The sequence below is a fragment of the Paenibacillus sp. FSL L8-0435 genome (assembly GCF_037965655.1).
In the GTDB taxonomy this organism is placed as follows: domain Bacteria; phylum Bacillota; class Bacilli; order Paenibacillales; family Paenibacillaceae; genus Paenibacillus.
Genome location: NZ_CP150185.1, coordinates 4,613,221 through 4,670,891 on the forward strand (window position 1 = coordinate 4,613,221; position 57,671 = coordinate 4,670,891).

Here is a 57,671-nt window from a genome sequence, read left to right on the forward strand (position 1 = left end):
CAGTCGGGATGAAGCTTCGAGATGTGGTTTGCAGCCAAGTTTGATGTACTCGCTGAGTTCGTTGCTCTAAACGGATTAAACCAAGCGTGGAACTCCAGACCTCGTTTGTGTGCTTCCTCAACCATAAACGCGAGGGGATCATAACCTGGATCTTTACCTTGTGTTCCTGTCAATACGCTGTTCCAAGGTACCAGACCTGAAGGATAGATGGCATCCCCGTTGGCTCTCACTTGAACGAATACGGCATTAATGCCCATACCTTGCAACGTATCGAGCTGTTTCGTGTACTCCTGCTTTTGCTTCTCCACATTTCCCTTCGCTCCGGATGAAGGCCAGTCTCCATTCACAGTGGAGATCCATGCTCCCCGCATCTCTTCAGAAGCTGGTACAGTGCCCGTACCTCCAGGCTCCGCTGGGGTTGCCGGGGTTGGTTCAGGAGTTGGGACTGATTCGTCTCCTGTGTACAGATCAATGGTCTGGGCAGACTGATTCCAGTTCACTCGAATGCCCAGGTTCTCACTGACGAATCGAATGGGTACCATGACCCGACCCTGTTTCAATTCGACCGATGCATCCAGACCAACTACTGCGTTATCCACCGTCGCCTGCTGGCGTCCGCTCGTCATAGAGATGACCGAATCGGATTTCTTAATGGTCACGGTACGAGTAGCTTGAGACCATAAAACAGACGCACCCAGTCCTTCGCTAATAACACGCAGAGGCACCATCGTTACATTTACTTTGGGCAAGATGTAGGGTGATACATCCGATTCCAAACGGTTGCCGTCTAGAAAAATAGCGATTTCCTTCTGCCCGGCCGCTTGTGCCGTCATACCTGCTGTCTGTAATCCAAGTACAAAAATGAGCAGCAGCATCAATCCTTTACGAACGTTCATTAGTGCAGTCCTCCAAAATCATTATAAATTTGCGGTAAATTCTACTAGTTTAATAGACGCTCCTACCGTTCGTTTAGTTGCGAAAATCACCAAATTTTGGTGTGATTGCACACAAAAAAATGCTTCCTGCCATTGAAACGGCAAGAAGCATCCTTTGATCACGGGATACGATTCATTGTATACCACCATGTGTATTCCACTGCAAAAAACTTAAGACTCCGTATTACTCATGACGTCCTGAAGGTTTTTGAGGTCACGCAACCGGCTCTCATCCTGACGGAAGTATTCAACCAAGGACTCGATGCATGTAATGGAGTCCCAGCTCAGATGATGTTCAATGCCTTCAACATCATTGTAGATATTTTGTTCCTGAACACCAATCGTTGTCAAAAATTGTTCAAGCAGATGATGGCGCTCCATCAAACGTTTGCCCATCTTTTTACCTTTTGGCGTAAGCACCAGTCCGCGGTACTTTTCATAGATCAGGTACTCGTCTTTGTCCAGCTTTTGGATCATCTTCGTCACCGATGAAGGATGTACTTCCAGTCCTTCAGCTATATCAGACACACGAGCATAGCCCTTTTCATCAATTAATTTGTATATACGCTCCAAATAATCTTCCATACTGGGCGTTGGCATCTGCTTCCCTCTTTTCTCTCTGACCGGCCCCTATTCGTGCCTGGTCCCTATCTTATAATGATACATGTTATCAATACGCATTGGCAAGTCCTGCACAGTTCAGAGCGCGCTGTTACACAAGTAATTGGCAGGCGTGACTTCTCCCCATACGAGGCAAACTAAACAAAGTTCCGCATCGAAAGGAGTGATTTCGTGAGTACAAGTGTAGCCTCACCGCCAGTTCGTAAAGCAAAAGGCACTAAACCCTTTATTCCCGATTTGGTGTATTTTGAACCCGGTGCGTTGGAATATGATAAAGGCAAACGGATTATGGAATGGGTCACATCCAAAAACATCCCTTATCAAATGACCACATCCCATAACCGTATCACAAACTTGCCGGGTGAAACCGAACAAGAAAAATATCGGATGGCAAAGCGTACTCTTGTCGTTGGTGTGCGCAAAACACTTAAGTTCGACCAGTCGAAACCTTCAGCGGAATATGCCATTCCCATTTCTACAGGCTGTATGGGGCACTGCCATTATTGTTATCTTCAAACTACTCTTGGTGCAAAACCTTATGTCCGTGTCTATGTCAATACCGAGGAGATCATTCAGGCTGCAAAAGGATACATCGAAGAACGGGCGCCTGAAATCACACGATTTGAAGCTGCCTGTACATCCGATCCCGTAGGACTGGAGCATATCACGGAGAATTTAAGTGACTTGATCCGTTTTATGGCTGAAGAAGAATATGGGCGCTTGCGCTTCGTAACCAAATATCATCACGTTGATCCGTTGCTGAACCTTAAACATAACGGCCACACCCGTATCCGGTTTAGTGTCAATTCGGATTATGTCATCAAAAACTTTGAACCGGCTACCTCCAGATTTGAGGAACGCATTGAAGCTGCTGGCAAAATTGCACACGCCGGTTATCCCCTGGGATTCATTATCGCTCCGATTATGTGGTATGAAGGCTGGGAAGAAGGATACTCGGATCTGTTGCAAAAGCTGGCAGATACGCTCCCAGAGGAAGCAACTAGGGATCTTACCTTTGAGATGATCCAGCACCGTTTTACCAAAACGGCCAAAGCAACCATTGAGAAACGTTATCCCAAAACCAAGCTGGAGATGGATATCGAGAAACGCAAGATGAAATGGGGCCGTTGGGGTCAGTACAAGTATGTTTATAAGGATGACCAGCAAGATGCGCTGCGGGAGTTCATTACGGAACGGATCTTTGAACATTTTCCACTAGCCAATATTGATTACTTCACCTAAACGAAAAACAGGACTGCTTATAATGATATGCTAGTATATGCATTTCTAACAAACGATTAAAAAGCAGGTTACATGACCCAGAATGTCTCTGGTAACATGTAGCCTGCTATGCCATACATAATAATACTTGAATTCAGTTCATCCGATTAAATAATCATCCAGTCTGGTGTAATTTGCTGCAACCAGATGGTAATCTTCGTCATCTGATCTGTGAAAAGCAATACCCCAAGGAACAACATTAATGCTCCTCCGACTTTCATCATGACATTGGAATACCGTAAGATCCAGCGTGTCGAACCGATGAAAAACGCCAAAATGAAAAACGGGATTGCAAACCCTGCCGTATAACCTGTAATCAGCGCCAACCAGGTCGTGGGCTCACTTGCAGCCATAGCAATGATTGCTGTTAGAATAGGGCCAATACACGGCGACCAACCTGCTGAGAAACCGATGCCAAATATAAAAGAGCCCAGATAGCCTGCTGGTTTCCATTTCATATCCAGCTTGCGTTCCTTCATCAGAAACTGCGGCTTGAACACACCAAGCAAAAACAACCCCATGAGCATAATCAGAATCGCAGACAATTGACGAATCAATTCACGGTTATCATTGAAAAATTGGCCAAACAGTCCAGCACCAAGGCCAAGCGAATAAAATACTGCCGAGAAGCCTAAAATAAACGCCAGCGTATGCGTCATGGTCTTAAAGCGGACTTCACGCTGATTGCGGTCATCCTTCAATTGCTGCACCGTCATACCTGTAATGTAGGAGAGGTATGATGGATACAGCGGAAGACAACATGGTGATATAAATGAGACCAAACCTGCTACAAAAGCCATCCATACATTAACATCAGGCATGAAGCGGATGTCTCCCTTCCCCGGGCTCACGTGCTTGCTCGTTCAGTCGTCAGGCTCGGAACCCTTTTTTTCCAATCATCGTCAGAATCAGCATCATGATCAGCAATAATACAATCGTTGCTCCAGGTGCGAGGTTCCAGATACCTGCTACAACCAGTCCAAGGACTACGGCAATTTCGCCGATAACCACGGACAAAATAATGGCGGATTTGAAACTTCGAGCCATCAACAGGCTGACCGCTACCGGAATGGTCAATAGCGCTGACACCAGAAGCGCACCGACAATCTTGATCGCCGTGCTTATGACAAGTGCTGTCATCACCGTGATTAACATGTTCAGAATTCTCACAGGCAACCCTGTAACCGCTGCCGCATCTTCCTCAAAGCTGAGCAGGAAAAATTCCTTATGTAACAATGCCACTACAATCACCACGATCAGCGTAACCACACCTACAAGCTTCAGATCCGTAGCGTCTAATGTATATATACTGCCGAATAAATAACTCATGACATCTGCATTATATCCTTTGCCCAGCGTAAAGAACAAGGAAGCAAGAGCCACGCCACCGGACATGATAATGGCAATCGATAATTCGGCGTAACTCTTGTACGCTTTGCGCAATTTCTCTATCGCAAATGAAGCAAGCACGGCAAATATCAAGCCCACTGCAATGGGATACACTTCAATCAGGAATCCAAGTGCAACACCGGCAATGGTCACATGAGACAAGGTGTCTCCGATCATGGATAACCGCCGCAAGACCAGGAACAGTCCGATTAACGGAGCGGTAATGCCAATTAACAACCCACCCGCCAGGGCACGCTGAAAAAAATCACTCATTAATATTTCCAAAACAAACACGACTCCTTCGGCCTTACTCTAATCTAATGGGCCATAAATACGGCTAGCGTACCTGTGCAGTGGTATGTTGCAGATTGGTCTCAGCACAATCCTGTACCTCATGCGAATGACGGACATGGAAGTTAATTTTGCCATTCGTTACTGCAGCTTCAGAACCCAGATAACTCTCCATTCGATCCATATCATGAGACACCATCAGAAAAGTCATGCGGTGATGTTCATGCATATGGGTAATCAGTTCAAAGAAACTGGCCTGTGATTCAGCATCAATACCTACAGTAGGTTCATCCAGAATCAATAGATCCGGGTGATTGATAAGCGCTCGTGCCAAAAATACACGCTGCTGCTGCCCGCCGGACAATTGACCAATACGTTTGTTCGCCAGATCCTCGATCCGCATGACCTGCATCGCATCCGTGCACTGTTGCTGACATTTGCGAGACATACGACGGAACATGTTTTTGTTATTATACAAGCCTGACATGACCACTTCACGAACGGTCGCAGGGAACAACGGGTTAAATGCATTCTTTTGCGGTACATACCCGATTCGGTCCCAGTCCTTGAACCTGCGGATCGACTCTCCGAATAGTTTGATATCTCCCTGCGCAGGAGGAAGAAGTCCTACCAGCATGCGCAGCAATGTCGTTTTACCCGCCCCATTGGAACCGATAATCCCGACAAAGTCCCGTTCCTGGGCCATAAAATCGAGATTCTCAATCACTCGCTGGTCCCCGTAGGAAAATGATAGTTTCTCGATCTCTATAATTGGATCATGACATAGTGGCATGATTTGCTGCATGGCAAAGCCGCCCTTCATTATATATAAGAATCCCATAGCGTTCTAAGAGCCTTCACCGCGAACGGTAAAGACTCTTCGATCTGAATCCTTCATTCTATCTTATTTTAATGCGATCAGCAGATTTTGCAAATTTTTCTCCATGAGGGTGAAATAATCATCCCCGTTTGTTGCCTGCTCCTTGGTCAATCCCTCAACCGGATTAAGGACCATGGTCTCCACTCCTGCTTCACTTGCCAGTGTTTTCGCCAATTTGTCAGATACCAGCTCTTCGAAGAAAATATATTTGATACCTTCATCTTTAACCAATTGCGCAAGCTTCACAATATCCTGTCCTGTCGGTTCAGCATCCGGGGAAAGTCCCATAATGGCATGCTGGGTTAATCCATAATCACGTGCAAGGTAGCCAAACGCTTGGTGCGAGACTACAATTTCGTTGTTCGGTACGGTAGCCAACTCATCTGTGAAACGCTGATCCAGTGTCTCAAGCTTCGTACGAAGCGCTTCATAACGTTGTTCGTAACCTGCTTTGTGATCAGGATCTGCCTCGACCAGACTATTTTTGATGTTTTCAGCCATGATCATGGCTGATTTCGGACTAACCCACGTATGTGGATCAATATGATGATCAGCGACATCTTCACTGGTAGCCTCATCTGTATGTTCATCTGCATGCTCGTCTTCGTGCTCTTCGCCGTGACCGTGCCCATCATCACCCTCAGCGGTTAACAGCTTAACCCCTTCGCTGACGGCAACAGACTTCACCTGAGTATCACTATTCAGCGACTTCAGGAAATTTGGCACCCATCCTTCCAGTCCAGCTCCATTATAGAAAAACAGCTGTGCCTTGGACGTATTAACAATATCCTGACTCTTCGGAGTCCAGTCATGCGGCTCTACTCCCGTTGGCAGCAGGTTAATGACATTGGCATCCTCACCACCGATGGCAGTCGTAAAAGCATATACAGGATAAAATGTCGTCACAACGTTTACCTTGCCTTCCACAATCTTCGCACTATTGGAACTATCCTGCCCACACGCTGACAATACCAGCAAAGTGAGAATAAGCAAACCCGTCCACATTAACTTCATGTTGCCTCTTTTGCTCGTCTTCCCTGTCCGGTTATCCTGAACTTGATGTTGATCTTTATAAAATGTCATTATGATTCACTCCGCATCTCTTAATCGTAAACATTACTGAAAGAATTATAGGTAACCTGAACCTACTTGTCAAGCTATCCCGTCCTATCATTCTTTCCTGAAGTACGGAGTTCATAACAGTATATGCTTGTTCTCTTCCCTTAAGATGCGATTTATATCAACAAAAAAAGGGGCCCGAATTACATCGGGCCACCTTGTGTCATTTTTATGACAGAATTTGAATAAATTTCATAACTCAATTCTTATTTCACTTGTGCGCCATTAGGCATGTTGTCTGGTACTGTAGCAAGTGTAAGCTGGTCGCCATGCGATGCTGCAAGGATCATACCCTGGGACAGTTCACCACGAAGTTTCACGGGTTTGAGGTTCGTCACACAGATGACTTTGCGTCCAACCATCTCTTCTGGCGAATAGAACTTCGCAATTCCCGATACGACCTGACGCTGCTCATAACCCAGATCTAGCTGCAATTTCAGCAACTTATCCGCTTTTTTGACCGGTTCGCAGGCAATGACTTGCGCGACACGCAGTTCAACTTTGGCAAAATCGTCAATCCCGATCTCTTCCGTACCTTCAGGGGCTGTTACCGGTTCAACAGATGCTGAAGTTCCAGCATCTGCTTGACTTGCTTCAGGCTGTGCCGCTTTTTGGCCACCAGTCATTGCTTCAGAGATATAAGCAATTTCCTGTTCGGAATCCAGACGCGGGAAGATTGGATCACCTTTTTGCAATGCGTTTCCAGTTGGAACCAGACCCCATTGCTTGGCTGTGTCCCAAGCCGTAAGTTCACCTTCCTGAATGCCGAGCTGTGCCCAGATTTTATGAGGAGCACGTGTCAGGAACGGTTGCAACAGAATGGAAGCAATTCTCAAGCTCTCGATCAGGTGAGCCATAACGGATGCCAATTCATTGCGTTTCGCTTCATCACGAGCCAGCGCCCATGGCTGCGTCTCATCAATATATTTGTTGGTGCGGCTGACAAACTGGCTGATCGCTGTCAGTGCTACGGAAAACTGCAGGTTTTCCATGGCCTGTTCCACTTTTTCCACTGTAGCATGACCTGCTTCTTCCAGCGAAGCATCAAATTCCGTTACATTCGATGCAAACGCAGGGGCTTTGCCTTCAAAATATTTGTCTACCATCGCAACGGTACGGTTCAAAAGGTTACCCAGATCGTTCGCGAGGTCGGAGTTAACACGCTCTACGAAGCTCTCCGGTGTAAACGTACCATCGGAACCAAACGGTACTTCACGCAACAGGTAATAACGCAGTGCATCGAGACCGTAACGGTCAATCAGAGTCACTGGATCAACGACATTACCTTTTGATTTGGACATTTTGCCATCCTTCATCAACAACCAGCCGTGCGCAAACACTTTCTTCGGCAAAGGCAAGTCCAGCGCCATCAACATAATTGGCCAGTAGATCGTATGGAAACGAACAATTTCTTTCCCTACCAGATGAACATCTGCAGGCCAGAACTTGTTATACAGGGATGTATCGGATGAACCGTAGCCCAGTGCTGTAATATAGTTGGACAACGCATCAATCCACACGTAGACCACGTGTTTTGGATCGCCTTTAACTTTGACGCCCCATTCAAATGTAGTCCGCGATACGGCCAAATCTTCAAGACCTGGCTTGATGAAGTTGTTGATCATCTCGTTCTTACGGGATTCCGGCTGAATAAAGCCCGGGTTCTCTTCATAATATTTCAACAAACGATCTGCATATTTGCTCATACGGAAGAAGTAGGATTCTTCTTTGACCAATTCAACCGGGTGTCCGCTATCCGGGCTCTTGGCCGAGATAATCTCACCCTTCTCATTTTTCTCTACATCCACCAGTTGAGTCTCCGTGTAATACGTCTCATCCGGAATACTGTACCAGCCTTCGTACTCACCTTTGTAGATATCTCCCTGTTTCAGCAAACGGTCAAAGATATCCTGAACGACGGTTTTGTGACGCTCTTCGGTTGTACGAATAAAGTCGTCATTGGAAATGTCCAACTTGTTCCACAGTTCCTTGATCCCCACAACGATATCGTCGATAAAAGCTTGCGGTGTCTGCCCTTTCTCTTGTGCCTTGCGCTCAATCTTCTGGCCATGTTCATCGGTTCCTGTCAGATAGTGAGCATCATACCCGCGTAGACGCTTGTAACGAACCATCGCATCTCCCGCCACTGTTGTATACGCATGCCCAATATGCAATTTGTCACTCGGATAATAAATCGGGGTTGTCAGATAAAATGTTTTTTGGTCAGCCATGAATGACTTCTCCTCCTTCTAATGTTCCTGCTTCATGTGATCCCTTCGTCCAAAACAACTAAAAAAGAACACAAAAAACTCCCGCCCCTATGGGACGAGAGTTGCTCTCACGTGTTACCACCCAAATTCCCCATGTTTTTCACAAAACACAGGCTCTGTCGGTCCTTCGACCGCCCATTAACGCTGGATCACGCCTCAGCCTTACGACAGCAGCTCTGAAATCACTGTCTGCACGCTCGAAAGAGGTTCCTCCGGGACCATATTCCATCCTCCTCCCAGACCGGTTCTCAGCTCATCCGGCTCTCTGCACTGGGGGTGTGTCTGTACTTATCCCTTCACTGGAAATCATATAGGAAAAATATACTGAAATGCGGACCCCTTTGTCAAGTGGACAGCATACTCAAGTTCAATCCTGGCCTGCTTCCATGCCACCCGAATACTTCAAGTTACATCGTTACTCTGATACCATCATGGATTTCTCCGCCTTTGGTGGCACCAGATCTACACCGCCTGGATGAAACGGGTGACATTTGGCAATACGTTTCGCTGTTAACAACGAACCTTTGAGCGCACCGTGCACTTCAATCGCCTCCATGGCGTAAGCCGAACAGCTCGGATAGAACCGACATGTTGGCGGTGTTAATGGAGAGATATAGTTGCGGTACACCCGAATGGGTGCCTGAGCAATTCTGCGCGATAACTTCATGGTCAGTGCTTCCCATGAGCGTGTGTATGTCCCGATGCCGCTTTGGCCGGAGCATGCTCAGCACAGTCCTTGCAATATCCAAATACCTCAAACTTGTGGTCCACAACCTGAAATTGCTCAGGCGCATCCGCAAGCTGCATCGGGCAAAAAATAATAGGATATGTCTTCTGACACTTCAGACAGATCATATGATGGTGATGATGATCTTCACTACAGTGTGCTTTGAATTTAACGCCATCTTCGAAGATGACCTGTTCCAGTACACCCAGTTCCTGCATCACCCGCAAATTACGATATACTGTGTCAAAACTCAGTCCGCTGTAAGTTTTACCCATATATTCATAGACGTCCTTGGGTGTAAGATACCCGGGGGACTCGGCAAATAACCGGGCCAGTGTTTTCCGCTGATCGGTAATGCGAAGCCCCTGTGAGGACATGGTCGAAATAATCTGTTCTGTCGACAGCATGATCTAAAGCACCTCCTGTCATACGAGCATTTTGCATCATTCATAGAGCGACAGTTTATTCAGCAAAAGCGAAAACTTTTGCTTTCTTGTATACCTCTAATAATGCATCAAATTACGATTAGAGTCAACGAAGACACCGGGTTAGGTCATTCCAACATCACATAAAAAGGACTCCATGCACATGCATTGCCATTAGTCCAGCTTGAGCTAATGACATTACATTTTGATGGAGTCCCTTCCTGACGGTTCAGATGATCAATCGTTCGGGCGACTTTTGGGGTGAACGGGTATATATGATATAAGCTTTCACTCCAAACCGTCCGTGCATGTTCATGATATTACTTTTCAGCCGGAAGCGGCGTGAACAGCAGGTTAACAGGCAAGTTACTTCCTGGTGCCGCCGAGAAGAGAATAGTTACACTCTCGCCGTACGAACCTGTGCGATACATTACGCTTTGCTCATTAGGTGCAGTTACAGATTTACCTGTGGAAATCTGAACGACCTGTCCATTCACGAGTGCCACACCTGAATATCTGCCTCCACGAGGGTTGAATGAAATCAACGTGCGCGGAGCAACATTATTCAATGTAATTTTGTACAATACACCGAAGTTACCTGCGTTGGAAGCTTCTGTGAAGGCCATAGGGTCCGTTCCCACGAGGTTTGGATCACTTGCATTGTCTCCAAGTGGAAGACGTGCAGGCTTCGATCCTATTTCCTGATCATACGTAATGATCCGTGTTGCATTCGGGTACGTTCCGCGGTTGTGAACACCATCACGATCCAGAACCGGGAGGCTCGACAACACTTCCATCGGGTCCTTGTTTTCTTCGATCATGATAATGTTGTAATCCAGTTCATAGTCACTGAATACATCCGAATACAAGGAAATGACTTGTCCCTGTTTCATCGGAAGAACGCTCAGATCATTGAGAATCAGCTTGCTTTCTCCTGGCTGGATGTACACTTTCTTTTGTCCGGTACCATTCTGCATGGACTGGAACCAACGGTCAATCGACAGCTTTCCTGCTACCGTTGCAAAAGGAGACGGTCCTGCAAAACCCATGTTTTGCTGGTCAATGGATGCCGTGTATGCATTGTTGTTTGTCGCTACAACATACATTTTCACGTTTTTGCCCGTGTTGTTCACATGGTGAATCATGAAGCGTGTCTGTCCAAAGGAAGATTCCTTGTACACAATGCCTTCTGTATTCACGGTTTCCGGGCTGTTACTGCGGATCAGCAGACTTGGTTCATCATAATACGTGAAAGGAACTTTCTCCAATGCCGGTACTCCACCACCATCAAAAGTGAACTTTTCACCGACTGGTGTGAACAATTGATTGAAGTCAGTCACACTATAAAGTGTTTCTCCCGTAATATTGATCATCTTGGTATAGCTATCGCTAGCACCATGTTTATCGGTAACTGTAATCGTTACGGTCTTCGGTCCTGGAACAAAGAATGCAAGTGCATTGTTATCCCATTCTGTTTTTACAATTGCGTTCTCATCATCTGTACTTTGATCAATATAAGTGATTTTCTCACCCATTTTGTATTCTTCTTTATCTGTCGTAAACATTGCGACAGGTGGCAGATTGGGTCTTTCAACCTTAATCGTAACCGAATACGGATCACTCCATTGACCACTTGAATCCTGGACCGCATAGGTTACTGTGTATACACCTGGTTGGTCGAATGAATCCTGACGGCCTGTCCAACGTTCATCTACAATGCTGAGTCCCTTGGGAGAGCTGGATCTGGTTGTGTAGGTAACCTGGTCTCCGGCAAAAACCTCTTTTTGTACCGTGAAGCTCGCCACCGGTTTGGTACTCAGATTCAATACAACCGTTTTGGCAGTTTGATTTACTTTATACGTAATGTCCAGAGCCTGTGTAATTGAAGTCAACGGCACCATGAACGTATTTTTTTGTTGATAAGCCGCGCCCTTCATCGTTCTGGATACACCATTAACGGTATAGATTGTGCTGTTTGTTTTGAAACGCAGCTCATCTTCACCACTAACAATGATCGTTTCTTTGGTTGTGTTATCATATTTGACATCATAGCCAACCCGATCAACGAGAGCACGGATCGCTACATAGGATACACCATTTTTAACAGCCATTGGCTGTCCAGCAAGATATGTTTTGCCATCTTGCATCATTTTATTACTGTTCATATAAAGAGTGAGGTCTCCACCCCCGCCTCCAGCAACAGATGAACCGCCTGTAGATGGTTGCTCCACTTCTACTGGTGCAGGTGCTGGTGTTTCCTCAGCTGTACCTTCTTCGTCCGTAGGTTCAATTACCGGCTCAACAGGAGTCGCGTCTGTTCCTGTAGGAACATCTGTATCAGGGTTCACTTCTTCAGTTGTTTCATTATTTGATGTTGGCGTGTTTGTTCCGGATTTCACTTCGGATTCCACGATGGTTTGTTCTTTCTTCACAACCTCCACGGATTTAACTTTGGCTGTATTCACTGATGTAGTATCGCTCTGATCTGCTGATTGTGCATTGGCAGGAATCACTGCAAACGCCTGAAACACAGCAAAAGCGGTAAGTATGGACAATTTCTTCTTCAAATTCATTCTTTGTCTTTGGCTCCTTCTGCTCCCATTTTATAAATATCCCCCTCAAAAAGTCATATTATTAGACGCTTGGAACCGGGAAAAGTTGCTAAAAAGTTAAGAGGAGAATTGTAAACTTTTAATAGAAGGAAAATACTATGAAAATAGTTATCTATCCATTATCTTTTTGGCATTCATATCCCAAAATTAACCAATAGAAAATCCCAACAAAAAAATCTCTCCAGGAGATGGTCAATCAGCACCATATCGCAGAGAGATGTAAGGATTGAATAGGCCTAGCGCAAACGGACAGGCAGACTTCCTGTTGGCTGCAGTCCACCGGTTAACACATGGGACAGGGCCCGAACAACTGCAGTTGTATTTTCATACGTACACACATAACTTCCCGGCCTCGAAATCTCCAGCAGATCATATGGATTGCGCAAAGCAATTACAATCAGCGAATGATTCTTACTAAGCTTTTCAACCAAATACTGTTGCCCTTTCGGAAGATGACCTGCCGATGTGTACGTACATACGATAACTTGTTCACTATTCGACACATCCGCCAATATCCGATCTGCTTCATCAAAAGTGGGCTGAGTAGTAATTTTGTGCTCACGAACTCTGCCTCGCAGCTGCGATAACGCCATACCCAGCGATTCTGTATGGGACCATGGTTCATCCACCTCTGTCCGTTGCACAACCTCAGGCCAGATGACATATACGTCCTTCTCTGGGATCAACGGCAGCAGCCCATCATTATGAACGATGGTAATACTGCTTGAAGAAATCTTGAACAACGTCAATTCGTTGGGCTCAGTCGGTTTAGTGGATTCAGTGCAATTAACAGGTTCAACATCGCTTGCTTCGACCGTTTCACTCGCTTTCGGCGAAACAAGATGATCATTCTGCTGCCCACAGCGCTTTCTTTTCCATGTCATAATGCGTTCAACCGCCTGATGAATAACCTCTTCCGAAATGCGCCCCGTTCGAACTGCTTCCACAATGGCTTCCAGCGCAGCAACCTGATCTTGTAAGGTATGACTCACCAGAATCAGATCTGCTCCTGCTTCCACAGCACGAACGGCAGCTTCAGCTACCCCATATGGCTTGGATATCGCATGCATTTCAAGACAGTCTGTAATAATAATGCCTTCAAAACCCATTTCCTCACGTAGCAGACCCGTTAACACCTTATGTGACAATGTTGCCGGAATGGGCTCGGGCTCAATCGAAGGGAACATCACATGAGCTGTCATAATAGCATCAACTCCGGCCTCAATCGCCTTGCGGAACGGTAACAACTCCATCTGTTCCAGCCTGTTTCGATCATGAGGTACCGTAACCATACCAAGATGAGAATCTACGGCGGTATCTCCGTGTCCCGGAAAATGTTTGGCAGTAGCAGCTATGCCCTGTGATTGATATCCGGTGATGGCTGCTACGCCATGAGCGGCCACACTTTCAGCATGTTCACCATACGAACGCACACCGATAACCGGGTTAAGCGGGTTGTTATTCACGTCGACCACTGGCGCAAGGTTCATATCAATACCAATGCTTTTTAGCTCACGACCCAGAATTTGAGCACACTCTAGGGTATATTCCGGATTGCCTGTCGCACCAAGTGCCATATTACCCGGCACTTGGGTCATTCCCTCTTTGTCAATCCGTGCAACCATGCCACCTTCCTGGTCCACCGAAATCATGAGTGGTAGGACCCCCGCTTCAGCAGCCATATCTTGCAGTTCAGCGGACAGCCGTGTCAATTGATCTACACTTTCGACATTGCGCCGGAAATAAATGACACCTCCGACGTGATAGTCACGGATTAAGCGAGTAATCTGTTCATCTGCGTGCTGACTGTGAAATCCACACATCAACAATTGGCCTACCTTTTGCTCCAATGTCAGATCATTCAAGAGTTTCATTTGACCTCTCCTCCCGTTTCCCTTGCCACTACGAACCCAATCTTTTACTCTGCCTGTACTCGGAGGGTTTCATGTGGAAGTGTTTATGAAACACCTTGGAGAAGTAACGGCGCTCCTTGAACCCTGTGGCTTCCCCAATCGCTGTAATGCTCCATTCGGTTGTACTCAACAATAAAGCAGCACTTTCCATCCGTTTCTGCGTCATGTATTCTACAAAAGTAACACCCATTTGAGTTTTAAATAGCTGGCAAAAGTAACCCGGGCTGATTCCGAGCCAATCTGAGACTTCATCTATTCCCAAGTCCTGTTGCAGCCGTGCATCCATATACTCACATGCAGACAGGATCAGTTCCGATACAGAAGGACGTGGCTGCGTTTGTTTGCCCTGACAGGCATGGGTAACAACCTCTGCAAGTTCAAGGAGTTCCCTCATGGATACAGCCCCTTGCAGTGCATTCCAATAATTCACTTCGTGATCTTCAGCGAGGGCCTGTACTTCACGCAGTTCCCGAAGCATGTGTACAAGCATAAACCGAAGATTGGTTTCATCTATCCTGTTGAAGGATTGTCCTGAATTCCCCATTCGCTGTTTAAGCCGATCCAATACATCACGTAACCCCTTCTTGTTCCCTTGCCGAATCCACCGAGTAACAAGCTCCAGATCTTCTCTTGTAATCCATGAGTTAGCCCCTTTGGAGGCCGTATGATCATACGATAATGTGTTTTCGGGACAACTCGCCTTTAACACCCCGTCTTCACTTTCCGAATGGGACATCAGTATTTTTTGACAATGCCGGAATCGCTCCAGAATTTGACTTTCCAAGTTCACGGGCACAGCATCCTGAACAACCCTAACCTTCACATTTGAATCCAGGGATAATAACTCATTTAATTCGAGACACAGTTGATGGGCCAGATCCTCTGAGCGACGTTTCCACTCCCCCGATGCCTCCAGCAGGATGCACCACTCCCCTTTGCGAGTCGAAAGAATCTGACAGTTCCCCCTAATTCTCTCCGCTACTTCCCTAAGTGTGGAACTTACGGTCTCATGCCATCGTTGATGCTGAAGTTCGGACCAGCCGATCGAATGGCGAAAATAACCGACTGCATCCACCAGCAGCAACGTATACGGTGCAGTAGTTGTTATGAATTCAGGAACAGAGGCAGGATAGGCAACCTTCAATGGTGCTTCTCCTCGCAACAGGTCAATCAACTGTTTGTGTCTGATCCAGCTTTCCATCTCTTGGTTGCGATAACGTTGCGATTCGTTTTCCAGACGTCTCTTCTGGATCTGCCCGGCAAGCTCACGCAGTTTATGTTCCAGATTCAAATAATCAATTGGCTTACATATGTATTCATGTACGTTATACTTGATAGCGGTTCGAGCATATTCAAACTGCTGATAACCGGTCAGCAAAATAATCTCACACGTTTCACCCTGCTCTCGCAGTAAACGAATAAGTTCCAATCCATCCATAGACGGCATCCGAATATCACACAAGAGAATGTCTGGATGACTTTCTGTTACTTTCCCCAGCGCTTCTACACCACTTCTCGCTGTACCTGTGATTTCAATCCCCATCTCTTCCCAGGGTAAAATGTAGTTCAGATTCTCCAAAATCGGCAGCTCATCGTCAACCAGCATTGCAGTCAGATTCATCCGGCTTCCTCCTGCTCATATAATGGAATGATACATCGAATAACTGTGCCATACCCCGGTGCTGAACATATAAATATGCCATACCCGGCCCCGTATTGAATACGAATTCGATCTGCCACACTTCGTAATCCCAATCCCCTGCGTTCCGTTATGGACGACAATGATTCCGCCCCTTCCGCGAGCATATCTTCCGGCGGATCTTCTGCCATATACTCAAATCGTGCGAGCATTTCCTGGGGAATACCGATCCCATTATCCTCAACACATAACACCAGATAATCCCGTTCTGCATATGCGCTTATCCGTAGTACACCTGGATAGGTGATCCCCTCAAACCCGTGTTGAATGCTATTTTCCACCAGAGGCTGGAGGGTAAGCTTGAGCAGGATTGAGCTGTATAGATGGGGTGGAATGTCAATCTCATAGGTGAACAAATCACTGAACCTGTACTGTTGAATCTCCAGATAACTTTGCAAATGTCTGATTTCCTCACCCAGCGGAATCTCCTCCTGATCCTGAATGCTGATACGAAGCATATTGCCAAGTCTGGTCACCATCTCGCTTACTTTACGGCCCTCCCCACGCAGCGCTAATCCATTAATGGATTCCAATGTGTTAAACAGAAAATGAGGTTTGATCTGGGCCTGTAATACACGTAGTTCCGCTTGGGCCTTCTGCTCTTGCTCTGCACGAACACGACGGAATAATCCCCCGATCCGATCCAATAGTTCATTGAACCCTTGCGCAAGCAGCTGCATTTCATCGAACCCTTTTCCTTCCACCCTTGCATTAAAATCACCATCATCCACACGACGCATAAACCTTACAAGTACAGCAATGTTCCCCGTAATGCGATTCATGAAAAAAAGATTAAAGATCATTGCTGCGAGCAGACATAACAGAATAATGATGACAGACCAACCGGCAAAGGCATTGGTTTCCGCAGATAAAGCTTCCCATGAAGTCACACTGACGAGGCTCCAGTTATAGTTCTTCAGATGATATTGCGAAAGGATGCTCTCCTTGCCGTCAAAGACCGTTCTGACACTGCTAAAACCGGGACCGTACCTTCCGGATTCAGCACCAAGGTTTTGCATGTTCTCACCGTTGTAAATCCCTGCAGGATCATAAACGATCAGTCCTTCTTCATTAATTAACAGGAATGATGTATCCTGTGCCGAATCGCTGATTTGCAGGTGACGGAAGATCCGGTCGATCTCTCCTTTTTTGATCTGAACAACAAGCACGCCGATATTTTGAAAATAACTGAGTTCTTTGATCAGTCTGATCTGGGTGAAGACAGGCTCTCCCCCGGTTAATTCGGGATATTCCAGAGGTGCGAGCCATTTGGGCACACCATTAAGTTGCTGAATTTCGTTAAATAAGGGATGCACTTTGAATTGCTGAAAAGGAAGGGCTTGAAAATTTTCTTTGGTGAAGATGGAGACAATCTGGTTGTTCTCGGACGAACGCAAATCATATAAAAAGGCATAACTGATGAACGGATAATTATATAGAAGGGAACGGAAATTGCGCTGGCTGGCATTCAGGGATAACTGATTACCGGTCCCCAGATCCTGCTTGGTCGGATCTTTGGCGTTCAACGCCATTTGAAAAACCGAGGTCGCTATCCCATTATCGGTCACATTGTTAATCTGCTGAAATACATTCTCGATATTGTAGCTGATGGCCTGAAGCGCATACTCGGCCTGTTGATTGTATTTTTTCTCAATCGTATGTGATGTGACCAGAAACATGCCAATGCCCAGCGCACACATCGGTACAATAATCAGCAGCAGAAATGCCAAGGCCAGCTTCATTCGCAAGTTCATATCCCGTTCTCCCTATTCACTGGTTCATGGTATTAACCTTTGACACCACCTGCAGTTACTCCTTCTATAATTTTCTCCTGGAGTATAGCGTAGATCACAAGTACAGGTACAACGCTGTATACAATACCTGCCGACATCTGGGCATAGTTCATCTGATATTGATCCCGAAACTGAACCATGCCCACTGGCAGCGTACGCAATTTATCGGTGGATAAGAAATAGTTGGCGAGTAAAAATTCGTTCCAGTTGCCGAGGAAATTAACGATAAAAACGGTAACAATAGCCGGAACGGTAAGAGGTATCACTATTTTAGCAAAGATACCCGGGGCCCTCAAGCCGTCCATGACAGCCGCTTCCTCAATTTCTCCAGGCAGAGAACGCATAAAAGCCGCCAGGATAATAATTGTAAACGGGATCGCATTGGCCACATAGGGCACGATCAATGCCAGATGCGTATCCAATATGCCCATTTTGCGAACAAGCAGATAGATCGGCAGCATAAGTGCATTGTTAGGAATAAGCATACCCGCCAGAATTAAACTGTACAGAAACAGGCTCCATCTCCGGTGTCTCATCCGGGTTACGGCAAAAGCAAACATGGCGCCGAGGGCAATCGTACACGCCGACGATAAAACCGAAATGTACAGGCTGTTCCAGAAATACGTACCAATCTTGGCATTCACCCAAGCCTCTACGTAATTGTTAAACTCCCATGTAGTAGGCAGACCGAATGGATTCAGGGCGATTTCATTGTTATCCTGCTTGAAGGAAGAGAAAATTACAAATAAAAAGGGAAACAAAATCGCGATCAAATACAACATTAACAACACATGAGGTATACTGCTTTTTATGCTTTTTGCCATCAATATTCCACCTTCTCGCCCCGCCTCGCCACCAGCAGTTGATACACCGCAGTGAGCACAAGCGTCAGAGCAAAGATCAGCACTGCAATGGTATTGCCATAACCATATTTGAAGTTGGTAATCGCATATTTGATCATGTATGTTGCCAGAACCTCGGTGGACCCGGCGGGCCCACCTTTGGTCATGACAATCACGATGTCGGCTGCTTTCATGGCACCTGCGATGGACAACATGATCACCACCGAAATGATCGGCCGAATCAGCGGCAACGTAATTCGCATTGCTCGTTGTACCGCCGTTGCCCCATCAATGGCGGCCGCTTCATCCAGATCACGGGGAATCGCCAGTATGGCGGCCAGCACCATGACAATGTAAAATCCCGTCCACTGCCAGGCATTGGTCACCAAAATGGACAACATGGCAAATCGGTTATCTGATAACCAGTAGATTGGATCGATTCCCAGCACATGAAGCATTTTGTTTAATAGTCCGATATTGGGCTCATAGATGAATCCCCATAAGATACCGATAACGGCTGTCGACATAATGGATGGTAAAAAAACAGCTGTTTTATACAGACCTTTTAGCCTTTTCACATTGGCAATCAGAAGTGAAAACAGGACGATCAGGGGTACCTGAATCAGTACCGAAAATCCGATGAAAAAGCCGTTATTCCGTGTGGATATCCAGAACCGTTCATCGGTCAGTGCCTTCACATAGTTGGATAAACCCACAAAACGTGGCTCAGCCGATACCCCATTCCAACTCGTCAGACTGTAATACAGAGAGCTACCGATAGGGTATAGAAAGAACATCACAAACAGAATTAGGGCTGGCATTACAAACAACGTATAGATTAACGGGCTGCGGAGTGAAGTATTCATAGTCAGCCTCCTTCAGTCACTTCAACGATCGCAGTTTCGACTTGAATTGGTTTATTCCACGGAAGCGTTTGCTTCCTCTTGCACCTTTTGCAGCTCTTCTGCCATTTTCTCTGGCGTGGTCTGACCACCAATCAACTTCTGGATTTGCAGATTGCTGATCTCTGTCGTCACATCGGCCTGAACGAGTGCATCAAATGCCGGGAACGACGTCTTGGACGCATTAAGCACGGCCACAATTTCTTTCATCAGATCATCGGTAATGCTATCTGTCAGCACTTTCTCATCCAGCTTCATGGCCGGCAACACACCGTCTTCCACAAGGCCGCGGATCTGCATATCTTCATTGTAGAAATTTTTGATAAAAGCTTTCACTGCTTCCAGCTTCTGCGGATCGTCTGCCACGGATGCGGAGAAACCGTATCCATTGTTCACATCACGCATCAATGACGTCTGATCGCCTGCTCCGTTCTCTACCGGAGGCATATTGAAGAATCCAACCTTGCCAATGAGTGATTCGCCACTCTGACCTTCCTTGAATACAGATGATTTCCATGTTCCGTCATACATTAATATTGCTTCGCCGCTCGTAAATTGCGTGGTATATTCGGCATACTCGAAGCCCAGCTCACCTTTTTTGAAGTAACCCTTATCGACCCATTCCTTATGCTTGGCAAAACCTTGCACGACACCCGGGTCGGTCCATTTCGCTTCACCTGTTGCAAACTTTGCAGTAATCTCCGGCCCGGCATACCGGGACCACAGATGATTGGTTAACATGAGCGGTACCCAGCCTGCCTTGGATGCAGAAGCAAGCGGCACTTTGCCATCGGCCTTGATCTCGGCCAGTATATTGTCCAGTTCAGCCATGGTGGTTGGGGCTTTCCATCCTTTTTGTTCAAAGTACTCTTTATTGTAGAAAAAACCTTCGCCCGAACCGCCAATCGGCAATCCATATACCTGGCCTTCATACGTAAATGGTTCAAGGGATGTGAACTGGTCTTGAATGCCCAGCTCTTGCAGGATCGGAGTCAGATCAAGCAGCATACCTTCTTTGGCATAAACTTTGGAATCCGGGCTGCCAAACAGTTCAAATATATCCGGCGGGTTGCCTGCCGCCATCTCTCCACGAAGCTTCTCCTTCCGATTCACATCGGATTCGACACCATCCAGCGTAAAAGTCAGGTTGGGTATTTCACCTTCAACTTTGTCCACAACATCCTGCAGGATGGCCAGTCGTTTCTGTTTGTCAGCCCCTACTTGAGTGTGGCGGAGAAGCATCTCAATCGGTTCCTTACTTGTCTCCTCCATAGGTGTATTGCCTGCGCCTTGCTGTGGCTCGTTACTTGAGCTTGCACATCCCGCCAAAGTCCATGAAGTGATAAGCAATAATGAAAGCAGTAATGTCATTCTTTTTTTCATCTGGTTGACCCTCCTCAAGATATTGAGCTTTTGGCTTTACACTCTGATTATAAAAAGCCGGAGCTTACATCGTAAGGATGACAATTCATCAATGGAGGGATAAAATCCTTCACTGGACCAATAATCTTGCATTTACAATGGATAACAGCAAAAAACAGCCCCTGCGAAACATGTTCGCAAGGACTGCTTGGGTTGAAATATAAGTTGAACTTAAAAATAATTACACTTGCCACTCCGATGACAGAACAACCTTCCGATCGCTGTTATCCCCAGATTATTTTTAATTCACTTATACAAAGGTGAAAATCTGGGGATAAAGGCGAACGCTCCGCTTCTTCAGCTTATTTCTGTCCTCTTCGTTCTCGTGTAAAAAATTAGTTCAAATTATATAGATCCTGTATATAACTGTAGTTACTTACCTGAACAAGCCACGCCAGCCGTTTCCTGGCGACCTTGTTCGATCAGGCGATACGCCCGCTCCACTTCTTCTTCACTTGGTGAAGGAACTCCATCCAGTGGATATACTTTACCGAGCGCTTCCCATTTGTAGATCCCCATCTGATGGTATGGAAGAATTTCGAACTTTTCGACGCCATTCAATGTTCCAATAAACCGTCCGAGGTTAAGCAGATCCTCTTCCTCGTTATGAATGCCAGGCACATACACGTGACGTATCCACATTTTCCGACCTTGCTCCGATAACCACTTGGCCGTTTTCAACGTTCTCTCGTTGGATTTGCCTGTCAACTTGATGTGTTTCTCATCATCAATATGTTTGAGGTCCAGCAGTACCAGGTCTGTGTGATCCAACAGATCGTGAATCCGCTCCGGTTCGTTAAACCCATTGCTGTCCAGCGTCGTATGCAATCCCCAACGCCGCTTTACTTCCTTGAAGATTTCGGCTACAAAGTGAGCCTGTAACGTTGGTTCTCCGCCAGATATCGTGAGTCCGCCTCCAGAGCTGCGGTAGTAGGATAGATACGGCTCAATTTCAGCCAGTACCTCCTCTAGCGTCATTTCTTTTCCACCATCCAGCGCCCATGTATCAGGGTTGTGGCAATACTGACATTTGAGTAGACATCCTTGCATAAAAAGCACAAAGCGGATGCCTGGGCCGTCAACCGTCCCGAAAGTTTCGAGTGAATGAATATGTCCGTTAACCATGCTGCCTCTTCCTTTCTGTATCCGCATCCGCTGTGCGTTTAATATGATTTGGAATATCTTGCTCTAGCGGTCTTCTACTTGCAAATTAATTACATCGAGCCATGGAACGTACGGTTGATGACATCCAACTGTTGTTCACGAGTCAGTTTAATGAAGTTAACCGCATATCCGGATACCCGTATAGTCAATTGTGGATAGTTTTCCGGGTGATCCATCGCATCAATCAATTGCTGACGATCAAATACGTTAACGTTCAGGTGATGAGCGTTTTGACCGAAGTAACCATCCATCATCGCAGTCAGATTGGATTTACGTGTAGTCTCCTCTTTACCCAATGCTTTTGGCACGATGGAGAAGGTATTGGAAATCCCGTCAAGACTGTGTTCATAAGGCAATTTGGCTACAGAGCCAAGGGATGCCAGTGCACCTTTTTTGTCACGACCATGCATTGGGTTTGCGCCTGGAGCAAATGGTTCACCTGCTTTACGACCATCCGGTGTAGTCCCTGTTTTCTTACCGTATACCACGTTGGAAGTGATCGTCAGAACGGATTGTGTTGGAACTGCGTTACGGTAAGCTTTGTGTTTGCGAATCATGCCCATGAAGTTCTCGACCAGTTCAACAGCAATGCTGTCTACGCTGTCTTCATTGTTACCGTAACAAGGGAAGTCTCCTTCGATTTCGAAATCAACTGCGATGCCTTGTTCGTTACGAATTGGTTTTACTTTGGCATATTTGATTGCACTCAGTGAATCTGCTGTAACCGACAAACCAGCGATACCACAAGCCATCGTACGTACAATGTCACGGTCATGCAATGCCATCTCGATACGTTCATAGCTGTATTTATCGTGCATGTAGTGAATGACGTTGAGGGTGTTCATGTACAGCTTCGCCAGCCACTCCATCATTGGTTTGAAGCGTTTCATAACCTCATTGTAATCCAGTACTTTGCTAGTGATGGCAGGATACTCAGGTCCAACTTGTGCTCCGGATTTCTCGTCACGACCACCGTTGATCGCATACAGGAGAGCTTTAGCCAGGTTGGCACGAGCACCGAAGAATTGCATTTGTTTCCCGATCTTCATAGCCGACACACAGCATGCAATACCGTAATCGTCACCGTAGATCGGACGCATCAGATCATCATTTTCATACTGGATTGAGCTGGTTTCGATGGATACTTTGCTGCAATAATCTTTGAAAGCTTCTGGAAGTTTCGTTGACCAGAGAACAGTCAAGTTCGGTTCTGGTGCAGGACCCAAGTTGTGCAGTGTATGCAGGAAACGGAAGCTGTTTTTGGTTACGCGTGTTTCACCATTCACAGACATGCCACCGATGGACTCAGTCACCCATGTTGGATCTCCACTGAACAGTTCGTTGTAATCCGGTGTACGCAGGAATTTGACAATCCGCAGTTTCATTACAAAATGGTCAACCAATTCCTGAGCCTGTTCTTCGGACAGAATGCCTTCTTGCAGGTCACGTTCAATGTAGATATCCAGGAAAGAAGATACACGTCCCAGTGACATCGCAGCACCGTTTTGTTCTTTGATCGCAGCGAGATAACCGAAGTACAACCATTGGAATGCTTCTTTTGCTGTTGTCGCTGGCAAGGAAATATCGAACCCGTGCATATCGCCCAATTGTTTTAATTCTTGCAATGCACGAATCTGCTCAGACAATTCTTCCCGCAGACGAATCACATCTTCATCGATAACATCAACTTCGAGTGCATTCAGTTCACCTTTTTTGTTACGAATCAAGAAGTCTACCCCGTACAAAGCTACACGACGATAGTCACCGATAATCCGGCCACGGCCGTAAGCATCTGGCAGACCTGTAATAATCCCTGCTTTACGTGCTGCACGCATATCGGAAGTATAAGCATCGAATACACCTTGGTTGTGTGTTTTGCGAATGTTTGTAAATATATCAATGACGCCTTGAGGCAATTCGAAGCCATACGCTTCACATGCATCAATCATCATCCGGATTCCGCCTGTTGGTTGAATGGAACGTTTGAACGGAGCATCGGTCTGAACGCCGACAATCTGCTCTTTGGATTGATCCAGATAACCGGGTTGGTGAGAAACAATAGTCGCTGGTGTGTTTACATCAACGTCAAGGACACCGCCGTTATCCCGTTCTTTTTTGGTCAGATCAGATACGATATCCCACAATTCTTTGGTATTCTGGGTTGCACCTGCGAGAAATGCTTCGTCACCGTAATACGGAGACAAGTTGTGTGCCAGAAAATCATTCACATCTACGGATTTGGTCCATGTTCCTTTGGTAAAGTTTCTCCAGCCTGTTTGTTGTTTGACATCTTTTTCAATCACCGACATCGTAATCCCTCCACTAATTTGGATTTCTGGACACATAACATCTTGCTTCATTCGTAGCATTGTGTGCCCAGAGCCGCGATTAATGTGAATTGTTTCACATAAACCGGAACATGTTCTCTCTACTTGGGAACCGGAACCGCGGGATGAATGTTTTTCTTACATTTTCAGTATACGACTTGGGGCTTTCATCATCTGTGATTTTTGTCACAAAGTCAGTGAACTAACTCACTCCACCTGCGCTGTGTCCCATTGAAATTGAAACTTTACACAGGATCACTGCGTGGCAGAACAACCTTCCAATCGCTGTTATCCCCAGATTTTTTTGATTCCCTTTTGAAAAGGGAAAATCCGGGGATAAAGGCGAACGCTTCGCTTTTTCAGGTTATTTCTGCCCCTCCGTTGTCGTGTAAAGGGTTCGTTCAAACGGCCCCATCACGGGTTCCGTGTAACCTCTTTGAGAACCCCTTTGCTCCTCTACGCTCGGAGCAAACCAAATCTTAAAATACTCCTGAAAAACAGATGCTTTGCTCTGCTGTTTTTCTGCCCACTCCGTTATTGTGTGAACATCTGGCTCAAACAGCCACCTCACGGATTCCGTGTACCTCTATAGAACCTTTTACTCCTCTATGCTCGGAGCAAATTAAATCTTAGAATAAAACCTGAAAAACAGATGCTCGCTCTTCTGTTTTTCTGCCCTCTCGTTATTGTGTGAACATCTGGCTCAAACAGCCACGTCACGGATTCCGTGTAACCTCTCTAGAACCCTTTGCTCCTCTATGCTCGGAGCAAACCAAATCTTAGAATAACCCCTGAAAAACAGATGCTTTGCTCTTCTGTTTTTCTGCCCTCTCGTTATTGTGTGAAAGACGGCAATCGGGGCTCCCCATTTGGGGAACCCTGATCTTCTTGCCGTAAGGCACGCGTCGTTCTAAGTTTATTATTCAAACTTTCCGTAGAAAGCGTTGCGGTATACATCAGCCAGTTCAGTTACCAGCGGTAACTTCGGATTGGCGGTTGTACATTGGTCTTCGAAGGCACGGTCTGCCAGATAATCTACATGTGCTTCAAAGTCTTTGGCATCAAAGCCGATTTCCTGGAACGATTCTTCAATGCCTAATGTTTTGTTCAGGTTACGAATGGCGTTGATGAGACTGGTTACGCCTTCTTCTGTCGTACGAGCAGGCAATCCCAAGATGCGGGCGATTTCGGCATACCGCTCATCCGCTACAAAGTGCGAATATTTCGGGAATGATGCAAATTTGGTCGGTTTTTTCGCGTTGTAACGAATGACGTGTGGCATCAGAATCGCATTGGTGCGTCCGTGTGCGGTGTGATACTGACCGCCCCATTTGTGCGCCAAGCTGTGGTTAATGCCCAGGAATGCGTTGGCAAACGCCATACCTGCAATCGTGGAAGCATTATGCATTTTCTCACGTGCCAGTTTATCTCCTTGCAGTGCCGATTGCTCCAGGTATTGGAACACCAGTTGAATGGCTTTGATCGCAAGTCCGTCCGTGTAATCATTTGCCATAACAGATACATAAGCTTCAATCGCATGCGTCAGTACGTCCATACCTGTATCGGCAACAGCTGTTTTAGGCAGGGAGTATACAAACTCCGGATCAACAATTGCTACGTCTGGTGTCAGCTCATAGTCGGCCAATGGATATTTGGTGTTACCTTGATTTTTGTCTGTGATAACAGCGAACGAGGTCACTTCAGAACCTGTACCGGATGTGGTTGGAATCGCTACAAATTTCGCTTTTACGCCGAGACGTGGATATTTGTAGATCCGTTTGCGGATATCCATGAATTTTTGTTTCAGGTCGTTGAAGTCCGTGTCTGGGTATTCATAGAACAACCACATGGCTTTGGCAGCATCCATCGGTGATCCACCGCCGAGTGCGATAATGCAGTCTGGTTGGAAGCGGCGCATCATTTCGGTTCCGCGGTCTACCGTTGTTGTGGATGGATCTGGCTCAACATCGGAGAATACTTCGATCGCTACTGGCATTTGGCGTTGACGCAGATAGTGTTCTACCTTTTCAACATATCCAAGCTTCACCATCATGGCATCCGTAATAATCGCTACACGTGTGATGTCAGGCATTTTGGCAAGATACTGCGTTGCCCCTTTTTCGAAATAGACTTTGTTCGGCACTTTGAACCATTGCATATTCACGGTACGGCGAGCCACCCTTTTCACATTGATTAAGTTCACAGCGGTTACGTTGGAAGAAGTCGAGTTACGTCCGTATGATCCGCATCCCAGTGTCAATGACGGCATGTTTGTGTTGTAGATATCCCCGATGGCACCGTGTGTGGATGGTGAGTTCACAATAATCCGTCCAGTTTGCAGACGATCTGCGAATTTGCCAATCACTTCTTCATTTGTGGAGTGGATAACCGAGGAGTGACCCATGCCGCCAAAAGCAACCACTTCTGCTGCACGTTCAATTCCCTCTGCTGCCGTTTTAACTTTGTAACAAGCCAGTACCGGGCTTAATTTCTCAGCCGACAATGGGAATTTTGTACCTACCCCTTCAATCTCGGCCACGAGAATTTTGGTGCCTGCTGGAACTTCAATACCGCACAATTTCGCAATGCTTACCGCAGATTGACCAACAATCGCCGGGTTCACCGCACATTTCTCGGCATTAATCGCACCCGCTGTCAATTTTGCTGCTTCATCTTTGTTAACAAAGTAACAGCCGTTCGCAATCATTTTTTTCTTCACTTGATCAAAGATCGGTTCTTCAATGATGACCGCTTGTTCAGAAGCACAGATCATGCCGTTATCGAAAGACTTCGACAGGATCAAATCCGTTACTGCCTGATTGATATCCGCGCTTTTCTCGATGAAGCAAGGTACGTTACCCGGTCCTACGCCCAGTGCAGGTTTACCACAGCTGTACGCTGCACGTACCATGCCTGATCCGCCTGTTGCCAGAATGAGAGCCACATCATTGTGATTCATCAGTTCGTTTGTACGATCCATGGAAGGATCATCAATCCATTGAATACAATCTGCTGGTGCACCATGTTTCACAGCCGCTTCCAGCAGGATTTTGGCAGCTTCCCGGCTACAATTCTGTGCAGATGGGTGGAAACCAAAGATGATCGGGTTACGCGTCTTGATGGAGATCAGTGCTTTAAACATCGTCGTTGATGTTGGATTGGTAACGGGTGTAATCCCCATAATAATGCCGACCGGCTCCGCAATTTTCTGGAAGCTCTCATATTCGTTATCTTCAATCACACCTACGGTTTTGTCATACTTGATGCTGTGGTACACATATTCTGTTGCAAATATATTTTTGGTGATCTTATCCTCATATACTCCGCGGCCTGTTTCTTCTACGGCCATCTTAGCGAGCATCATGTGTTTATCCAGACCCGCAAGCGCCATCGCTTGCACAATCCGGTCAATCTGCTTCTGGTCCATCTTCATGAATGCAGCGTGTGCTTTATTCGCTTTGTCGATTAACGTTTGAATATACTGACCTGCTGTCGGTTCTTTTGCTGGGGCGACTTCGTTCTTTACAGCCATCTCCCTCATCCTCCTAAAGGTTCGTATTAGTTTGTCTCTCTCGTTTACATTCACATCGTAACATGACAATAAACTTAATTATGTGATTTTTTTCACAAAGTATAACAAATTTAATTTAAGTTTTGTAGTGTCCTTCATACGACCATTTTCACTTCCTATTTAAAATATAGGGCTGTAAAATTCATCCTCCCCATTAAAAGTGAATTTTATCACAATGTTTGAAATTTCGTCATTTTTGCCCCCTTTCCTTCCCCCTCAAACGGTAAGATTAGGTATATACTGAACTTAAAAATTGAACCACCGCAATTTGTACCGTCCTTCTTCCCGGCCGAGATGACCCTGATCAGGACGGCAACGGTTTGCGGCGAACCTCGGAGGCTACTGCTTATTACAGAAGGTCGTCCGATGGACACAAAGGGGAGATAGACTTATGAGAGAACTAACAACTGTACTGGAAAAGCGCGGTAATACCAACTGTTTCTCGGAAGCAAATTTCAACCATCTGTTGGTTACCATGAAAGATAGAACCTATCCGGAAGGTACACATCTGTACTGGGAAGGCGATATCTCTGACAAACTTTATTATATGAAACGGGGTCGTGCCCAGATCACCAAATCCACGGATGAAGGCAAGGAACTGATCATGTACATGTATCAATCCGGTGATATGATTGGGCAGGCTGATCCCTTCTTTGGCTCTAAACACAGCTTCTCTGCGGAAGTATTAGAGGATAGTGAGATCGGTGTACTGGAGCATAAAGACCTGGAGATGTTAATCTGCCAGCATTGTGACTTTGCGATCGACTTTATGAAATGGATGGGCATCCACCACCGGTTGACACAGACCAAATTCCGGGATCTCATGTTATACGGCAAACCGGGTGCACTCTGCTCCACCCTCATTCGGTTGTCGAATTCGTATGGTGAGCCTCATGGAGAGCATGTCATTATTCACAAAAAAATTACCCACACGGATCTGTCCAATATGATTGGAGCCACTCGTGAAAGTGTAAACCGCATGTTAAGCGACCTGCGTAAGAAAGATGGGATTGAATATGACAATGGCATGATTGTCATCAAAGATCTGAAGATGCTGCAAGGGATCTGTCACTGTGAGCTTTGCCCGAACGAGATCTGTCGTATTTAATATTTGACTATGCAATCGGAAATTGTTTATATATTTCAATGAAAAAAAGCCCATCTCTCTAAAAAGAGATTGGGCTTCTTGGTATACTTAGGATGCGTTGGTCAATTCAAGCTTTACCGCATCACGTGGATTCAATTTCATGTCCAAACCATTTTCCATTAATTCTTTGTCATTCACCATAATGACCCACCGCTCATTCATACGAGGCGTGACATTCTCGACCGAAACGACAAATTTGTTATTCTCCGACATTCTTACAATGCCGCTGGACTTCAACACATCGCGAACTGTGCACTCCTGAACATAGACGCCAGCATATTGACGATTAAGAGTTGGCATAATGTTTCCACCGCTAACCTTGAGTAACGTTGTCTGATATGCAACGCCATCCCCCCCACTGTCAGCGGCTTTCACGTAAATGATCACTTCATCTTTGGCATGAAGCTCCATGTCCCAATCTTCCTGCTCAATATCCTTGCCATTTAATTTGACAGCCCAGCTAAGCGAAGAATCCAGAGAAACTTCACCGACGGATTGAATCCGTTTGCCATCTGCCGTAAAATCAACCAGTCCGCTATTGAGTAATGCTTTTTTGATTGTCAAACCCTCACTAAAATCTCGCTTAATGGACTTTGTTGCATCAGGCAAAAACGTACTGCCATCTACAGCCACTGTGATTGTATTCGCTGTTTCTGTCTCTTTGACAATTGGCTGCTCAGAAGGCTGTGTCTCACTACAACCAGCCAAGATCGCCAGTAGGAGCAAACATACACCTATGTAACCGGGGATTTTCTTCATCATGTAGGTAACACCACCCTGCGTAAAATCATTCACCCTGTTGTCCATAACCTCTATTATGGCACAACCTTCGGCAAAAAAAAGTGTCAAAGCCGTTACTTTTATAGGGTTCCGCCTCCAAATAAGGCTTGTACAAGAAAGAGAGCCTGCACACAGGCTCTCCAATCTAAATTATTTTCACGTTATCATTGGTTGCGTTATCATTGGACACAAGCCTGCATGTATGTCCGTCCTCCATCGCCATCTTTCAGATATGGATTAAGTCCGAAGAACTGCTCCTCAGACACATATACCCCTGTCAGCAATCGCCCTTCAAGTAATCCACCATCCACCTGTACGCAGCATGAAGGTGCATCTACATACTCCTGATACAACGGAATCTGCCCATATTGTTGATGTACCTTGAATACCTTGCCTTGCTCATGCAAAGGTCGTTCCGAGAAATAGGTAGGCACAATATAACGGGCAATGACATCCAATTCCTGCACGCTATAAAAGGGTTCATCACCAAGCCATGGTGCAAACATTCGAATCTTCTCATATTGAGACCAGACAACCGCCTGAATCAGCATTTCTGCCTGAACCAGCCGACCTTCTCCCACATCCAGAACCCATTGCTTACCATGGATAGTTTCTTCCATCTGAGACATCGTTGAATCAGGTTGCCCCAGCTCACATCCGATACACTTCCAGCCCCTGGACGTTTGAATCCATTTTTGCAGCACCGCCGGAGCTAATCTCGGACCATCGCTGTTCACAGAATGCGTATTCAATTGGGCAAGATCATCCTTAACCGATCGGGAATATGCTGTGCGCTTGAATAACTCTGCAGCTTTTTTGTAAATTAGATGGACCTGAATGGATGCGCTCTCAAGTTCTGCAATATCTTTCTTGCCGTAGCGTACTTCACGGGATAAGCTTTCTTCTCTCATGACGAGTGGGCCTCCTTCGCTCCGGCCGTCTGTGGCCATTTTCTATAGATTATACTACAACTCATGACAACATGTGCATAGCCCAAGAGAAAAACGCCGCTCCACCTAATCCTTAAGACAAAAACCCCTGATTTCCACGGAAATCAGGAGTCTATGTCATTCATGCAACGAATGCGGGTGATGCTTATACGTTAGTCAACCCACTGCTCAGCCCAGTCTTGAATTTGATTCATGACAGGCTGGAGCGCTCTACCTTTATCCGTCAGTTCATATTCAATACGAACCGGCGTCTCGGGATAGACGTGACGAACCAGAATACCTTCACCCTCCAGATCTTTCATCCGTTCGGATAACATCTTATCACTCATGGATGGGATCAGATTGGAGATATCCTTGAATCGCTTCGAACCACTCATCAACGTTTGAATAATTAAACCATTCCAGCGCTTGCCCAAAAAAGAAAACGCCGTCTCAAAACGCGGACACATCCGCAAGTCTTGACCTTCCACATTAATCACCTCTTTAGAGATCACTCAACTTACATTTTGTTAGTATATTTCATAATAACATATTTAAGCTTCAAAGAAAACGCCTGCAACTAAAAAGTTTAAATTTTAGAAGCATAATATCCAAAATGGATCATATATCCCAGTATACATTACACGCTGCGTCGTAACCATGGGAAATATCGTATAACTTCCCCATAGTACTATCTTACCCAAAAAGAACCCAACTGCCACAGTCATCATTGACTCGGAGAAGGGTTCCTGGGTATATGCTTGCGTTTACGTTATCTATATCAGTTCAACTAAAGAATATCTACACTAGCACTTCAATGTCAGAACAACTTTCCGATCACTGTTATCCCCAGATTTTTTTGATTTCTTTCTAAAGGAAAAAAATCCGGGGATAAAGGCGCACGCTCCGCTTCTTCAAGTTATTTCTGCCCTCTCCGTTGATGTGTAAATGTTAGTTGAACTGATATATCTCTTTCACGAAGCAAATTATGAATTAAACCAGCACGCCACCAAATGGTCTTACAGGTTCACTCTTGCCAAATTCCGGCTTAAAACTGCGGGCAGGATATGCCCATTTCACTGCGTTACTGATTACTCTTAATATTTCCGGTTTGTAATAGGTCGGATACGTCTCATGACCTGGTCGGAAATAAAAGATTTTACCTTCACCACGCCGGAACGTACATCCGCTCCGGAATACTTCCCCACCCTGGAAGTTGCTTACAAACACCAGTTCATCCGGCACTGGAATATCGAAGAATTCACCGTACATCTCTTCTTTTTCCAATACAATCTTGCCTTCGATGCCATCCGCAATCGGATGAGATGGGTTAACACACCATACAATTTCCTGCTCGTCAGCTACACGCCATTTCAGATCGCAGCTTGTTCCCATCAGCGCTTTGAATGGTTTGGAGAAATGACCTGAATGGAGCACAATCATCCCCATGCCGTTCAGCACTCGTTGCGCAACCTTCTGTGAGATCTCATCACTTACGCGATCATGTGCCATATGTCCCCACCATATAAGCACATCTGTGGAATTCAGCACTTCATCACTTAATCCCTGTTCAGGCTGATCCAGTGTAGCTGTACGAATAGCAAAGCCTTCGCCGCCAAGTCCGTCAGCCAGTGCTCGATGCAGACCATCCGGGTAGACTTCCCTTACTTCATCGTGAATTTTCTCATGGACAAATTCATTCCAAATGGTGACGTTGATCATATTCAATTTCCCCCTAGTGTAACTCTAAACCCACCACATATCGCCCAGCGGTTCTTCGATTAATACTTGCTGGAGATTTTGCACGGCTTTAGAGAATCCTTCTTCAACCGACATCAGACCGTCTTCGTGCTCAATACTTACTACATAATCATATCCGACCAGACGCAAGGCACTCATAATGTCTGCCCATGTCTTGTTATCATGTCCATAACCAACCGAGCGGAACTGCCAAGCCCGATCCAGCATATTGGTATAGTCCTGCATATCCGTTACACCGTGTTTGTTCACGTTTACCGGATCAATCGTTGTATCTTTGGCATGGAAGTGATGGATGGCTCCTTCACGTCCCAAGATGTGAATTGCCTGAACCGGATCAATACCTTGCCACCACATGTGACTTGGGTCCAGATTGGCTCCGATCACTTCACCTGCTGCTTCACGCAGTCTAAGCAACGTTGCTGGAGTATGAACGGAGAATCCACCGTGCAGCTCCAATCCAACTTTTACGTTACGATCTGCTGCAAATTTACCCCACTCTGTCCAGTAAGGGATAACTTTGTTCTCCCACTGCCACTTCAGGATTTCCTGGAAATCATTCGGCCATGGTGCAACAGGCCAGTTGGGATATTTGGCATCCTCATGGTCTCCCGGACAACCGGAGAATGTATTCACTACAGGTACTTCCAGCTTCTCAGCCAGTTCTACCGTTTTAACAAAATCATCGTGAAATCCTTTGGCAATATCCTTTTGCGGATGTAGCGGGTTACCGTGACAGCTGAGTGCACTGATGGTCAAACCGCGTGATTCCACTGCATTTTTGAAGTTTTTCAATGCTGTAGGATTGCTTAACAACTCATCTGGCTTACAATGTGCATTGCCTGGATGTCCGCCTGTTCCGATCTCTACTGCTTTTAATCCCTTGGATGCTACATAATCAAGAGCATCCTCCAATTTACGTCCTCCGAATAGTACCAAAAATACGCCGAGTTTCAAGTGCGATTCCTCCCTGGATTAGATATCGTATGATTGCTGAATTCATGAATATTGAACTGTATACAATTACCGTTCAGATCACATGCCTGTTTGATTAGTGTGGAAAATCGAGAGTGTTTCTATCCTGAAATTGAACGTAAGAATACTGGTTATTCTGCATCACCCGTAAGAGCATCAAGCTTGGAACACTTTTTACTCAGACTAGTGGGATTCCACGGTTTCAATCTCAGTTTGAACTGTGCGAGTTACTGCAAAAGAATCATAGCTGCTCTCCAGATGTACATGCTTGCCTTCAAGTGAAGAACGCTGGAATGAATGCATGGCTTCCAGTACGTGATAAGCTAGCTTGCCACTGGCTTTGTGTTCCCGTCCGGCACGAATGGATTCAACCATTTCCGTTACGCCGATGCCTCGTTCGTTTTGTCCACTTTCGAAGACTGGTTTGACCGTCTCCCAAGTGTCTTGACCGTATCTGCGAACCTTCACTTCCCCGTTAAAATAATTGGGATCCGGTACACTAAGCGTACCTTCTGTACCATAGATTTCAATACGTGGCAGATCCGAAGCTCCGCGAATATCGAAACTGGTAATCATGGTTGCAATGGCACCTTCTGCAAAATCAATGGTTCCTGCCAAGTGGGTAGGCGTCTCTACTTGCAGTGCTGTACCTTCCTTCGGCCCAGAGCCAATCTTGCGATCTGCAATCTGTATGCCTGCCGAGGCGCTGATTCTGCGTATCGGTCCAAGCAACGTAATCAGAGCGGTCAGGTAGTAAGGTCCCATATCAAACATCGGTCCGCCACCTGCGACATAAAAGAACTCCGGATTAGGATGCCAAGCTTCTGGTCCTCCACCCATGAAGAATGAAGTCGCTGCAACCGGCTTGCCAATCAGCCCATCCTCAATGGCTTTACGAGCTGTCTGTATGCCTGAACCAAGGAAGGTGTCCGGTGCAGAACCAACATACAATCCCTTTTCCTCAGCCAACTCAACAACCTTGCGACCATCCTCAAGAGAAATGGCCAGCGGCTTCTCGGCATACACATGTTTGCCTGCTTCGAGTGCAGCCAGATCGGTCATCGCGTGACTGCCAGGAACCGTAAGGTTCAACACAAGTTCAATTTCGTTATTTTGCAGCAACTCATCTACATTGTAAACGTTTGCGATATTAAATTCATCTGCCCGTTCCTGAGCGCGTTCACGAATCAAATCCGCAACAGCCACGACTTCAATGACCGGGTTGTTTTTGAGATTTTCCAAGTAGATGGCGCTGATGTTACCACACCCGATGATGCCTGCTTTCATTTTCTCCACTGTGACGTTCATCTCCTTACGCATGGTTAAAATCTGCGTTTGAATGGTTGAGATACATATGTTTTGTTGGATGTTTCCTGTTCCTTGAATCTAATACTATGGTATTCCGTTTCAGCTTCAATTAAAATGAATAATATGATTGAAACATGAACTATCTGGTCATAATTTTCAAATTGCAAGGAGTATGCCCATGCCGACAGATCAATCCTGCCAAGTTCTTACAGCAGGCTTTTCATTTCATCGTAAACCCTACGCTATGGTGCAGCCTGAAGGGGTGAAGAACTACCTGTTAAGACTGCAAACAGACGGACGTTGCCGTGCACGCATAGACGGGGACATGTCCCTGATAGATGCGGGCGATCTGCTTCTTTTTGATCCTGACGAGCCCTATGAGCTGAGAATTGACAATGAAACCAATCCGATGGGAGAACGACTGGTGGAGAGTGGCGACTATCACATCTTCTTTAATGGTTCCTGGGTGGATGAGTGGTGGAAGCGTCACAAACGGCCGACCCGAATCAAAGTCGAACTGACGGAAAGCCTCTTGGTCCTGTTTCGACAACTCGTGCTGGAACAGCGCCGCATCTCCAATCCTTATCCGGAAATTTCAAGTTATTATATGCGAATTTTATGTCTCGAAGTGGATCGTCTGCTCGCGGAGCATCCAACGATAACCAACACCAATTATGTGGCCTATGAGATCAAGAATTACATTGAAGAAAACGCTTCCTCTTTATTCAAGCTGGATGATGTGGCAACACATATTGGCATCAGTGTCTCACGGGGTGTTCATCTCTTCAAAGAAGCGTTTGGCAAAAGCATCATGCAATACACGCTTGACGTACGGTTGAACATGGCCAGGGAACGAATTATTTTCAGTCCAATGACCCTGGAGCAAGTGTCTGAGTCTTCCGGCTTTAACAACTATACCTATTTTCATCGGGTATTCCGTTCCCGGTTCGGCATGTCCCCGAAGGAATTCCGCGTCATTCACCGGGAACAGATGTAATCATATTAGTATACGTAAGTTGAACTTATTTGCGCGCGGCTATGGCCTCGGATACAACCATCGCCAGATCTTCATTGCCAAACATGGACAACACGCCAAGTACCGTATCATCCGGGATCTCACCGGCTTCCTCCTTGGATACAATCAGCTTCTGCACCTGCTGCAAACGCTCGTTGCTTTGCTGATCCGGGTAGGCTTGCCGGTACATCTCTTCCGGGTCCAAACCATTATTGACACACCACTGGGCAAATACGAGGATCATCATCTCTTCTTCCTGTTTATAGGTTTCTACAACAGCTTCCTCGATCTGTTTATTACGTTCCTTTTCATATTCATCCATGACTTGTATTCCTCCGTATGTGTATTCTGCAATTATTTGCGAATCAATTGTTCCGCCAGTTCATGACTGTCCATGACGTGACTTGCACTGATCAGGCAATCATCAGGCGCGTCCAGACAAGCCAGGAAATTATCAACTGCTCCGCTAAAACCTCTGCGTGTTAACACGGTGTCCCAGCTCCCGAACGTTTCTTTGGTTTCCAGACTCCCCTGTTCCATGCAGCGGATCGTGTCCATGTTCACCACTTCAACAGAGCGTCCACCACCATGCAATTCGATCTTCTCCAGGTCTGCCCCAGCCTCACGCACCATATCGAATCGACCGTAAGCTGTTCTGCCCAGCTTGGCCGTTCCTGTTGCATGTAGCAGTCTGTCCAGATCATTCTTCCGAATCCATTGATGAAGCAACTCCACATTATGATCCGAGTACCACAACATCAGATCCAGCATATGGATGAGATCATCATAGATGGTTTCTGCCGCAGGACGATCCTGAATGCCTGTACGATGTTTGGTCACTGTCAAGGATTCAAAACCTTTTCCACCCTGCATCCATTCTTTCCCTTTTTGGTACATCGGTGCGAATCTGCGGTTGAAGCCCACTGCCAGTAGCAGCCCTTGTGCCTCGGCAAAAGCAGTCATCTCTTCCGACTCCCGAATCGTATAGGACAACGGCTTGTCTACGTACACGGCTAATCCCTGTTCCAGACATTGCATGACAATGTCAAAGTGCGCTTCCGTTGCTGTATGTACAAACACCGCATCCAAGTCCCAGGACAACAGTTCTTTCAGATCCGTTGTTCCCCGTTCTAATCGATACGCCTCCTGAACGGCTTTGACCGGCTCCGGAGATCGGTTCATAATGCCTACAATCTCCACGTTCGGATGAGCTGTTAACAGCGGCAAATATACTTTACGTGCAATATCGCCCAGGCCGATAATTGCAACTCGTTTACGTTGGGTTGTTTCCATGATGATCATTCCACCTTCAGTTCGGTTCTATATTTCCACGTCCTATAGTGTAACCCTTCGGACAGCAACTTGCCAGTGATTGCAGCAGACTTCGCACGAATTGTTCAGACAATGGGCGAACGTGGTAAACTGAGGAGGAACAGCAGTACAGATCGGGACACGACCAGACCTGCCTGATCTGAAAGGAGCGTTTGGGATTTTGCGAAAATGGTTATGGCTTCTGTTATATGTTTTACTTGCAGGAGTCACGTTTATTTACAGATATGAACTACTGGCCTGGACCGATCTTCATCAGTCCATTCCTCTGTTACTCGCCATGGCAACATTGTTTGCTCTTGTGCCTGTAATTCCTTATAAGTTTGTTATTATCGCCTTTGGTTACAGTTACGGTACCACCACGGCAGCCTGGATATGCTGGCTTGGCACCACACTTGCAGCCATGCTCGTGTATGGCGGAGCAAGAACCATCTTCAGACATCAGGCGAGATCGTACCTCGAACGCATTCGGGGTCTAAACCGTTTTACCACATGGATGGAAGCACATCCGTTCATGGGTGTCATGTCGATGCGACTGTTGCCGATCGTGCCTCAGATGGCCGTTAATATCTACGCAGGTATAACGTACACACCATTCTGGGTCTTCATGCTTGCCACGGCCATTGGGAAAATGCCAGCGATTTTTGTATTTGCCTATGCAGGTGCACAAGCTGAAACCTCCATCTGGCTGAGCCTGGCCATCCTTGCCGCATATCTGGTGTTCATGGCCATTGTTCTGCTCTTATTTCGCTTTCGATCACGCAACAAAGTCTGAATTTAGAATTCGCAAACCGTTCAGATTCAGCTTGTTTTCATTCCGGCTTGGTTGGCTTGCCAATTCAGGATATAATAGAAGAGCAAGCCTAATGCTTGTGTAACAAGTTTAATAAAACGGTAGATTGCTGGAGCTCGAACACGAGCGCTAAATCTTCATCAGAAATGGAGTGACTATAGCATGGAACAACATTCAAGTGAGTTAGCAACTTTTGCAGGCGGATGCTTCTGGTGTATGGTATCCCCCTTTGAAGAACTGCCCGGTATTCATAAGATCGTATCGGGTTATACAGGAGGACATACCGAGAATCCAACATATGAAGAGGTCTGCTCGGAGACAACAGGACATGTAGAGGCTGTACAAATTACGTTTGACCCTGCCATCTTCCCTTATAAGAAACTGGTTGAACTGTTCTGGCAGCAGATTGATCCTACGGATACAGGCGGGCAATTCCATGACCGTGGATCTTCCTATCAGACGGCCATCTTCTATCACAGTGAAGAACAGCGCCAGATTGCGGAAGCTTCCAAAGCGGAGCTGGGACAAAGCGGACGTTTTGACAAACCAATCTTCACTCCGATTTTGCCAGCCAAACCGTTCTATGAAGCGGAAGAACATCACCAAAATTATCACCGGAAGAACCCTGCCCATTACAAACGCTACAGCAAAGGTTCTGGACGTGTAGATTTCATCGAACGCAACTGGACCGGTAACGTGGATAAAGACGGGCTGAAAGAGCGTTTGACGCCGCTTCAATATGAAGTTACGCAGAACAGCGCAACCGAGCCTGCATTCCATAACGAATTCTGGGATCACCACGGTGATGGTATCTATGTGGACATCGTATCTGGCGAGCCATTGTTCAGTTCTACCGACAAATACGACTCCGGCTGCGGCTGGCCGAGCTTCACACGTCCATTGCGTGACCACAACGTGAAAGAAAAAACCGATCTCAGCCACTTCATGATTCGTACCGAAGTGAGAAGTCGTGAGGGCGATTCCCATCTAGGTCACCTGTTCAACGATGGTCCTGCCGAAGCAGGTGGAATGCGTTATTGCATCAACTCTGCGGCACTTCGTTTTGTACCCAAAGAAGACTTGCAAAAAGAAGGATACGGTGAGTACGCCGTCCTTTTCCAATAAAGTTATAATACTAATACAAAAAGCAGTGGGATGATCCCGCTGCTTTTTTGTTGTACATTCTTGTTTTTCATAGACGAACTATTGTTGCACGAGAATGCACTGGTTAGGTTTGGCTCGAAGAGATTTCCGAAGTCAAATGGCTGGCAGGAGCCGTCTGATCATTACGAAATTGAATACGCATCGCTGGAACAATACCCATGATCATCACGGTAACCGAAATTGCGTAGACAATAAAAATGGATGTGCTGTTCATCAGTACACCTGCCATGGAAGATCCAAGAAGCATGCTTCCTATGAATAAAGGTGTGATGGTGCCATTCACTCTTCCGATCAAGTGCTCATCTATCCGGGTGACCAGGTACGTGGAGATGATGACGTTGATAAATGCCAAACTGATTGAGCTCAAGAAGCTGATCAAAAGGGTCAGCCAGAACCAACTGGATAACACTTCCCCCATCGTGGCTACAGCCAGACACAGCACACCTACGATTAGAGTTAAAGTCTGATTCAACTTGCCACTTACAGCAGCCGCAATCCCTCCTCCAATCAATAAACCTAATCCGGACGCTCCAGAGAGGAACTGTAACGACGTTGCTTCAAGTCCCAGACGTTGGGTGATCAGAAATATTCCAAGTGGGCTGATGAGACCCGCAGAAAGCCCTATACAGATGAATACCAGACTAAGCATTTTTAACGAGCGAGATCGAGCAACATATTGCCAGCCCTCTTTGATATCCGCTAATAATGAGGTATTTGTTTCCCGCTGGGTGGCGTCTTTAGGCAGAAATGTGAGTAGAAGCGCAGAGGTAAGGAATAGAATGAGTAATGCGTACATGGATGCCTGAATTCCCATTGCAGTGTATATAAACGTTCCGACGATTGGTCCGAGAATTAAAAACAACGATTGACCACTCTGTGTAATCGCAATTGCAGATTGCAAATGTTCTCCCTTTACATTTCGCCTCACAATCTTTAGAGAGGATGGTTGAGAAAACTGGCTAACGACAGAGGATACAAACGTGGCTACGTATAGAATCTGCCAATACCCGGAAGATAAGACGGCAATAATCATGACAATGGACAACGCACTCAGAATATCCCCCAGTATCATCGTACGTTTGGGATTCCAGCGATCAGCAAGTGCACCGCCAATGATGGAGAAAACAAAAATCGGGGCATATTCAAGTACGGTAATCAGCGAGACGGCTATTGGACTTCCCTGAGTTTGATCCATCACATAATAGAGGATCGCCATATTCCGGATCCATATCGCCAGATTTTGCAACAAATCAGACCCTGTAACGATTAAAAAAGCTTTGTTCCTGAACAATGTGTTCATTCTCCATCTCCCCTTTTAAACCGACTGTCCGGTTTATTAATATTCAAAAGAAAAACTGACGTTACATCAGCTTTTCATGGTTAACGTTGATGAATGCCTGCCAGCAGACTGGCCATGCCTTTGTGGTAAATACGACGAATATCCGTCAGGTCCTTCTCGTAATAAAGTGTAGTCAATCCGCTAAACAGACCGTAGATAATGTGCATTACATCCTGTGGGTCATCCTGTTTTAACTCCCCATCTTCCATCCCTTTAGTAATAATGGACTCGTATGTCGCATACGGAATTCGGATCAGGGAAAGCATCTCATCAAGCATCTCTTGACTGACGACCTGACCCGAGACAAACTCGTTAATGGCGTGATTCAGCGGGTTAGCCAAATCATCCACGTAATGGTCAGCAAGTCCGTAAAGTTTGTCTATGGCGGTCTTATACCCTGATTCTTTGTCCAGCCAAGCATTCATCCAATCTTCATTGTTAAGCTTGATTAGATACATGAATAACTCTTCTTTGCTTTTGAAATGATAATAGATGCTGCCTTTACTCCGATTGTTAATCGTACATATGTCTTCCATGGAAGTTGCACTATATCCCTTTTGGGCAAACAGTTCCTTGGTATTACGTGCAATGTCTTTCTTTATCTGGGTAACATCTTTTCTTCGTTTGACTTCGATTGGAAAAACCTCCATAAAATAAACCGACTATTCGGTCTAATAGTATCACAGCACAAATAACCCGTCAATTCAATTTGCACAGGCACCCTCTCATTTGCTACTTCAAAAGATGTACAAGAGAGTGCCTGGCGACAATTCAGGAGAGAAGTCGTCACATCATACTTACGATCCAACCGATCCAATACGCAAATGGAATTAATAGCAACTGTGCCAACAGAGTACCAAACAAACGAGATACAAGCATGCAGCCATAAATCTGATTCATGCGATCCAAACGGATCTCGCCACGTAATGATTTGTCACTGAGCAGGGAAATCCGCGGATCAATCAGGATGGTTAGCAAAATAGTCGCTATTCCGTTAATTAGCCCGGTTGATTGAGATGCAGCTACAGCCTGCCCTGGGTAAAGATAAGCTGCGTACAAGCTGGACAGGACACCCGTGGTGTAGATTGCGGTTACCGCTACATTAAGCAGCATTAACCGTCTTGGCATCCCATGTTGTACCAATCGTTTGGCCATCTTCCAGGATGGCGGGGTGATGTAATACGTTACATTTCTAATCTTGCTTCGCTTCAGCATACCGCGAACCATCGCAGGGATAGAGCCGGCTGCTTCAAAATGTACTACCATTCTCGATGAGAGCTTCACCATGGTTGGAAAACACAATATGGCTAATGCCGTTCCTATTGTTGCCGCACCCATTAACCAGTGCAGCTGCGCTGCAAAGTGTGGATTGGCTCCACGTGTTGCGGTATCCACCAGATTACCTACCATCGGACCTTGGGCCATATTCGAGGTTCGAGAAACCAGCAGCAAGATACCTGCCAAAGAAATGGCCAGTGCAATTCTGCGGGTGCGTAAACCACCAAGGCGTAGCGCGTATGATAAGCTGTCTGCGGCATGAATCAGCATGGTGAACAGCATAGGGATTGCCAGGCTAAGACTAAACATATGTATGTACTCCTTTATATTCCTGTTATTGAACTTATTTCTTTCATGGACAGCATTATACTCCTCTGGCTTGCAAAAGTATAGGAACGAGATCCTTTTATATAAGTTGAAATAAATAATGTTTACACTGGACACTCCGATGACAGAACAACCTTCCGATCGCTGTTATCCCCAGATTTTTTTGATTCCTTTTATAAAGGGATAAATCCGGGGATAAAGGCGAACACTTCGTTTCTTCAGGTTTTTTCTGTCCTCTCCGTTTCGTGTAAATGTTTATTTCAATTTATATAGATCATCGGTAAATGCACTTACGGCCTCGGCTGTTCATCGTTTATCCCTCCCCTCAGAGGGTAATATACAACTAATCCATAATTCTACAGGAGGGGTTCATATGCCTTGGAACAAACATGACTATCCGGTATCCATGAAGAACCTGGAACCACGTGTCAGACACAAAGCAATTGAGATTGCCAATGCTCTGCTCGACGACGGGTATGAGGAAGGACGCTCGATTGCCATAGCGACAGCAAAGGCAGAAGAATGGGATGAAAATCATCCCGCACCGGAAAGTTCGAAATCGGACTCCACATCTTCTTCCGATAATTCCAACCCTAAAAAGTCGTCTTCCACGGATCGTCGTCATTCCGAGCCCGTTTCTTCGTCCAAAAGTCATGACAACATCCATGTCGTGCCTACCGACTCCGGTTGGGCGATCAAAGAAGAAGGAAAGTCTACCTATCTGTCCACATATGATACTAAGGCAGAAGCTGTAGATAAGGCCAAAGAACTGAGTGGCAAACAAAATATTCGAGCGATTATCCATAATCAGGATGGTCAGATTGCTTCTTCGATCAAACCCTGAATGAATCGGAAAACAATAAAATCCCTTTTGCTGCTGAAGAGCAGTCAAAAGGGATTTTGTATGAACTTTAACTATCAAGACCTGAATGTGATGTATACAGGTTATGGTTGTTCTGAAACGTATGGTTAATTGGATACCCCTCTAGCCACCGTAGTCCGTTGTGAAATAGCAGCAGCGTTAACTGCCTTGGCTGCAGCCGATGGCATCGGCAATTTCACAGCCGAAGTTGTAACCACGGTTCCGCGAGCCGGAACACTAACGACGTACGTAATGACTTTACTGGCAATCCATACGGCCAGAATCGTATATAAAGTTTCTTTTACCGGAAGAAAGAAAAGCGACAATCCCAATACAAAAGCATCACTGACAAAGAAAACTGTTCCCAGCTTCCATCCCTTCCAGCGGCTAACCAGTACGGCAAGAATGTCATCTCCGCCTGTCGCTCCACCGAATCGAAGCACAATCCCAGCGCCTACCCCTGTCAATATACCGGATAGAACTGCCGGAATCCACAGATTTCCGTTAAACGACAATACCAGTGTGGAGTATCGTTCAAAGCCGTCATAGAATAGGGAAAATGCACCGACGCCAAGCAATGCCTGAATCATGAATTTCCAGCCTTTGAGGAACCAAGCCAGGATCATGACCGGAATGTCCAGTAACAACATACCGATAGCAGGTGATAAGCCTGTTGCGTATTTTCCGAGCAGGGCCAGACCAACAAATCCGCCCTCCGATAAATGATTCTGAAAGTTAATGTGATAATAAGCAAAAGCTAAAATAAATGTACCGAGCAGCATAATGGCGAATTTGATCGCCTCTGTTTTAACGTGTTGTAAGGTTAACGATGTTCTCTTCATTCAGGTTCCCTCGCAGTTTGTAGGTTGGTTTTTTAGACCGACCGTACTCTGCAAAAGGTAAGCCTGGAAGAAATCATCGTGTACGTCCTTCGAATATTCATTCCAATCCCCTCTTTCGCAGAGTCAGCCGTTTTTTTGAAACCGGTTGGTGTACTCTACAAGGGGCGCTATGTGTATGAGAGATCGTAACGTTTCCAGATCGTCCTTGGGGAGATTGTCCTTCGGGAACTCATGGTATCCTGATCCTTTCTGTTCTGTTGTGGTTAGCTGTGCTCAGTTAAACTGAAAAATAACTACAATGCATAAGCTTGAACATTTAATTGTACACTTACACTTGGATTACAGTACCCTCTTTCGATCGCGGTTATCCCCGAATTTTTGGAATTCCATTTTTCCCTCTGGGGAAAATCCGGTGATAGCCTATGCTTCCGAAGCTGCTTTCATTCAAAAAGCTTTCAGGCGAACGCTTCGCTTCTACAGATGGGTTCTGCACTCTTCGTTCCTGTGTAAATTGTAAATCCAACTTACAGCCGTTGCAAGTTCATTCAGTTTAAACACCAAAGCTAACTTGCTTGTTCTTCTATTATATAACACCAACGTGACCGGGTCTAAACAGCAGACCCCTCAAAAACAGGCATAAAGCAGCCTTTGGACTGCTCCAGCAGTCATACGGCAACACCAGGATAAGCAATGCTTGCTAATGGTGCAACCTGCTCCTTTATTCTATGACCAAAGCTTCCAAAAATAACTGTCAGTCACCCAACTGTGACAAATTGGGGCCTTTTTTTATTTTCTTGCGCTTTTTAAAGGAATCATTTTCCTTTCACACATACACTATAGCAAAACGTAATCGGCTTATTCTTTGTCCAGTTCAGACGTTTCCAGACTTACTCTGCTGTTTATGGTATAATATAACAATTGAATCCCACTACCGTTTAAGCGAGGCGGATTGATGAAAACGTTAAAGCCAAGAGTCTTTATTGGCTGCTCGCTGGAAGCGAAGCCGATTGCAGCCGCAGTACACGAAAACTTACGTTTTTCAGCCGAAGTTACCCCTTGGTATTCCGGGGTTTTTAATCCAAGCAGCTATACCATGGACGATCTGGAAGTAGAGGTCCGCACGACTGACTTTGCCATTTTTATTTTTCATCCGGATGATATATCCAAAATTCGCGGAAAGTACTACGCGTCAGTCCGGGATAATACAATGCTGGAAATGGGTCTGTTTATGGGTCGTCTGGGACGAAAACGTATTTTTTTCATTCTTCCTGAGGATATTACAGACATCAAGGACACAACCAAGGTCGAAGGATTGCGTATGCCCACAGATCTGCTGGGGTTAAATCCACTCGTATATGAAATCCGTTCTGACGGAAAGTGGGCACCAGCCGTGTCCGTGGCATGTTCCAAAATCGCAGACAGTATTGAGGAACAAGGACGCTGGAGTGATCCAGAATTGGAGAACATCATTGAGAAGCATAAACGCACTGAGGGAGAAGCGAGGTTACAACTGCTTAAGTTGCTGCGGTTCTTTAGGGAATTGCTACGTACCCGCAAAGCAGATGCCAAGATGCTGGAGCGAATGAGCGATGCCTTGCGTACTGCCTTTGTCTCTCATCCTCCATTCGCTGTACGTGGCACAGCCATATACCGTACAGATGACAGTGGTTATATTGAGCAATTATGTGGTAATGTTGGAGAACCGGGGAGAAAGTATGACTTGTCCGCTAATGACGACAAACAACCGGATGATCCCAAGCGCATCCTGGTTATTGATTCTTACCGGGAGAATAAAATCAAGATCAACCTGTATGATGATTACCTTGAGAAAGAGTATCTGCTATGCTATCCTGTAGCCAAGAGGTATGTAATCACCGTTCACATTATTGGACATATTGAAGCGGATGAGGCGGTATTTCAGCAGATTGACCTACAGAATCGTCAACTGTTCAACGCCATCAACGATTTGTTAGGAGGCGAACCGGAATGAAACCGGAAACGAAAAAAATAAGCAAGCGCTGGGGCAGCGAAAAAAAGGTACGCCTCAGTTCTGCGCCCGAATCATCACGACCGGTTCCGGAACCCAAGGAAGAAGATCGTTTCCACAAGCCGGCCGTACCGCTAACTACCATTGGGCCCTCCCTGAAGGGCAAGGAAAGACCTTATAAGGTCATCCTTGAAAAAGAGGCGTTCTACGAAAAACCTCAATATCTTGCTTAATTTCTGAACACATCATCAAACCTGCCGTTGAATCGGCAGTATTCCATAGGCCCCGCCGCCCAAGGCAGGGGCTTTTTTGTTGCTCATTTTCGCTAAAATAAAGCTGCTTCCACTCGTTGACCTGGTGCCATCGTGTTAAGGCAAGGCATCCTTGAATCATTATTATTACAATTCATTGCAGTAATTCATTGCTTGTAATCACTTCTGTAGCAGACTGCATTGCATAAGGCTTATTTGGTTTATGGCCTTAGGTTTCCTGCAAAACCCATAAATTATACCTTATTTTGGAGCAGGCTTGTCCTGTTTGTTGCTTTCAGCAAACTAAAGAAAACGAGTAATGATCGTAATAGTTCACGTCTTTCCTACTACTTGCTATTTTCAATTATAATATAAGAACATATGTTCTGTAAATAAAAAAGAAAAATATATTTTGACCTATACGAATTTCAATAAAAGTTGAGTAGACTTTAATTTCATACACAAAAAAACAGGCAACGCATAACCTCGCGCTGCCTGTTTCATTAGTCATTATTTCGTACTATAAGTTGGAGATGTCTAAATCAGACCAGACTGTTGAAGCAATCTGCGTATAATCACAGCTGTTTCGGCACGGGTAATCAATTGATTCGGAGCAATGGTATCTTTTCCACGTCCGGACACCAGTCCAGTGGAGATGCTCGATGCTACTGCTTCCTTCGCCCAACTTGCTACTTGCTCAGCATCTGCGTAATCAGACCATTGCTGAACGTTCCCGGCAGACGCAGCTGGTTCCATTCCAGTCACTGTCATAGCCCGTGCTATGAGCGCCATCGCTTCCTGACGAGTAATCTGTGCCTGTGGACGGAATGTTCCATCTTCATATCCATCGATCAGGCCATAGCTGGACGCTGTGTTCACAGCACCCGCGTACCACTGGCTTCCACTTACGTCGTTAAAGGAGTTAAGCAGTTCTCCAGGTTTTAATCCTAATCCACGTACCAGGATAGCAGCGAACTCTGCACGTGTAACACCGCGGTTCGGTTCAAATGTGGTGTCCGTGATTCCCTCGATAACCATACGTGAACCCATATCATTCACTTCTGTCTTGGCCCAGTGTTGGGCTACATCAGTAAAGGTATGCGGGTGCCAAATAACGGCATACACACTGTTGGTCAAGCTGTTAATCTGCGCATGGTATACCCCATTAACCTGTGTAATTTTTGTGGGTACATGGCGCACAGTTCCTTCTGCATCCACTACAACACCTGTGGTGATCTGATTTGGATCAACGTTCGCTGCTAATGCAATCGTACGCGATACATAACTATTGAACTTATCCACGCTCACGGATTTGCCATCGAAGGTGGCTGTTACTTTGAAATCAACTGGTGATCCCAGAAGAGTATATCCATTTTGCTGAGCTGCTGATTGTGCTGTCTGTATGACTGCTTCTGTCGGCTGTGTAATTTCAATTTGCAGTTTGATGTTCTCCAAGGAATTGTCAGAATTCATACCCAGTTGTTGCACGAGCTTCTCAATATTAACCTGCTGTGCAGGTAACGTGTACGAAGCAATATCCGTTTGAAGCACCAATACGGCTTGTTTGTCAGCCATCAGTTTGACTGTCTGCCCCGTCAGTTCACCAATAACCAGATCTCCTTGGCCATTACCTGTCACAGGGATCGTCACAATGGCGTTGTTCCCCTCGGTTTGAAGTTTCTGTGCAATGAGAGCTGCGTCCACTGAAAGGGTTACAACCTTTCGTCCGTTCACTTCAGTAGTCGCTAAACTTCCAGCGTTCTCGGCTTTACCGTTCACAAGTACCTGAGCACCTGTGGATGGCGGAGTTACGATGGGATTAGTCACTGGTGCACCTGCACTACTTCCACCAGAACCGGAACCTCCGGAGTTTCCATTGCCAGCCGACCCGCCTGAACTATCAGTATTGCGCTTGATGTTCAGCGTATATGTTTTCTTGCTTACTCCATCCAATGCAGTCACTTCGATCGTAATTGTGTTCATACCACTGACTAATTGCAAGACTGTACTGTTACCGCTGATACCATTAATTTTCACTGTGGTTCCCGTTTGATCGGGTTTAACGCTAATTTCAGTCGTGCTAACGGAACTACTGACCGTCGCTTCATAAATTTCTACATCTGGATTGAATGTTGGAGTTAACGTGATCGACGGTAGAGTTATTTCACTCAGCTTGGCATTGGTGATGTCAATTCGATTGATGTTAAGTTTATAGTCGTTACTCGTACCGTCCTCCGCCTGAACATTAATCTTTACAAGGTTTGAGCCGTATACTAGATCCGTAACTGTGTATGTGTATATACCATCCGTCACGGTTTCATCTGTAACACCTGTTACCTGTACTACTTGTCCGTCATTTGCTTTGCCCAAGGACACGTTTAGACTTGTCACATCAGATTCCACATCTACGCGATAATCGAGTTCATCTGCAGAGAAATCAGGTGTCAACTGACCCGAACTCACTACCAGACTGGAAAGTGTTGCTGTCGATGATTTCCACTTCGCATACAGTGTAATATTTTGCGTCAGATTCGTATTGAAGTCAAAGGCTTGAAGCAGTTGGCTATCCTGATACCAGCCCGAGAACGTATATCCTGCTTTTTCCGGAATATCCGGATTTACTGCTGGGCTGTTATAGTCCACCTTTTGAGCAGCAACCTCCGATCCACCATTGGATTCAAAACCAATATTCACATAAAGCGGTTGCCACTGTGCATATAACGTAACGTCACTATCATTCATGGAGAATGTGTCTGCTGCGCTGTAGCTGGTTCCACTGCCGTCTGCGGATGTATTCCATCCGATGAACTGATAATCTTCCTTTTCAAGCACTCCTGTGTTATCTAGCACTGTCACCGCTGTATCTTTTTCATATTTCTGATTATCCACCGGAACACTACCCGTGATCGTACCATTGGCATTGTAAGTCACCGAATGTTCCGTAGAGAGTGTCATGACAGTCATTTTATTCCCTTGACTGCCATCCGCATAAGCAACATAAGGCATTCCATTCGGTCCAAAGGCAAGGGAAGATTCGTTAATCGAACCTGCGGAATACGGCTTTCCGCCAACAACATTCCATTGATTCCCGTCCAGCTTCATCATCACACCTTGTGGCTCCATGCTAAAATTAACAAGATTTTTAAAAGCCGTGTAAGGCACACCTTGTGGGTCAAAAGCTAAAGACATACTGTTGAGTGTTCCAGATGAGAATCCCGCAGTCCCTACCACTTCCCACTGGCTACCATTCAGTTTCATTACAGTTGCTTTATAACTCTTAGAACCGTCTTGAAATGCAACATAAGGTACATTGTTCGGACCAAACGCTAGGGACGGATAAGATGCTGAGTCTGCTGTAAATGCTGCATTTCCTACATTTTTCCATGAGCCACCTGCAAACTGCATGACAGTCAATTTATTATTTGTTGAATCTTTAAAAGCAAAATAAGGAATTCCGTTAGCGTCAAAAATAAGTTTGGACATCTCTAGTGCAACACCTGTCGTAAAGCCGGCCGTTCCAACGGTCTCCCACTGATTTCCATTCAATTTTTTCACCGTCACTTTAGTACTTGCAGCATGATCCCGGTAACCAACGTAAGGGGTATCATCAGGACTAAAAGCAAGTGTAACGTAAACTGCAGCTCCTGCAGAAAAACCAACACTACCCACAATCTCCCATTGTTCTCCGCTAAATTTCATAACTGTTGCTTTACTTCCATTATCACCATCCTGATAAGCTGCGTATGGAGTATTATGAGAATCAAATGCGAGCGATGAGGTGTTATGTATCTCGCCAGTAGAGAAACCTGCAGGACCTAAGGATTGCCATGCTCCAGAAACATATTTTAGAACCGTTGCTTTCCCGCCTTTGGTTCCATCCTTAAATACGGTATACGGCGTACCCTCCCGATCAAAAACCAACGTAATATTCTCCGCCTGCCCTAATGTTAAGCCAGCCTCTCCTACATTTGTCCACGTTCCACTTGCTGCATGGGCTTGTTCTACGCCCAACGTCTGAAATCCTGGAAATCCTCCAAATAATAAAGCAACCACAATTAACATCGTTATCAGTTTTTTAGGCTGCAGTAAGCGCTTGTTCATCACTATCATCCTTCCGTTCGTTCCTATTTAAATGCGATACTCTGCTTCATCCAGCTCGATTCCCGTCGCAACCTACATATCTATTTGAGAGCTAATCTACTACTTTGGTCGTATTTTCATCCAACGTACACTTGTTGAATATGTATTTTTTAAAATATTAGTACTCCTTTCAATGTGGTTTGAAATTTTAAAGATATTATAACGAGCTACTATAAACAAACTCTAAACATGGTGAGTAACTTCTCCTTCATGTTTTGCATTTCGATAATGTGAAATTGCGTATATTCCTTATCCCATAAGGGCTTTCAAATGATTCAAACTACCTTTAAGAGAGAATGTAAATATTTTCAGGTTGAAACCTGCATGGTTCAAGAATATGCTGACTATAATATAAACAGGAACATTTGTTCCGGAATAGAACGATATATTTATGTTTAAGGAAGTGAACATATGGCCTCCTCTTCCACTTCAGCCCCAACTCCTGCGGATGAAGATCATCGTCTGATCAAGGGGATGGTTGTGCGTACGCTTTTGCTGGATGTACTGGAACGGGATATTCGAACTCTGGATACCCTGCTTCTAAAAATGCCTGAGGTCTATATTCTGTCGCTCACCCGCATTCAGAACGAAGTACTTAAGGAGATGCTGGGACTACGCAAACAGATGAAAACCCGTGGAGTAAAAGTTCTGGAGGAAACGCGGGGAAAGGATGGCATCGAAACCGTTTATTTGTGCAGGGGATACATGCAACGGTTCTATATGCTCTGGACATTTGCACGCAATGAGGTCAAAAAAGAGCTGAGTCTCCATCTGCAGATGGATTTGACACAACAGGTTTGACAATTGAACGGGTTGACCACAGAAGGTTACGTTCATTAAGATGGAGAAGAGATATCCAACCATCCAATAAGGCATGAAATAATTCAAACTGGATATACTCTCAACGTCTTATCAATCAAGGAGCTGTACTTCATGGAATTGAATACACATTCGATTAAACAAACACCCGCACATACAGGCATTGCCGCAGATGTAACCGAACTGATCGGCCAGACACCTGCCGTTAAACTGAACAGACTCACAGGCAGCGACTCCGCTGACGTATACGTGAAACTGGAATACTTCAACCCGAGTGGCAGCGTCAAAGACCGTGCCGCCTACAACCTGATCGTTCAGGCTGAACGTGCGGGACACTTGCTCCCTGGTGCTACCATTATTGAACCGACGAGCGGCAATACCGGGATTGGTCTTGCGATGAATGCCGCCGCCAAAGGATATAAAGCCATTCTGATCATGCCGGACAATATGTCCAAGGAGCGCATCAACATTCTGAAAGCCTACGGCGCAGATGTGGTGCTCACCCCTGCTGCGGAACGGATGCCTGGTGCGATTCGCAAAGCGAAAGAACTTCAGGCAGATATTCCTGGAAGTTTCATTCCGCAGCAATTCGAGAATCAGGCGAACCCGGACATTCACCGGATCACAACGGCTCCCGAGATTATTCAGCAGATGGATGGCAAGCTGGACGCCTTCATCGCTACGGCGGGAACCGGCGGAACCATTACCGGGACGGGAGAAGAACTGCGCAAGCAGTTACCCGATATCCGCATCTATGCGGTGGAGCCCAAAGGCTCTCCGGTGTTGTCCGGTGGCGAGCCCGGACCACACAAGCTCGTCGGTACAAGTCCGGGGTTCATTCCGGACATCCTGAATACCGACGTGTGGGATGCCATCATCCAGGTGTCCGATGAGGACGCACTGGATACGATGCGGCAGCTTGCTGCCCGGGAAGGGCTGTTGCTCGGCCCTTCCTCTGGCGCTTCGGTGTGGGCCTCCCTTCGCATCGCGAAGGAACTGGGGCCGGGGCACCGGGTGCTCTGCATTGCGCCGGATACCGGGGAACGGTATCTGAGCATGGATATTTTTTAACACAGCAAACATCTATACACATCAAAAAGGGGCCTCCATGTCACATAAGTCATGAGCATGACAGAGGTCCTCCCTTATTAGCGTTGGGAAAATCCCTCAAAAAAAAGGGGAAGCGAAGTACATTGGAGGAACCATCAAAATAAAAAAAAGCCCTTGCTCACTTACGGATGGTGAATCCGCAGAGAACAAGAACTTATTTTGGTAAGAAACCTTATCATCAAAAATAAATCAAGAACATTTAACCTAAGCTGGTTAGTGTGTCAGGGTTGTCCATTCCACACCTTCAGGAAGCAGGGCCGCAATGCGGTCTTTGGCTTCCTTTTTGGTATACAGCGATTCATCGAGAATGACCGCAGAACCGGAATCCGTGCTTGTCCGAATCAGACGTCCGAGACCTTGCTTCACACGTAAGAGCATATACGGAAGATCGATCTCTTCGTATGGTGCTGCCGACGCACTGCGTTTTGCATTGAAGACAGGGTCCTGTGGTGGATACGGAAGCGACCAGATCATGACATTGGATAATGACGGACCTGGAACGTCCAGACCTTCCCACAGATTAACGGAGCACAGCACACTTTCCTCATCCTGCTGGAACGCCGCGATCAGATCACTGATCTCCCGATCGCCCTCATACATAAAGCGCAAACCTTCTGCTTCAGGTACATGAACGATGTCCTGTTTGAATGCCCGTAGTTCTTCCATCGTTCGGAACAGAATCAGCGCACGTCCTCCACTCTCCTGAAGCATAGACACCGCGTCCCGCATACGATTTTCGTTCTCCGGGTGACCCGGCACAGCTTCGTCTGTAATCTTCATCTTCATTTTGTCCGCATAATCATACGGGGAAGCCACAGAGAATGATACAAAATCATCAATGCCCAGGCTGTCCGCCACATAACGGAATGAACTGTCCACAGATAACGTGGCAGAGGAAAACACGATTGGAATACCTGTGTTGAACACACGCTCGTTCAGCATTTCCTTCACAGTGCGCGGCATGATCGATAAGGTCGTCTCATCCTCGCTCTCTTCCGCCCAACAGATGTAACCATCTTCCTTGCGGAACAAGGCAAGCGCAGACTGAATCATATCAAGATGTTCTTCCACGACACGCATCTGATAACCATCCAGCGAGAACAATCCGCTCTCAAATACCAGTTCTTCGCCAATCGCATCCAGCACACTCGTCAGACGTTCAATCTCACGCAGAAGCGGTGCTTCTACCCGAACTTCTTTCCGTTCCGATCCCGGAATTGCCACCGTATACGTATCCAGCAACGCAAACAGTCGCTCACTGCTCTCAATCGCTTCATCTACACACTCCGCGAGGGATTCACGAATCTCTCCTTCTAACAGGCGAGTGACGAGTTCCTCAAAGATACGGTGTTTCAGCTTGTAGCTCAGTGCGTTCAGGGCTGCTTCTTCCAGCAGATGTCCTTCATCAAATACAACTGAGCTGTGATCAGGCAGGAGTGGCAATTGTCCCTCGCGTTTGCGCGCATCATAGGTCCACACATGCTCCATGTAATAATCATGGGAACAGATGATGATGTCTTTGGAACGACGGTAATGGTCACGCGACAGCGTCAGGCCGCAGCGTTGTCTTTTTGGACAAACAAAACAATCTTGGAACGGGTCCCAGTTGATTTTATTCCACTGGCGATCGTTCAGATGCGGATACTGTTTGCGGTCACCATACGGATGGAAAGCCTGAAGTGTACCCGGCGTGTTCACAAAATCCGGTAGGCTCTCATGCACTTCTTCAATGACAGGTGCATCTTCATCCGCAAATCGCACCGCACTCAATTTGTTCAGACAGACATACTGGTCCGGTGACTTACCCAGACGTGCATCCACTTCCAAGTCCAGATGTGCAGCCAGCTTCGCAATATCTCCACCGGGCTTCACAAGCTGTTCAATCAAAGACTCATCAGCACAGGCGATCACTGCTGGTTTGCCCGTATAACGTGCATAACAGACCGCGTAGAGCAGATAGACTAACGTCTTGCCTGTTCCGACACCGGCCTCAGCCATAATGGTCTTTTTATCTCCATAGGCCCGTTCGAGCTGGTACGCCATAAAAATCTGTTCATCCCGTACCTCGAAGCCGAACTCTGGCAAAATATCGTAAAAAACATCGGCAACCCATTCTCCCAGACGGGATACAAAAGGTTCAGCCGGATCATATGCAAAAGGATAACGTTGTGTAGACAATCCTAGGTCAGCCTCCATTCTTAGACAAAGCGGTCCAATTTCAATTTTCCGTTCCAAAAAGGCCGCTGGGCAAAAGTTAATTATCTCACGCGGCGAGGCCGGTGACAAGCTTTTTTTGTTAGGTTATTTGCAAGGTTGAATGTATAGAACCAATTTTCAGGGAAAATATATACAGGAATCCACTTTAAGGAAAGGCGGTGCTCCAACCCATGAATCATCAGTCTTCACAACCAGAGCATTCCTCAGACAAATCAGCTGAGACATTAACGGATCGACAAGGTCATCCGATCACGGACAATCAGAATGTACGAACCGTTGGCAGCCGCGGACCGACTACGTTGGAGAACTATCATTTTCTCGAAAAGATTACTCACTTCGACCGTGAACGTATTCCAGAACGGGTGGTTCATGCCCGCGGCGCTGGTGCTCATGGCGTATTTGAAGCATATGGAACGGCCGGGGATGAACCTGTATCAAAGTACACACGTGCACGTCTGTTTCAGGAAAAAGGCAAGCAAACGCCGGTATTCGTTCGCTTCTCTACCGTTATTCACGGTGGGCACTCACCGGAGACCCTTCGGGACCCGCGCGGGTTTGCTGTAAAATTCTATACCGAAGATGGCAACTGGGATCTGGTGGGTAACAATCTGAAAATCTTTTTCATTCGCGACCCGCTCAAATTCCCGGATATGGTACACGCCTTCAAACCCGACCCGTTAACCAATGCACAGGATATGGAGCGGTTTTTCGATTTTGTCTCGCTGAGCCCTGAAGCTACCCATATGGTGACATTCCTCTTCTCTCCATGGGGAATTCCGGCCAATTATCGGCAGATGCAAGGCTCGGGCGTTAATACATACAAATGGGTCAATCAGGAAGGCACGGGCGTGCTCATCAAATATCACTGGGAACCGCTCAATCAAGGGATACGCAACCTGCTGCAAAAAGACGCGACCGAGATTCAGGGACTGAACTTCAATCATGCGACGTTGGATCTCTATCACGCTATTGAACAAGGTGACTATCCCGAATGGGAACTGTGCGTTCAGGTGATGGAAGATGGCGAACATCCAGAGCTGGACTTTGACCCACTCGACCCAACCAAGTTGTGGCCGCAGGACCAGTTTCCTTTTCTACCTGTGGGCAAAATGACGTTGAACCGTAATCCCGAGGATTATTTCAATGAAGTGGAGCAAGCGGCGTTCGGGACAGGTGTCCTGGTGGACGGGCTGGATTTCTCAGATGACAAACTGCTGCAAGGGCGCACCTTCTCCTATTCAGATACCCAGCGTCACCGGGTGGGTGCAAACTACCTGCAATTGCCTGTGAATGCACCGAAGAACCGGGTAGCGACGAATCAGAGCGGTGGGCAGATGCAGTATCAAGTGGATCGTGCACCGGGTCAGAATCCGCATGTGAACTACGAACCTTCGTCGCTTGGTGGCTTAAAGGAAGCAACCCCTCGTGGCAAGGAACATGAACCATTGGTGGAAGGTCGACTTGTCCGCGAGAAGATTGAACGTACGAATGACTTTGGTCAGGCAGGAGATACGTACCGGGCATTCGAGGATTGGGAGCGGGATGAACTGATCAGCAATATGGTTGGCGCATTGGCGCAATGCAAACCGGATATCCGGGAGCGCATGATCTCTTACTTCACCCAAGCGGATGCGGATTACGGTCGGCGCGTCTCTGAAGGGTTAGCCTCTGTTCCAACCGATGATAGTGCAACGGTCCAACCGAAACATGAACCAAGTGTCGAGCAAGCAGAGAAACGCAGTCGTGAGACGGACGGTTATTAAGGTAGATTGACAGCGTTTAGACTGATGATTGATGAGTCTGACAACGTTAGTATATGTGAGTATTTTGGATATGCAGATTACGTTCTGGATTAAGCATAGCCCTGATCGTCAAGTTGCCGGTTGCAGCTGCTATCAGGGCTTTTTCATGACTAGCTTGAGTGTAATCTCCACTTCAGGATGCATGCTGCTATTTATTTTAAATTAAATGAAGTTCATATGAGTGGATCAAAGGTAAGACTTGTGCTCTGGGGATGGAAAAGCGTACTTCTCTACGTTCATTTCAGATGATTCTTCGTTAAATGAGAGCTATCACCCAATGGAAAGATTACATAACCCCCGTGATATTACAGGCATTGGAAGCTTCCAGGCCTGACCTGCCTGCATGTACCTCCATCTGATCAGATGATTATTGATGATAACGCTTACAACATTTACCATAAAGCTGTGTCCTAGAGATTGCATCTAACCAGCCGGCATGATCTATCTCATAGGTAACGGCCTGGTACACGGCTACCACATGCTCTTCATTCTATTCCCAATTAACCAAGGAGGTTTGCGTAATGAAATTATTCCCATCAACATCTACTCATGCATCTGTACGATCCGAACGTTCTCTGAAGTCGAAAATGGCCCAGATCTGTCTGAGCGCCGCGTTCCCTCTATTATTGATTGGTGGTGGATCGGTTGGTGCTGAAGAGCTGATCGAGAGCAGCTTGCAAAATCCCTCTGAATCGGTGGCGACTTCGAATATCGCACTTGCTACGGGTGATCTGTATGTGTCTCCTAACGGTTCAGCCAGCAATCCGGGAACACTGAACAGCCCTACGTCACTCGCTAACGCATTGACCCAGATCGCCCCAGGCAAGACCATCTATCTACGCGGCGGCAACTACAGCTTCTCCCAGACCATTACCATTGAACGTGGTAACAGCGGCACATCGAGCCAACGTAAAAACCTGGTGGCGTATGGATCGGAAAAACCGGTCTTTGATTTCTCGGCCCAAGCCTTCGCTTCCACCAATCGTGGACTGCAAATGTTTGGAGACTACTGGCTCGTCAAAGGACTTGAGGTGAAGGGTGCGGGCGACAACGGAATTTTCATCGGGGGTAGCTATAACCGTCTGGAGCAGATCGAAGCTCATCACAACCGGGATACAGGTATTCAAATGGGACGTTATGCTTCCACCGCAGCGAAGAGTGAGTGGCCTGCCTATAACGAAGTCATTCGCTCATACTCCCATGACAACTACGACCCGGATGACGGTGAGGATGCCGACGGTTTTGCGGCCAAACTGACCGTTGGCCCAGGTAATATCTTCGACGGTTGTATTGCCGCCTATAACGTGGACGATGGC

At 46.2% G+C, this 57,671-nt stretch carries 44 protein-coding genes and 1 pseudogene (2 of these 45 only partly in view); 12 read left to right on the forward strand and 33 right to left on the reverse strand.

The features are described from left to right. Positions 1–896, reverse strand: the 5' portion of a protein-coding gene (locus tag NST33_RS20555) for a family 10 glycosylhydrolase (RefSeq protein ID WP_339304870.1). The gene continues 715 nt to the left of window position 1, outside the view; 896 of the gene's 1,611 nt are visible here — the first part of the coding sequence; it begins with the start codon at positions 894–896; its stop codon lies off the left edge, out of view. 210 nt (positions 897–1,106) lie between these two features. Beyond that, complete coding sequence (gene mntR, locus NST33_RS20560; RefSeq protein ID WP_036614415.1) at positions 1,107–1,535, reverse strand: transcriptional regulator MntR; 429 nt, start codon at positions 1,533–1,535, stop codon at positions 1,107–1,109. A gap of 192 nt (positions 1,536–1,727) precedes the next feature. Here mntR and splB point away from each other — a divergent pair, with 192 nt between their 5' ends. Then, positions 1,728–2,798: a spore photoproduct lyase gene (splB, locus tag NST33_RS20565; protein ID WP_221822155.1), complete on the forward strand. Its 1,071-nt coding sequence runs from the start codon at positions 1,728–1,730 to the stop codon at positions 2,796–2,798. A gap of 146 nt (positions 2,799–2,944) precedes the next feature. Here splB and NST33_RS20570 read toward each other — a convergent pair whose 3' ends face one another. The 17 genes from NST33_RS20570 to adhE form a co-directional block, all read right to left on the reverse strand. Then, on the reverse strand, positions 2,945–3,658 hold the full coding sequence (locus tag NST33_RS20570; RefSeq protein WP_036614418.1) for a cytochrome c biogenesis protein CcdA: 714 nt from the start codon (positions 3,656–3,658) through the stop codon (positions 2,945–2,947). A gap of 49 nt (positions 3,659–3,707) precedes the next feature. Beyond that, positions 3,708–4,511 (reverse strand): metal ABC transporter permease, encoded by an 804-nt coding sequence (locus tag NST33_RS20575; RefSeq protein ID WP_017687569.1) that lies wholly within the window; start codon positions 4,509–4,511, stop codon positions 3,708–3,710. A 52-nt stretch (positions 4,512–4,563) separates the two neighbouring features. Then, positions 4,564–5,322 carry a metal ABC transporter ATP-binding protein gene (locus NST33_RS20580; protein ID WP_100527644.1) on the reverse strand — a complete coding sequence of 253 codons (759 nt, stop codon included), beginning with the start codon at positions 5,320–5,322 and terminating at the stop codon, positions 4,564–4,566. 99 nt (positions 5,323–5,421) lie between these two features. After that, positions 5,422–6,411, reverse strand: a complete 990-nt coding sequence (locus NST33_RS20585; protein WP_221822235.1) for a zinc ABC transporter substrate-binding protein — start codon at positions 6,409–6,411, stop codon at positions 5,422–5,424. A gap of 311 nt (positions 6,412–6,722) precedes the next feature. Then, the gene (metG, locus tag NST33_RS20590) at positions 6,723–8,747 is read right to left on the reverse strand and encodes a methionine--tRNA ligase (protein ID WP_221822157.1); all 2,025 of its coding nucleotides are present in this window, start codon (positions 8,745–8,747) and stop codon (positions 6,723–6,725) included. A 454-nt stretch (positions 8,748–9,201) separates the two neighbouring features. After that, positions 9,202–9,453, reverse strand: a complete 252-nt coding sequence (gene yidD, locus NST33_RS20595; protein WP_017687565.1) for a membrane protein insertion efficiency factor YidD — start codon at positions 9,451–9,453, stop codon at positions 9,202–9,204. A gap of 2 nt (positions 9,454–9,455) precedes the next feature. Continuing rightward, positions 9,456–9,920, reverse strand: coding sequence for a Fur family transcriptional regulator (locus NST33_RS20600; protein ID WP_017687564.1), 465 nt, complete (start codon positions 9,918–9,920; stop codon positions 9,456–9,458). 338 nt (positions 9,921–10,258) lie between these two features. Continuing rightward, positions 10,259–12,511, reverse strand: coding sequence for a stalk domain-containing protein (locus tag NST33_RS20605; RefSeq protein ID WP_221822159.1), 2,253 nt, complete (start codon positions 12,509–12,511; stop codon positions 10,259–10,261). 275 nt (positions 12,512–12,786) lie between these two features. After that, positions 12,787–14,424, reverse strand: a complete 1,638-nt coding sequence (gene nagZ / locus NST33_RS20610) for a beta-N-acetylhexosaminidase (protein ID WP_221822161.1) — start codon at positions 14,422–14,424, stop codon at positions 12,787–12,789. A gap of 28 nt (positions 14,425–14,452) precedes the next feature. Further along, the gene (locus NST33_RS20615; RefSeq protein WP_339304873.1) at positions 14,453–16,084 is read right to left on the reverse strand and encodes a response regulator; all 1,632 of its coding nucleotides are present in this window, start codon (positions 16,082–16,084) and stop codon (positions 14,453–14,455) included. After that, complete coding sequence (locus NST33_RS20620; RefSeq protein ID WP_221822163.1) at positions 16,081–17,916, reverse strand: sensor histidine kinase; 1,836 nt, start codon at positions 17,914–17,916, stop codon at positions 16,081–16,083. Before NST33_RS20620 ends, NST33_RS20615 begins: the two co-directional genes overlap by 4 nt. A gap of 32 nt (positions 17,917–17,948) precedes the next feature. After that, entirely contained in the window at positions 17,949–18,779 is an 831-nt protein-coding gene (locus NST33_RS20625) for a carbohydrate ABC transporter permease (protein WP_221822165.1), read from the reverse strand. Next, positions 18,779–19,663 (reverse strand): sugar ABC transporter permease, encoded by an 885-nt coding sequence (locus tag NST33_RS20630; protein WP_036674966.1) that lies wholly within the window; start codon positions 19,661–19,663, stop codon positions 18,779–18,781. Before NST33_RS20630 ends, NST33_RS20625 begins: the two co-directional genes overlap by 1 nt. Positions 19,664–19,714: 51 nt before the next feature. Continuing rightward, the gene (locus tag NST33_RS20635; RefSeq protein ID WP_221822167.1) at positions 19,715–21,082 is read right to left on the reverse strand and encodes an extracellular solute-binding protein; all 1,368 of its coding nucleotides are present in this window, start codon (positions 21,080–21,082) and stop codon (positions 19,715–19,717) included. A 411-nt stretch (positions 21,083–21,493) separates the two neighbouring features. Next, positions 21,494–22,246, reverse strand: coding sequence for a pyruvate formate-lyase-activating protein (gene pflA, locus NST33_RS20640; protein ID WP_076215706.1), 753 nt, complete (start codon positions 22,244–22,246; stop codon positions 21,494–21,496). Between the two features lie 89 nt (positions 22,247–22,335). Further along, positions 22,336–24,594, reverse strand: coding sequence for a formate C-acetyltransferase (gene pflB, locus NST33_RS20645; RefSeq protein ID WP_221822169.1), 2,259 nt, complete (start codon positions 24,592–24,594; stop codon positions 22,336–22,338). 937 nt (positions 24,595–25,531) lie between these two features. After that, a complete protein-coding gene (gene adhE, locus NST33_RS20650; RefSeq protein ID WP_076333275.1) occupies positions 25,532–28,144 on the reverse strand; it encodes a bifunctional acetaldehyde-CoA/alcohol dehydrogenase in 2,613 nt (870 codons plus the stop codon). Between the two features lie 430 nt (positions 28,145–28,574). Between adhE and NST33_RS20655 the strand changes: the two genes are divergently transcribed. Further along, positions 28,575–29,291: a Crp/Fnr family transcriptional regulator gene (locus tag NST33_RS20655; RefSeq protein ID WP_036614443.1), complete on the forward strand. Its 717-nt coding sequence runs from the start codon at positions 28,575–28,577 to the stop codon at positions 29,289–29,291. Between the two features lie 87 nt (positions 29,292–29,378). Here NST33_RS20655 and NST33_RS20660 read toward each other — a convergent pair whose 3' ends face one another. The 6 genes from NST33_RS20660 to NST33_RS20685 form a co-directional block, all read right to left on the reverse strand. Further along, a complete protein-coding gene (locus tag NST33_RS20660; RefSeq protein WP_339304876.1) occupies positions 29,379–30,125 on the reverse strand; it encodes a hypothetical protein in 747 nt (248 codons plus the stop codon). Positions 30,126–30,289: 164 nt separating this feature from the next. Next, entirely contained in the window at positions 30,290–31,021 is a 732-nt protein-coding gene (locus tag NST33_RS20665; protein WP_221822175.1) for a hypothetical protein, read from the reverse strand. 191 nt (positions 31,022–31,212) lie between these two features. Beyond that, the gene (locus NST33_RS20670) at positions 31,213–31,509 is read right to left on the reverse strand and encodes a helix-turn-helix domain-containing protein (protein ID WP_221822238.1); all 297 of its coding nucleotides are present in this window, start codon (positions 31,507–31,509) and stop codon (positions 31,213–31,215) included. Positions 31,510–32,032: 523 nt separating this feature from the next. Continuing rightward, positions 32,033–32,761 carry a ThuA domain-containing protein gene (locus NST33_RS20675; protein ID WP_339304879.1) on the reverse strand — a complete coding sequence of 243 codons (729 nt, stop codon included), beginning with the start codon at positions 32,759–32,761 and terminating at the stop codon, positions 32,033–32,035. A 24-nt stretch (positions 32,762–32,785) separates the two neighbouring features. Further along, positions 32,786–33,754: a sugar phosphate isomerase/epimerase gene (locus NST33_RS20680; protein ID WP_036674961.1), complete on the reverse strand. Its 969-nt coding sequence runs from the start codon at positions 33,752–33,754 to the stop codon at positions 32,786–32,788. A 201-nt stretch (positions 33,755–33,955) separates the two neighbouring features. Beyond that, entirely contained in the window at positions 33,956–35,068 is a 1,113-nt protein-coding gene (locus NST33_RS20685; protein ID WP_091028759.1) for a Gfo/Idh/MocA family oxidoreductase, read from the reverse strand. A 190-nt stretch (positions 35,069–35,258) separates the two neighbouring features. Between NST33_RS20685 and NST33_RS20690 the strand changes: the two genes are divergently transcribed. Next, positions 35,259–36,077 (forward strand): AraC family transcriptional regulator, encoded by an 819-nt coding sequence (locus NST33_RS20690; protein ID WP_221822176.1) that lies wholly within the window; start codon positions 35,259–35,261, stop codon positions 36,075–36,077. Positions 36,078–36,102: 25 nt separating this feature from the next. Here NST33_RS20690 and NST33_RS20695 read toward each other — a convergent pair whose 3' ends face one another. Continuing rightward, on the reverse strand, positions 36,103–36,417 hold the full coding sequence (locus NST33_RS20695) for a hypothetical protein (RefSeq protein WP_036674958.1): 315 nt from the start codon (positions 36,415–36,417) through the stop codon (positions 36,103–36,105). 32 nt (positions 36,418–36,449) lie between these two features. After that, entirely contained in the window at positions 36,450–37,388 is a 939-nt protein-coding gene (locus NST33_RS20700; RefSeq protein ID WP_221822178.1) for a Gfo/Idh/MocA family oxidoreductase, read from the reverse strand. 199 nt (positions 37,389–37,587) lie between these two features. Here NST33_RS20700 and NST33_RS20705 point away from each other — a divergent pair, with 199 nt between their 5' ends. Both NST33_RS20705 and msrA read left to right on the forward strand, forming a co-directional pair. After that, positions 37,588–38,199 (forward strand): VTT domain-containing protein, encoded by a 612-nt coding sequence (locus NST33_RS20705; RefSeq protein ID WP_221822185.1) that lies wholly within the window; start codon positions 37,588–37,590, stop codon positions 38,197–38,199. Positions 38,200–38,379: 180 nt separating this feature from the next. Further along, entirely contained in the window at positions 38,380–39,342 is a 963-nt protein-coding gene (gene msrA, locus NST33_RS20710; RefSeq protein ID WP_036614455.1) for a peptide-methionine (S)-S-oxide reductase MsrA, read from the forward strand. 103 nt (positions 39,343–39,445) lie between these two features. Here the strand turns inward: msrA and NST33_RS20715 are convergent, their stop codons facing one another. The 3 genes from NST33_RS20715 to NST33_RS20725 all read right to left on the reverse strand — a co-directional run bounded on the left by NST33_RS20715 (position 39,446) and on the right by NST33_RS20725 (position 42,307). Continuing rightward, a complete protein-coding gene (locus NST33_RS20715) occupies positions 39,446–40,681 on the reverse strand; it encodes an MFS transporter (protein WP_339304882.1) in 1,236 nt (411 codons plus the stop codon). An 80-nt stretch (positions 40,682–40,761) separates the two neighbouring features. Continuing rightward, complete coding sequence (locus tag NST33_RS20720) at positions 40,762–41,370, reverse strand: TetR family transcriptional regulator C-terminal domain-containing protein (protein ID WP_339304884.1); 609 nt, start codon at positions 41,368–41,370, stop codon at positions 40,762–40,764. A gap of 136 nt (positions 41,371–41,506) precedes the next feature. Further along, positions 41,507–42,307 carry a lipid II flippase Amj family protein gene (locus tag NST33_RS20725; protein WP_339304886.1) on the reverse strand — a complete coding sequence of 267 codons (801 nt, stop codon included), beginning with the start codon at positions 42,305–42,307 and terminating at the stop codon, positions 41,507–41,509. A 391-nt stretch (positions 42,308–42,698) separates the two neighbouring features. Between NST33_RS20725 and NST33_RS20730 the strand changes: the two genes are divergently transcribed. Next, positions 42,699–43,169, forward strand: a complete 471-nt coding sequence (locus NST33_RS20730) for a DUF2188 domain-containing protein (RefSeq protein ID WP_339304888.1) — start codon at positions 42,699–42,701, stop codon at positions 43,167–43,169. A gap of 125 nt (positions 43,170–43,294) precedes the next feature. On the opposite strand, the gene NST33_RS20735 is transcribed toward NST33_RS20730, so the two are convergent. Further along, entirely contained in the window at positions 43,295–44,029 is a 735-nt protein-coding gene (locus tag NST33_RS20735) for a YitT family protein (RefSeq protein WP_036614465.1), read from the reverse strand. 952 nt (positions 44,030–44,981) lie between these two features. Between NST33_RS20735 and NST33_RS20740 the strand changes: the two genes are divergently transcribed. Further along, on the forward strand, positions 44,982–46,019 hold the full coding sequence (locus NST33_RS20740; protein ID WP_051447360.1) for a nucleotide-binding protein: 1,038 nt from the start codon (positions 44,982–44,984) through the stop codon (positions 46,017–46,019). After that, positions 46,016–46,249 carry a hypothetical protein gene (locus NST33_RS20745; RefSeq protein WP_017687536.1) on the forward strand — a complete coding sequence of 78 codons (234 nt, stop codon included), beginning with the start codon at positions 46,016–46,018 and terminating at the stop codon, positions 46,247–46,249. Before NST33_RS20740 ends, NST33_RS20745 begins: the two co-directional genes overlap by 4 nt. A 555-nt stretch (positions 46,250–46,804) precedes the next feature. Here the strand turns inward: NST33_RS20745 and NST33_RS20750 are convergent. Then, positions 46,805–50,368: an S-layer homology domain-containing protein gene (locus tag NST33_RS20750; RefSeq protein WP_221822197.1), complete on the reverse strand. Its 3,564-nt coding sequence runs from the start codon at positions 50,366–50,368 to the stop codon at positions 46,805–46,807. A 450-nt stretch (positions 50,369–50,818) separates the two neighbouring features. On the opposite strand from NST33_RS20750, the gene NST33_RS20755 reads away from it, so the two are divergent. Together NST33_RS20755 and cysK are read left to right on the forward strand one after the other, a co-directional pair. Beyond that, positions 50,819–51,208 (forward strand): hypothetical protein, encoded by a 390-nt coding sequence (locus NST33_RS20755; protein ID WP_221822199.1) that lies wholly within the window; start codon positions 50,819–50,821, stop codon positions 51,206–51,208. A 132-nt stretch (positions 51,209–51,340) separates the two neighbouring features. Continuing rightward, positions 51,341–52,297 (forward strand): cysteine synthase A, encoded by a 957-nt coding sequence (cysK, locus tag NST33_RS20760; RefSeq protein ID WP_221822201.1) that lies wholly within the window; start codon positions 51,341–51,343, stop codon positions 52,295–52,297. 252 nt (positions 52,298–52,549) lie between these two features. On the opposite strand, the gene NST33_RS20765 is transcribed toward cysK, so the two are convergent. Beyond that, a complete protein-coding gene (locus tag NST33_RS20765) occupies positions 52,550–54,514 on the reverse strand; it encodes an ATP-dependent DNA helicase (RefSeq protein WP_339304890.1) in 1,965 nt (654 codons plus the stop codon). A gap of 209 nt (positions 54,515–54,723) precedes the next feature. Between NST33_RS20765 and NST33_RS20770 the strand changes: the two are divergent. Together NST33_RS20770 and NST33_RS20775 are read left to right on the forward strand one after the other, a co-directional pair. After that, positions 54,724–56,214 (forward strand): annotated as a pseudogene (locus NST33_RS20770) (catalase); the annotation flags it as partial. Between the two features lie 662 nt (positions 56,215–56,876). Then, positions 56,877–57,671, forward strand: the 5' portion of a protein-coding gene (locus NST33_RS20775) for a right-handed parallel beta-helix repeat-containing protein (RefSeq protein WP_339304892.1). The gene runs 567 nt beyond the window's last position; only the first 795 of its 1,362 coding nucleotides appear in the window; it begins with the start codon at positions 56,877–56,879; its stop codon lies beyond the right edge, outside the window.

Excerpts from the sequence above, each read along its gene's own strand:
- NST33_RS20675 (WP_339304879.1), bottom strand. The coding sequence starts at position 32,761 with ATGATCAACGTCACCATTTGGAATGAATTTGTCCATGAGAAAATTCAC.
- NST33_RS20655 (WP_036614443.1), top strand. The coding sequence starts at position 28,575 with ATGAGAGAACTAACAACTGTACTGGAAAAGCGCGGTAATACCAACTGT.
- cysK (WP_221822201.1), top strand. The coding sequence starts at position 51,341 with ATGGAATTGAATACACATTCGATTAAACAAACACCCGCACATACAGGC.
- NST33_RS20580 (WP_100527644.1), bottom strand. The coding sequence starts at position 5,322 with ATGCAGCAAATCATGCCACTATGTCATGATCCAATTATAGAGATCGAG.
- NST33_RS20725 (WP_339304886.1), bottom strand. The coding sequence starts at position 42,307 with ATGTTTAGTCTTAGCCTGGCAATCCCTATGCTGTTCACCATGCTGATT.
- NST33_RS20695 (WP_036674958.1), bottom strand. The coding sequence starts at position 36,417 with ATGGATGAATATGAAAAGGAACGTAATAAACAGATCGAGGAAGCTGTT.
- metG (WP_221822157.1), bottom strand. The coding sequence starts at position 8,747 with ATGGCTGACCAAAAAACATTTTATCTGACAACCCCGATTTATTATCCG.
- NST33_RS20715 (WP_339304882.1), bottom strand. The coding sequence starts at position 40,681 with ATGAACACATTGTTCAGGAACAAAGCTTTTTTAATCGTTACAGGGTCT.
- NST33_RS20750 (WP_221822197.1), bottom strand. The coding sequence starts at position 50,368 with ATGAACAAGCGCTTACTGCAGCCTAAAAAACTGATAACGATGTTAATT.
- NST33_RS20720 (WP_339304884.1), bottom strand. The coding sequence starts at position 41,370 with ATGGAGGTTTTTCCAATCGAAGTCAAACGAAGAAAAGATGTTACCCAG.
- adhE (WP_076333275.1), bottom strand. The coding sequence starts at position 28,144 with ATGGCTGTAAAGAACGAAGTCGCCCCAGCAAAAGAACCGACAGCAGGT.
- mntR (WP_036614415.1), bottom strand. The coding sequence starts at position 1,535 with ATGCCAACGCCCAGTATGGAAGATTATTTGGAGCGTATATACAAATTA.
- NST33_RS20570 (WP_036614418.1), bottom strand. The coding sequence starts at position 3,658 with ATGCCTGATGTTAATGTATGGATGGCTTTTGTAGCAGGTTTGGTCTCA.
- NST33_RS20755 (WP_221822199.1), top strand. The coding sequence starts at position 50,819 with ATGGCCTCCTCTTCCACTTCAGCCCCAACTCCTGCGGATGAAGATCAT.
- NST33_RS20625 (WP_221822165.1), bottom strand. The coding sequence starts at position 18,779 with ATGGCAAAAAGCATAAAAAGCAGTATACCTCATGTGTTGTTAATGTTG.
- NST33_RS20635 (WP_221822167.1), bottom strand. The coding sequence starts at position 21,082 with ATGAAAAAAAGAATGACATTACTGCTTTCATTATTGCTTATCACTTCA.
- NST33_RS20605 (WP_221822159.1), bottom strand. The coding sequence starts at position 12,511 with ATGAATTTGAAGAAGAAATTGTCCATACTTACCGCTTTTGCTGTGTTT.
- pflA (WP_076215706.1), bottom strand. The coding sequence starts at position 22,246 with ATGGTTAACGGACATATTCATTCACTCGAAACTTTCGGGACGGTTGAC.
- msrA (WP_036614455.1), top strand. The coding sequence starts at position 38,380 with ATGGAACAACATTCAAGTGAGTTAGCAACTTTTGCAGGCGGATGCTTC.
- NST33_RS20630 (WP_036674966.1), bottom strand. The coding sequence starts at position 19,663 with ATGAATACTTCACTCCGCAGCCCGTTAATCTATACGTTGTTTGTAATG.
- yidD (WP_017687565.1), bottom strand. The coding sequence starts at position 9,453 with ATGAAGTTATCGCGCAGAATTGCTCAGGCACCCATTCGGGTGTACCGC.
- NST33_RS20665 (WP_221822175.1), bottom strand. The coding sequence starts at position 31,021 with ATGAGAGAAGAAAGCTTATCCCGTGAAGTACGCTACGGCAAGAAAGAT.
- pflB (WP_221822169.1), bottom strand. The coding sequence starts at position 24,594 with ATGTCGGTGATTGAAAAAGATGTCAAACAACAAACAGGCTGGAGAAAC.
- NST33_RS20585 (WP_221822235.1), bottom strand. The coding sequence starts at position 6,411 with ATGAAGTTAATGTGGACGGGTTTGCTTATTCTCACTTTGCTGGTATTG.
- NST33_RS20600 (WP_017687564.1), bottom strand. The coding sequence starts at position 9,920 with ATGCTGTCGACAGAACAGATTATTTCGACCATGTCCTCACAGGGGCTT.
- NST33_RS20690 (WP_221822176.1), top strand. The coding sequence starts at position 35,259 with ATGCCGACAGATCAATCCTGCCAAGTTCTTACAGCAGGCTTTTCATTT.
- NST33_RS20745 (WP_017687536.1), top strand. The coding sequence starts at position 46,016 with ATGAAACCGGAAACGAAAAAAATAAGCAAGCGCTGGGGCAGCGAAAAA.
- NST33_RS20620 (WP_221822163.1), bottom strand. The coding sequence starts at position 17,916 with ATGAACTTGCGAATGAAGCTGGCCTTGGCATTTCTGCTGCTGATTATT.
- NST33_RS20670 (WP_221822238.1), bottom strand. The coding sequence starts at position 31,509 with ATGTGTCCGCGTTTTGAGACGGCGTTTTCTTTTTTGGGCAAGCGCTGG.
- nagZ (WP_221822161.1), bottom strand. The coding sequence starts at position 14,424 with ATGAAACTCTTGAATGATCTGACATTGGAGCAAAAGGTAGGCCAATTG.
- NST33_RS20730 (WP_339304888.1), top strand. The coding sequence starts at position 42,699 with ATGCCTTGGAACAAACATGACTATCCGGTATCCATGAAGAACCTGGAA.
- NST33_RS20615 (WP_339304873.1), bottom strand. The coding sequence starts at position 16,084 with ATGAATCTGACTGCAATGCTGGTTGACGATGAGCTGCCGATTTTGGAG.
- NST33_RS20740 (WP_051447360.1), top strand. The coding sequence starts at position 44,982 with ATGAAAACGTTAAAGCCAAGAGTCTTTATTGGCTGCTCGCTGGAAGCG.
- NST33_RS20735 (WP_036614465.1), bottom strand. The coding sequence starts at position 44,029 with ATGAAGAGAACATCGTTAACCTTACAACACGTTAAAACAGAGGCGATC.
- NST33_RS20700 (WP_221822178.1), bottom strand. The coding sequence starts at position 37,388 with ATGGAAACAACCCAACGTAAACGAGTTGCAATTATCGGCCTGGGCGAT.